The sequence below is a fragment of the Achromobacter veterisilvae genome, from assembly GCF_037619525.1.
Lineage (GTDB): Bacteria > Pseudomonadota > Gammaproteobacteria > Burkholderiales > Burkholderiaceae_B > Achromobacter > Achromobacter veterisilvae.
Genome location: NZ_CP148753.1, coordinates 5,423,212 through 5,480,882 on the forward strand (window position 1 = coordinate 5,423,212; position 57,671 = coordinate 5,480,882).

At 67.5% G+C, this 57,671-nt stretch carries 46 protein-coding genes (2 of these 46 only partly in view); 28 read left to right on the top strand and 18 right to left on the bottom strand.

Annotation, left to right across the window (positions count from 1 at the left end; genetic code table 11):
• The 7 genes from WHX56_RS25180 to WHX56_RS25210 form a co-directional block, all read right to left on the bottom strand.
• A protein-coding gene (locus WHX56_RS25180; RefSeq protein ID WP_338879307.1) for a magnesium and cobalt transport protein CorA crosses the window boundary here: on the bottom strand, positions 1–753 show its 5' portion. It extends 252 nt beyond the left edge of the window; 753 of the gene's 1,005 nt are visible here — the first part of the coding sequence; it begins with the start codon at positions 751–753; its stop codon lies off the left edge, out of view.
• Positions 754–821: 68 nt separating this feature from the next.
• A complete protein-coding gene (locus tag WHX56_RS25185) occupies positions 822–2,918 on the bottom strand; it encodes an ATP-dependent helicase (protein ID WP_338879308.1) in 2,097 nt (698 codons plus the stop codon).
• 104 nt (positions 2,919–3,022) lie between these two features.
• A complete protein-coding gene (locus tag WHX56_RS25190; RefSeq protein ID WP_338879309.1) occupies positions 3,023–3,799 on the bottom strand; it encodes an ABC transporter permease in 777 nt (258 codons plus the stop codon).
• A 5-nt stretch (positions 3,800–3,804) separates the two neighbouring features.
• A complete protein-coding gene (locus WHX56_RS25195) occupies positions 3,805–4,578 on the bottom strand; it encodes an ABC transporter ATP-binding protein (RefSeq protein WP_338879310.1) in 774 nt (257 codons plus the stop codon).
• 18 nt (positions 4,579–4,596) lie between these two features.
• Positions 4,597–5,601, bottom strand: a complete 1,005-nt coding sequence (locus WHX56_RS25200) for an ABC transporter substrate-binding protein (RefSeq protein ID WP_338879311.1) — start codon at positions 5,599–5,601, stop codon at positions 4,597–4,599.
• A 61-nt stretch (positions 5,602–5,662) separates the two neighbouring features.
• The gene (locus WHX56_RS25205) at positions 5,663–7,414 is read right to left on the bottom strand and encodes a hydantoinase B/oxoprolinase family protein (protein ID WP_338879312.1); all 1,752 of its coding nucleotides are present in this window, start codon (positions 7,412–7,414) and stop codon (positions 5,663–5,665) included.
• Complete coding sequence (locus tag WHX56_RS25210; RefSeq protein ID WP_338879313.1) at positions 7,411–9,531, bottom strand: hydantoinase/oxoprolinase family protein; 2,121 nt, start codon at positions 9,529–9,531, stop codon at positions 7,411–7,413. Before WHX56_RS25210 ends, WHX56_RS25205 begins: the two co-directional genes overlap by 4 nt.
• 252 nt (positions 9,532–9,783) lie before the next feature.
• Between WHX56_RS25210 and WHX56_RS25215 the strand changes: the two genes are divergently transcribed.
• Positions 9,784–10,470 (top strand): TetR/AcrR family transcriptional regulator, encoded by a 687-nt coding sequence (locus tag WHX56_RS25215; RefSeq protein WP_338879314.1) that lies wholly within the window; start codon positions 9,784–9,786, stop codon positions 10,468–10,470.
• 4 nt (positions 10,471–10,474) lie between these two features.
• Positions 10,475–11,371: a DUF72 domain-containing protein gene (locus WHX56_RS25220; protein ID WP_338879315.1), complete on the top strand. Its 897-nt coding sequence runs from the start codon at positions 10,475–10,477 to the stop codon at positions 11,369–11,371.
• Here the strand turns inward: WHX56_RS25220 and WHX56_RS25225 are convergent.
• Complete coding sequence (locus WHX56_RS25225; RefSeq protein ID WP_422393620.1) at positions 11,320–12,861, bottom strand: PLP-dependent aminotransferase family protein; 1,542 nt, start codon at positions 12,859–12,861, stop codon at positions 11,320–11,322. The two genes, WHX56_RS25220 and WHX56_RS25225, sit on opposite strands and share 52 nt — an antisense overlap.
• Positions 12,862–13,033: 172 nt before the next feature.
• On the opposite strand from WHX56_RS25225, the gene WHX56_RS25230 reads away from it, so the two are divergent.
• The 3 genes from WHX56_RS25230 to WHX56_RS25240 all read left to right on the top strand — a co-directional run bounded on the left by WHX56_RS25230 (position 13,034) and on the right by WHX56_RS25240 (position 17,028).
• Complete coding sequence (locus WHX56_RS25230; RefSeq protein ID WP_129239806.1) at positions 13,034–14,299, top strand: 4-aminobutyrate--2-oxoglutarate transaminase; 1,266 nt, start codon at positions 13,034–13,036, stop codon at positions 14,297–14,299.
• Positions 14,300–14,446: 147 nt separating this feature from the next.
• A complete protein-coding gene (locus tag WHX56_RS25235; RefSeq protein WP_338879316.1) occupies positions 14,447–15,916 on the top strand; it encodes an NAD-dependent succinate-semialdehyde dehydrogenase in 1,470 nt (489 codons plus the stop codon).
• Between the two features lie 257 nt (positions 15,917–16,173).
• A complete protein-coding gene (locus WHX56_RS25240) occupies positions 16,174–17,028 on the top strand; it encodes an inositol monophosphatase family protein (RefSeq protein ID WP_129239804.1) in 855 nt (284 codons plus the stop codon).
• 173 nt (positions 17,029–17,201) lie between these two features.
• Here the strand turns inward: WHX56_RS25240 and WHX56_RS25245 are convergent, their stop codons facing one another.
• From WHX56_RS25245 to WHX56_RS25275, 7 genes are all read right to left on the bottom strand, one after another.
• Complete coding sequence (locus WHX56_RS25245) at positions 17,202–18,020, bottom strand: NAD-dependent protein deacetylase (RefSeq protein WP_129239803.1); 819 nt, start codon at positions 18,018–18,020, stop codon at positions 17,202–17,204.
• A gap of 58 nt (positions 18,021–18,078) precedes the next feature.
• Entirely contained in the window at positions 18,079–19,026 is a 948-nt protein-coding gene (epsC, locus tag WHX56_RS25250) for a serine O-acetyltransferase EpsC (protein WP_129239802.1), read from the bottom strand.
• Positions 19,027–19,211: 185 nt separating this feature from the next.
• Entirely contained in the window at positions 19,212–20,261 is a 1,050-nt protein-coding gene (gene galE / locus WHX56_RS25255; protein WP_338879317.1) for a UDP-glucose 4-epimerase GalE, read from the bottom strand.
• Positions 20,262–20,277: 16 nt separating this feature from the next.
• Positions 20,278–21,945, bottom strand: coding sequence for a glucose-6-phosphate isomerase (pgi, locus tag WHX56_RS25260; protein WP_338879318.1), 1,668 nt, complete (start codon positions 21,943–21,945; stop codon positions 20,278–20,280).
• 13 nt (positions 21,946–21,958) lie between these two features.
• Positions 21,959–23,362, bottom strand: a complete 1,404-nt coding sequence (locus tag WHX56_RS25265) for a phosphomannomutase/phosphoglucomutase (protein ID WP_129239799.1) — start codon at positions 23,360–23,362, stop codon at positions 21,959–21,961.
• Positions 23,363–23,383: 21 nt separating this feature from the next.
• The gene (locus tag WHX56_RS25270) at positions 23,384–25,645 is read right to left on the bottom strand and encodes a GNVR domain-containing protein (protein WP_129239798.1); all 2,262 of its coding nucleotides are present in this window, start codon (positions 25,643–25,645) and stop codon (positions 23,384–23,386) included.
• A gap of 61 nt (positions 25,646–25,706) precedes the next feature.
• The gene (locus WHX56_RS25275; RefSeq protein WP_129239797.1) at positions 25,707–26,843 is read right to left on the bottom strand and encodes a polysaccharide biosynthesis/export family protein; all 1,137 of its coding nucleotides are present in this window, start codon (positions 26,841–26,843) and stop codon (positions 25,707–25,709) included.
• A gap of 247 nt (positions 26,844–27,090) precedes the next feature.
• Between WHX56_RS25275 and WHX56_RS25280 the strand changes: the two genes are divergently transcribed.
• Genes WHX56_RS25280 through WHX56_RS25340 form a run of 13 tightly spaced genes read left to right on the top strand, consistent with a single transcriptional unit; the run spans position 27,091 to position 40,331 of the window.
• Complete coding sequence (locus tag WHX56_RS25280; RefSeq protein WP_129239796.1) at positions 27,091–28,500, top strand: undecaprenyl-phosphate glucose phosphotransferase; 1,410 nt, start codon at positions 27,091–27,093, stop codon at positions 28,498–28,500.
• Positions 28,490–29,002 carry a GDP-mannose mannosyl hydrolase gene (locus WHX56_RS25285; RefSeq protein WP_422393621.1) on the top strand — a complete coding sequence of 171 codons (513 nt, stop codon included), beginning with the start codon at positions 28,490–28,492 and terminating at the stop codon, positions 29,000–29,002. Before WHX56_RS25280 ends, WHX56_RS25285 begins: the two co-directional genes overlap by 11 nt.
• A 5-nt stretch (positions 29,003–29,007) precedes the next feature.
• Positions 29,008–30,438, top strand: a complete 1,431-nt coding sequence (locus WHX56_RS25290) for a mannose-1-phosphate guanylyltransferase/mannose-6-phosphate isomerase (protein ID WP_129239795.1) — start codon at positions 29,008–29,010, stop codon at positions 30,436–30,438.
• A gap of 25 nt (positions 30,439–30,463) precedes the next feature.
• Positions 30,464–30,826: a VanZ family protein gene (locus WHX56_RS25295; RefSeq protein ID WP_422393673.1), complete on the top strand. Its 363-nt coding sequence runs from the start codon at positions 30,464–30,466 to the stop codon at positions 30,824–30,826.
• 10 nt (positions 30,827–30,836) lie between these two features.
• Positions 30,837–31,946, top strand: coding sequence for a GDP-mannose 4,6-dehydratase (gmd, locus tag WHX56_RS25300; protein ID WP_129239794.1), 1,110 nt, complete (start codon positions 30,837–30,839; stop codon positions 31,944–31,946).
• Positions 31,947–31,952: 6 nt separating this feature from the next.
• Positions 31,953–32,906, top strand: coding sequence for a GDP-L-fucose synthase family protein (locus WHX56_RS25305; protein ID WP_287752782.1), 954 nt, complete (start codon positions 31,953–31,955; stop codon positions 32,904–32,906).
• 24 nt (positions 32,907–32,930) lie between these two features.
• Positions 32,931–34,247 (top strand): lipopolysaccharide biosynthesis protein, encoded by a 1,317-nt coding sequence (locus WHX56_RS25310; protein WP_338879320.1) that lies wholly within the window; start codon positions 32,931–32,933, stop codon positions 34,245–34,247.
• A gap of 36 nt (positions 34,248–34,283) precedes the next feature.
• Entirely contained in the window at positions 34,284–35,186 is a 903-nt protein-coding gene (locus WHX56_RS25315; RefSeq protein ID WP_129239791.1) for a glycosyltransferase family 2 protein, read from the top strand.
• Between the two features lie 27 nt (positions 35,187–35,213).
• Positions 35,214–36,506 carry an O-antigen ligase family protein gene (locus WHX56_RS25320; RefSeq protein ID WP_129239790.1) on the top strand — a complete coding sequence of 431 codons (1,293 nt, stop codon included), beginning with the start codon at positions 35,214–35,216 and terminating at the stop codon, positions 36,504–36,506.
• Positions 36,499–37,629, top strand: coding sequence for a glycosyltransferase (locus WHX56_RS25325; RefSeq protein WP_338879321.1), 1,131 nt, complete (start codon positions 36,499–36,501; stop codon positions 37,627–37,629). Before WHX56_RS25320 ends, WHX56_RS25325 begins: the two co-directional genes overlap by 8 nt.
• A gap of 13 nt (positions 37,630–37,642) precedes the next feature.
• Positions 37,643–38,530 (top strand): glycosyltransferase family 2 protein, encoded by an 888-nt coding sequence (locus WHX56_RS25330; protein ID WP_129239788.1) that lies wholly within the window; start codon positions 37,643–37,645, stop codon positions 38,528–38,530.
• Positions 38,527–39,087 (top strand): putative colanic acid biosynthesis acetyltransferase, encoded by a 561-nt coding sequence (locus WHX56_RS25335; RefSeq protein ID WP_129239787.1) that lies wholly within the window; start codon positions 38,527–38,529, stop codon positions 39,085–39,087. Before WHX56_RS25330 ends, WHX56_RS25335 begins: the two co-directional genes overlap by 4 nt.
• Positions 39,084–40,331: a glycosyltransferase WbuB gene (locus tag WHX56_RS25340; protein WP_338879322.1), complete on the top strand. Its 1,248-nt coding sequence runs from the start codon at positions 39,084–39,086 to the stop codon at positions 40,329–40,331. Before WHX56_RS25335 ends, WHX56_RS25340 begins: the two co-directional genes overlap by 4 nt.
• 283 nt (positions 40,332–40,614) lie before the next feature.
• Here the strand turns inward: WHX56_RS25340 and WHX56_RS25345 are convergent, their stop codons facing one another.
• The 3 genes from WHX56_RS25345 to WHX56_RS25355 form a co-directional block, all read right to left on the bottom strand.
• Positions 40,615–41,253 (bottom strand): response regulator transcription factor, encoded by a 639-nt coding sequence (locus WHX56_RS25345; protein WP_129239785.1) that lies wholly within the window; start codon positions 41,251–41,253, stop codon positions 40,615–40,617.
• A gap of 357 nt (positions 41,254–41,610) precedes the next feature.
• Positions 41,611–42,360 carry a helix-turn-helix transcriptional regulator gene (locus tag WHX56_RS25350; RefSeq protein ID WP_129239784.1) on the bottom strand — a complete coding sequence of 250 codons (750 nt, stop codon included), beginning with the start codon at positions 42,358–42,360 and terminating at the stop codon, positions 41,611–41,613.
• Between the two features lie 564 nt (positions 42,361–42,924).
• The gene (locus WHX56_RS25355; protein ID WP_287755174.1) at positions 42,925–44,529 is read right to left on the bottom strand and encodes a glucosamine inositolphosphorylceramide transferase family protein; all 1,605 of its coding nucleotides are present in this window, start codon (positions 44,527–44,529) and stop codon (positions 42,925–42,927) included.
• 385 nt (positions 44,530–44,914) lie between these two features.
• Between WHX56_RS25355 and WHX56_RS25360 the strand changes: the two genes are divergently transcribed.
• The 10 genes from WHX56_RS25360 to WHX56_RS25405 form a co-directional block, all read left to right on the top strand.
• Positions 44,915–45,580, top strand: coding sequence for a TetR/AcrR family transcriptional regulator (locus tag WHX56_RS25360; protein ID WP_129239782.1), 666 nt, complete (start codon positions 44,915–44,917; stop codon positions 45,578–45,580).
• 50 nt (positions 45,581–45,630) lie between these two features.
• Positions 45,631–47,979, top strand: coding sequence for an acyl-CoA dehydrogenase (locus WHX56_RS25365; protein WP_338879323.1), 2,349 nt, complete (start codon positions 45,631–45,633; stop codon positions 47,977–47,979).
• Between the two features lie 12 nt (positions 47,980–47,991).
• Positions 47,992–49,287 carry an acetyl-CoA C-acetyltransferase gene (locus WHX56_RS25370; RefSeq protein ID WP_338879324.1) on the top strand — a complete coding sequence of 432 codons (1,296 nt, stop codon included), beginning with the start codon at positions 47,992–47,994 and terminating at the stop codon, positions 49,285–49,287.
• Positions 49,284–51,251 (top strand): 3-hydroxyacyl-CoA dehydrogenase NAD-binding domain-containing protein, encoded by a 1,968-nt coding sequence (locus WHX56_RS25375; RefSeq protein ID WP_338879325.1) that lies wholly within the window; start codon positions 49,284–49,286, stop codon positions 51,249–51,251. Before WHX56_RS25370 ends, WHX56_RS25375 begins: the two co-directional genes overlap by 4 nt.
• Positions 51,252–51,283: 32 nt before the next feature.
• Positions 51,284–52,606, top strand: a complete 1,323-nt coding sequence (locus WHX56_RS25380) for an OmpP1/FadL family transporter (RefSeq protein ID WP_129245143.1) — start codon at positions 51,284–51,286, stop codon at positions 52,604–52,606.
• A 49-nt stretch (positions 52,607–52,655) separates the two neighbouring features.
• A complete protein-coding gene (locus WHX56_RS25385; protein WP_338879326.1) occupies positions 52,656–55,046 on the top strand; it encodes a 3-hydroxyacyl-CoA dehydrogenase/enoyl-CoA hydratase family protein in 2,391 nt (796 codons plus the stop codon).
• Positions 55,047–55,199: 153 nt separating this feature from the next.
• Positions 55,200–56,399 (top strand): acetyl-CoA C-acyltransferase, encoded by a 1,200-nt coding sequence (locus tag WHX56_RS25390; RefSeq protein WP_338879327.1) that lies wholly within the window; start codon positions 55,200–55,202, stop codon positions 56,397–56,399.
• A 17-nt stretch (positions 56,400–56,416) separates the two neighbouring features.
• Positions 56,417–56,962: a DUF4442 domain-containing protein gene (locus tag WHX56_RS25395; protein WP_287751569.1), complete on the top strand. Its 546-nt coding sequence runs from the start codon at positions 56,417–56,419 to the stop codon at positions 56,960–56,962.
• The gene (locus WHX56_RS25400) at positions 56,926–57,516 is read left to right on the top strand and encodes a chalcone isomerase family protein (RefSeq protein ID WP_338879328.1); all 591 of its coding nucleotides are present in this window, start codon (positions 56,926–56,928) and stop codon (positions 57,514–57,516) included. Before WHX56_RS25395 ends, WHX56_RS25400 begins: the two co-directional genes overlap by 37 nt.
• A 5-nt stretch (positions 57,517–57,521) precedes the next feature.
• Positions 57,522–57,671, top strand: the 5' portion of a protein-coding gene (locus WHX56_RS25405) for an AMP-binding protein (RefSeq protein WP_338879329.1). 1,548 nt of this gene lie beyond the right edge of the window; 150 of the gene's 1,698 nt are visible here — the first part of the coding sequence; its start codon is at positions 57,522–57,524; its stop codon lies beyond the right edge, outside the window.

The window sequence follows — 57,671 nt, forward strand, 5'->3', positions numbered from 1 at the left end:
CAGGGAACTGAACAGTTCGTCCACGCGCAGCACGCGGTCGGCCACTTCGCCGAAGTATGGGCGGGCGTGTTCGTCCACGGCCGACATTTCCACGCGCGCCAGGCGGCGGCAGATCTCGGCCAGTGGCGACACCACCGTGTGGATGCGCAGCAGGTCGCGCCGCTGCCGGTACAGCCGGCGGATGTCGGAGTCCTTGGCGCCCCGGATCAGGAGCTTCTGCTCGGCGCCCTCCACCACCGTCTCGATCTTGCCGGCCGCCGCGACGTAGCGGTCGACCAGCCAGTCCAGCAATTCGGACGCGACGTAGTCGCTGCCCCGCTTGAGAAGATCGGGCGAGGCCTCCAGCCGTTCCCGCAGGGGGCTGTGGCCGGCGGTGGCGCCGCGGCGCACCGTGACCAGCAAACCGTCGCCGATGAGGAACTGGGTTTCGCCGAAAATGGGCCGCTCGGCCTCGACCTCCACCGTGATGGCAACGATGAGGATCATGTTCCCGTAGTCGATGATCTTCGGCCGCCGGTGGGCTTCCAGCATCTCTTCCTGGTTCTTGTCGCAGGCGCCGAGTTCGCGCGCGACCCTGGCCAGCAGTTCCGGACCGGGATTGCGCAGGCCGATCCAGAGCATGCCCTGGTCCCGGCCGACGTACTGCGCGACCTGGTCGATGGGAACCTCGCGCTCCCGCCGTCCGTTCACGTAGGCGATCGACGCCACGACCTCGCGCGTCGTCGGGTCGGCGGCACGTTCTTCAGTAGACATAAACACCCTCGGGCAATGCGATCCCTGCCGGACAGCTTGTAGGTATCGGGCGATGATAGCCCGTTCTACTAGAACAGGCTGCGCACCCGCCGGGCCACGTCCACGCTGGGCGCCTGGGGCTCTTTCGGCGCGCCGCGCCCCGCGGGCAGGTCGGGCAGCTTGGGCAGGTGGTCGAACAGCGGCAGCATCGCATTCGAGATATAGCGGGTGCGCGAGCCGTACACGTGGCGGTCGCCCATGCCGGTCTGCTGGTGCACGTAGAAGCGCTGCGGCACGATGAGCTGCAGGCGTTCCTTGGCGCGCGTCATCGCCACGTACAGCAGCCGGCGCTCCTCTTCGATTTCTTCCGCGGTGCCGGTGCTCATGTCGGACGGGATGCAGCCGTCCACCGCGTTCAGGACGTAGACCGCCTTCCATTCCTGCCCCTTGGCGGAATGGATGGTGGACAGGATCATGTAGTCCTCGTCGCGCAGCGGCGCGCCCGATTCGTCGCTGGTGGCGTCCGGAGGATCCAGCGTCAGTTCGGTCAGGAAGCGTTCGCGCGACGGGTAGCCCGAGGCGATGCGCAACAACTGGTCGAGATCCGCCCGGCGCACGCGCGCGTCGTCGTACAGGCGCTCTAGCTGCCCCGCGTACCAGCGCAGGGCCAGGTCCGCGTCGGCCGGCCATTTCAATCCCGGATCGCACAGCGCCGCGTAGGTATTGGCGAAGCCGCCCCACTCTTCCTGGGCGGCCGCGCCCGGCTTGAATTCGCGCAGCGCGCGCAAGGGTTCCGCCGACGCGGACATGGCGTCCATGAGCTTGCCCGCGGTGGCGGGGCCGATGCCCGGCAGCAGTTGCGCCACGCGGAAACCCGCCATGCGCCCCCGCGGATTCTCGGCCCAGCGCAGCAACGACAGCAGGTCCTTCACGTGCGCGGCCTCCAGGAAGCGCAGGCCGCCGAATTTCACGAAGGGGATGTTGCGGCGGGTCAGCTCCAGTTCCAGCGCGGCGCTGTGGCTGGAGGTGCGGAACAGCGCGGCCTGCGACTTGAGCGCGGCCCCGGCTTCGCGTTGCGCCAGCACCTGGTCGGCCACCCAGCGCGCCTGCCCGGCTTCGTCGCTGACCGTCACCAGTTCGGGCAACTGGGACGACTGGCGGTCGGTCCAGAGATCCTTGGCATAGCGCTCCGTCGCCAGGCCGATGACGGCGTTGGACGCGTTCAAGATGGGCTGGGTGGAACGGTAGTTGCGGTCCAGCGTGATGACGCGCGCGGGCTTGGGGAACTGGGCCGGAAAGTCGAGGATGTTGCGCACGGTGGCCGCGCGGAACGAATAGATGGACTGGGCGTCGTCGCCCACCACGGTCAGGCCGCGCCCGTCGGGCTTCATCGCCAGCAGGATGGCCGCCTGCAGGCGGTTGGTGTCCTGGTATTCGTCCACGAGCACATGGTCGAAGCGCGCCCCCACGTCGGCCGCTATCCCGGGGTCCGACATCATCTCCGCCCAGTAGAGCAGCAGGTCGTCGTAGTCCAGCACCTGCTGGTCCTGCTTGGCCGCGACGTAGCCGCGGAACAGGTTCTTCAGTTCCTCTTCCCATTGGGCGCACCAGGGAAAGGACGTCTTCAGCACGTCGGCCACCGGGGTCTGGCTGTTGACCACGCGCGAATAGACGGCCAGGCAGGTGCCCTTGAGCGGAAACCGGGATTTCGTGGAAGACAGGCCCAGTTCATGGCGGACCATGCCCATCAGGTCCTCGGCGTCGCCGCGGTCGTGGATGGTGAAGGCTTCGGACAGGCCGATCCGCTGCGCGCAATCGCGCAGCAGCCGCGCGCCGATCGCGTGGAAGGTGCCGGCCCAGGGCAGCGACGGCGGCGGCTGCGTGGCGCGCAGGTTCATCACCCGCTGCAGCACCGACCCCACGCGCCGCTCCATTTCCAGCGCCGCGCGGCGCGAGAACGTCAGGAGCAGCATGCGTTGGGGATCCGCGCCGTTCAGGATCAGGTGCGCGACCCGGTGCGCCAGCGTATTGGTCTTGCCCGAGCCCGCTCCCGCGATCACCAGCAGGGGGCCGTCGTCCCCGGGCGCGCCGGCCACGCCGAACTCGGCGGCCTCGCGCTGGGCGGGGTTGAGGTCGGCCAAGGGGTCGGGACGGCGGTTCGCAGGGGAAGGATTCTGATCGGACATGACGCGTAGGGGCGCGTGGCCGGCGCGATGGCCACCCGGGCGGGGCCTGTTTTGCAGGCGCCCCGGCCCCTATAACTGGTTATATATCCAGCCATCATAGCAGCCTAGTGCAGGCCTAGCTGCGAGGCATGCCAGGTCAACAACCGGCGCTCGGCCAGTTCGATCGCCTTGAATGACAGCACGCCCAAGAGGCACAGCAGGGCCAGCGCGACGAACACCGTGGGCGTGTCGAAGCTGCCCTGCGCCACGAGGATCACATGCCCCAGCCCCGAACCGCCGGCCACGAATTCGCCGACGATGGTGCCCACCAGCGCGAACGAGATACCGACCTTCATGCCGGCAAAGATGCTGGGCAAGGCGTTCGGGAAGCGAATCTTCCAGAGCATTTTCGCCCGGCTGGCCTGATTGACCCGGGCCATCGCCAGCATGTCCGGATCCGCCGACTTCAAGCCCAGCACCGTATCGATCAGGATGGGAAAAATGGCGATCAGCATCGCGATGGCCACCTTGGGCGCGGCGCCCGTTCCAAGCCAGATCACGAACAGCGGCGCCAGCGCCACCTTGGGTACGGCGTTCAGCGCCACCAGCAGCGAATACAGCGTGCGATCCAGGAAGCGCGAATACACGATGCCGATGGCGGCCAGGATGCCCAGCACCACCGCCAGCGCAAAGCCCAGCAGGGTGGTGACCATCGTATCCAGGCTCTCGCGCAGCAAATAGGCGGGCGACGCCAGAAACTGCGCCACGATCTTGCTGGGCGCGGGCAGCAGAAAACCGCGTATTTCGAAGATCCGCACACAGGCTTCCCAGATCAGCAACAGCACCAGCGAAGTGACCAGCACTTCCCAGCGGCGCGTAATGTTGGACCAGACCAATTTCATCGCGGCTATTCCTTGTAAATGCCCAGCCCGCGAAACGTATCGCGGATGTGCTTGACGCAATCGACGAAGGCCGGCGTTTCCCGCACGCCCAGCCCGCGAGGCCGCTCGATCTCGATGGGAACGACTTCTTCGATGCGCCCGGGTCCGCGCGCCATGATGACGACGCGGCAGCCCAGATAGACGGCTTCGGCGATCGAGTGCGTGATGAAGACCACGGTCTTGCCGGTGGCCAGCCATGTGCGCTGCAGTTCAGCGTTCAATTCGTCGCGCGTGAAAGGATCCAGCGCGCCGAAAGGTTCGTCCATCAACAGCAACTGGGGATCCAGCAGTAGCGCCCGGCAGATCGATACGCGCTGCCGCATCCCGCCCGACAGCTCACGCGGAAAGCGCTCCAGGAACTGGCCCAGGCCGAACAGCGTCAGCAGTTCGCGCGCGCGGGGTTCCACGTCGCGGGGCTTGACGTCGTGGAACTCCGCCGCCAGCAACACGTTGTCCAGGATGTTGCGCCATTCCAGCAGCAGGTCGCGCTGGAACACGACGCCCATGTTGCGCGGCGGCTCGACGATCGCCCGCCCTTGAAGGGAAAGAAGTCCGCTCGAGGCCCGCTCCAGCCCGGCCATGCATTTGAGCAAGGTGCTTTTGCCGCAGCCGCTAGGCCCGACGATGCTGATGAACTCGCCCTCTTGTATCGACAGGGTCACGTCCTTCAGCGCGTGCAAGGCCCCGCGCTCGGACTCATAAATCCGGTTGACGCGATCCAGCTCCAGAAAACCTGGCATATGACTCTCCTGGCAGGTTCAGTCCGGCAACAGCGCGTTGGTGTAGTAGTCGGACGGTTTGCGCCCGGGCTTGATCATGCCGGCCTGCTCCATGCTATGGATGGCGGCGGCCCAATCGCTGTCGTACTGCCGCCCGATCGGCGCGTCCTTGACGGTGGGGCTGTTGAAGAACGGCCGATAGGCCTCAAGCTGGCCGCGCAGCACCTCGGCATCCAGGTTGGCGTTCGGGCGCCGCGCCAGGATGGCCTGCACGCCTTCTTCCAGGTGTCCGTCGTATAGGTACTGCCAGGCGCGCACCTGCACCGCCACGAACTTTGCCAGGGCGGGTCCGCGTTTTTCAATGGTGTCTGGCGTGGCCGCCAACCCATAACTGGGGAAACTGATGCCGCTGTCTTCCAGCAGCAACGACGTGGCCGGGCGCGCGCGGCCAACCATCGGCACGCCGAACGGCGCCTGCGACATGAAGGCGTCGCTGTTGCCCGAGGCGTAGGTGGAGATCATGGCGCTGGGCGACACCATGACCAGGTTCACGTCGCCGCGCGACATGCCGTTGGCCTTCAGGAACGGATCGATGAAAGGCACCCATGGGCTGGTGGCGAAACAGACGATCTTCTTGCCGCGCAGGTCCTGGGGCGAGGCCACCTTCTGGCCCGCGTCGGTCATGACGGCCAGGTCACCGGTACGGGCGAAGCCCGCAATGGATTTCAGGTCCAAACCGTTCTCCATGGCCACGGCCATGGTGCCGACCGACACCTGGCCCACATCCACGCGCCCCGCCGCCAGCAACTGCAACGTGTTGATGGTGCCGGTGCCGTCCTCGACCTCGACGTTCAGCCCTTCTTTTTCGAACCATCCCTTCTGTACCGCCAGATGCATCGCCGCGTGCATGCCCCAGGGCGAAAAGTCCATGCGCACTTTGAAATTCTCGGCGCCGGCGGCCGGGCCGGCGGCCAGCAGGCAGGCCATCGCCGCCATCATGCCGCGACGGTGCAGGCGCCGCGCTTGATCGTTGATCCAACTCATGATTTCCCCTTGATTGTTGGTGGGATCGCCGGCGGCCCGAGCCGCCGGTGCCACGGCCGAGCTATCGGCTGACTGCGGCCAAAGCGCCGCTGGCTACCCGTTCGATAATGTCCGACTCTACCTCCACGGCCATGCCGTAGTGCTCCCGCACGTAGCCGGCCGAGAGCTTGCCGTTCCAGACGTCGCGAACGATAGCCGCCGGATCGCGCAACGCGGCGTCGCCAAAACCGCCGCCCCCAGGCTGGATATGCGTGACCATATCGCCGCGCCCGATCGTCATGCTGACCTTGCTGGGCAGCAGGCTGGGCGGCTCGCCCACCCGGTCCAGCCGGTTGACGGCGGCGCGGGCCGCTGTGCCCCCCGCCAGTCCATAGGGACGGAACTTCATGCGGTCGGCGCGTAGCTGCAACAACACGTTGTCGGCCAGCACGCGGTAGCTGCGCCGGATGCCCAGTCCGCCGCGAAAGCGCCCCGCGCCGCAGGAATCCGGCTCCAGCTCGTAGGCTTCGACTCGCACGGGATGCTGCGCTTCCAGCACCTCGACCGGTGTGTTTGACAGGTTCTGCGAGGCGTTGGTAATGGCCTCGATGCCATCGCTGTCGGGCCTGGCGCCCCAGGCGCCGCAAATCATGTCCACAATGATGTACGGTTTGTGATCGTCGTTCTTGCCGGACAGGCAGACGACGGTATTGCCGCCCTCGCCCGCCGCCGGGATGCGGTCGGGCACCACTTGCGCCAAGGCTCCCAGCATGGCGTCGAACACGCGGTAGCCCGTCAGCGCGCGCGCGGCGACGGCGGCCGGTTCCCGCGGGTTCAACACCGAGCCGGCGGGCGCGTGTATCTCCACGCAGCGGAACACGCCCGCGTTATTGGGCACGTCCCCCTTGAGCGCGCAGCGCACGCTGAGATAGGTGCAGGACTTGGTGTACGACAAGGTGGAATTGATGGCCGCGCGCACCTGCTCGGACGTGCCGGTGTAGTCCACGCTGACGTGGTCCTCGTGCACCGTCAACGCCACCTGGATGGGTATCGGTTCGGGCGACAGGCCGTCATCGTCGATGTGGTCCAGAAAGTGGTACGTGCCCTTGGGCCAGCTTCGAATCTCCTCGCGCGTCAGGCGCTCGGCGTAATCCAGCAGTTCGGCGAAGTAAGCGCGGCTGCCTTCGCGGCCGTAGCGGTCGAACAGCGCGGTCAGTTCGCGCACACCCACCTTGGCCGCCGCGTACTGCGCGCGCAGGTCGCCCAGGACGCGATCCGGCACGCGGACATTGCGGGCGATCAGGCGTTCCATCACATCGTTCACCTGCCCCGCTTCGTACAGTTTGACCACGGGAATGCGGATGCCTTCCTGGTAGATCTCGGTGGAATCGCTGGCGTTGGAGCCCGGCACGCGGCCGCCCACGTCGGTATGATGGCAGATCACCACGCAATAGCCTTCGATCTCGTCCCGATAGAAGAACGGCACGAACATGAAGATATCCGGCAGGTGCATGCCCCCCTCATAGGGATCGTTCAGGATCACGGCATCGCCCGGGCGCAAGTCGGAGCCATAGCGCCGCTTCACGGCTTCCATGGCTTCGGGAATGGCGCCAAGGTGCAGCGCGATGGTCTTGGCCTGCGCGATCATGCGGCCTTCGCGGTCGCAGATGGCCGCCGAATAATCCATTACGTCCTTGACGATCTCCGACCGGGCGGTGCGCAGCACGGTGTAGGCAACCTCGTCCACGATGGCGTCCATCGCGTTCTTGATGACGGCAAACGTGACGGGATCGATGATGGGCGCCGCGGCAAGCGGCTGGTCGACTGCGTTCATGAGGCCTCCGAGACAAGTTCGATAATGATGTTGCCGATGGCGTCCGCGCACGCGCGCGCGTCGGGCGGCACGACGATGGTGGTGTCGTAGGATTCGATGATCAGCGGCCCGGACAGGGGCTTGGCCGTCATTTCCGAACGCGGCATCAGGCGGGTCAGGCAGGGTTCGGTATCCGGGTCGAAGCTGACATAGCGTTCGCCGCTGACACCCGCGAGAGCGCTGCCGTCCACGCCGCTCTTGGCAAAGTCCAGACGCTGCGCGCTGCGGCCATAGGCGAAAATGCGGACGTTGACCAGTTCCAGCGGCTCTTCGCTGCTGTAGCCGAACGTGCGTTCGTACATAACGTTGAAGTCGCGCGCCAGCGCGGCCTGGACGGCGGCATCGGCGAAGGCGCCAGCCAGCGGCACCGTCAGTTCCGAGCTTTGGCCCAGATAGCGCAGGTCGGCGCTGACCTGGATGTCCACGGCATGGCTGCCATACCCTTCCGAACCCAGCACCTCGCGCCCCTGGCGACACAGTGCATCGATGGCGGCCTGGACCGACGCGCCGTCGCAATCGGCCAAGGGGCGCAGCACCGCCTTCACAAAGCAATGCTCGGCGTCGGCCGACAGCATGCCGGCCGAGCAGAACACGCCCGCCATGACGGGCGCGATCACCCGCTTCACGCCCAGCAGGCGCGCGACGTCGACGGCATGCAGGGGCCCCCCGCCACCGAAGGCGATCATGGTCATGTCGCGCGGATCGCGGCCACGTTCGATGGTCACCGCGCGCATGGCGCGGGCCATATTCACGTTGGCGACTCGGCGGATGCCGTGCGCCGCCTGGGTCAGGTCCAGTTGCAGCGGCGCGGCAATGTGCTCCTGCACGGCCTCGCGCGACAGGCGCGGATCCACCTTCAGGCTGCCGCCCGCCAACGCTTCCGGATTCAGATAGCCCAGCACCATATTGGCGTCGGTCACGGTGGGTCGCGGGTTGCCATTGCCGTAGCAAGCCGGGCCGGGCCAGGCGCCTGCCGATTCCGGGCCGACGCAGAGCAGTCCGCCCGTGTCGATGCTGGCGATGGAGCCCCCGCCCGCGCCGACCTCGGCGATATCGATGGCGGGCACCTTCAGCACGTAGCCTCCGCCCTTGACGAAGCGGCTGGAGGCGCTGATGCCGTCGCGAAACTCGTATTCGGTCGTCAGCGCCGGCACGCCGTCGGTCACGATGGACGCCTTGGCCGTCGTGCCGCCCATGTCGAAGACGATGAGTTCGTGCTCGCCGCCCAGCGCACCGAGCACGGCGGCACCCGCCACGCCGCCCGCCGGGCCGGACGCCACGGCGAATACCGGCCTCTGGGTCGCCGACGCCACCCCCATCATGCCGCCGTTGGACGCCATGACCTGCAGCGAGGCGGTCACACCCATGTCGGCCAGATCGGCCTTCAAGCGCGCCAGGTAGGTGCGCATGGCGGGCAGGATATAGGCGTTGACCACCGTGGTGCTGGTACGCTCGTATTCCTTGATTTCGGGCAGCACGTCGCACGAGGCGGTGACAAGAATGTCGGGAAACTCGGTTTCGATCAGTTCGCGCACGGCGATTTCATGCGCGGGATTGATATAGCTGTTCAGGAAACAGATGGCGATGGACTCGATGCCCTCGCCGGCCAGCTCCCGCAGCACGGCGCGGACTTCGTCCAGTTCCAGCGGCGTCACGACCTGGCCGGAGGCGCCGATGCGTTCACGGATGCCCCGCCGGTAGCGCCGGGGCACCAGCGGGTCGGGCTTCTGCCAGGCCAGGTCGAACATGGTCGGCGTGCGGATGCGGCCGATTTCCAGCACATCGCGAAAGCCCTCCGTCGTCAGAACCGCTGTTTTGGCGCCGACCTTCTGCAAGATCGTGTTGGATGCCGTGGTGGTGCCGTGCACGATTTCCGCGATGTCGCCGGGACGGATGCCGGCCTGGGCTATCAGCGCGCCCAGCCCCTGGACAATGGCCTGCCCCAGGTTTTCCGACGTAGTGGACGTCTTGTTCACGAAGATGCGGCCGTCCGGCATGGACAGGACGATATCGGTAAACGTGCCCCCGATATCGCATCCCACGCGTACTCCGGCCTTGCCTGCCACTGCTGTATCCATCGTTACTCCCCTGATCGCGGCGGCCTTGCGCCGTGCTGTCGGCAGGCCTGGAATCCGCGGTTTATCGGATCTACACACTGATCTAACTAACTAACTGGTTAGCACAATAAATGCATCGTAGAGAGCAGACGATCCTGGTGTCAATATGCCTGTACAGATGGTTTTCCCCTAGTTTTCAGTTCGGGGTACGCTATCGCTGAGAGTAGAATTTCTATTGCACGCTAATCCCAATAAAGGTCCAGCGCATCCGCCATGCCAGCCAAAAATACGCCCGAGACAAAGGTCCAGACGCGCAACGCGCAAGCCACCAAGGAACGCATCCTGAACATGGCGTTCAAGGAGTTCGCGGCGCGCGGCTACGATGGCGCGCGCATCGACTCCATCGTGGCCCGCTGCAAGGTCAGCAAGAACCTGATCTATCACTATTTTTCGGGCAAGGAAGACCTGTTCATCCAGGTCATGGAACGCGCGTATGGAGCAATGCGCGAACGGCAGAACGAATTGGCATTGTCCGGCGACGACCCCGTGGCCGACATGCGCACGCTGGTGGAAAAAACGATCCAGCACTTCGTGGAGCAGCCCGAATTCATTCAACTGCTGGCCACCGAAAACCTGCACAAGGCTGTGCACATCAAGAAATCGCGCGTGATCCCGGTGATCTTCAACCCCTTGCGCCGCGCCTTGCACAACATTCTGGAAAAGGGCAAGGCTCAGGGCGTGTTCCGCCAGGACGCCGACTGGATCGACCTGTACGTGTCGATCTCCGGCCTGGGTTCCTATTTCGTGTCCAACCGCTATACGCTGTCTTATGTGCTGGACGTGGACCTGGGCACGAAAGAGCGCCTGGCCAGCCGCATGAAGCACATCCCGGACATGGTCATCAGTTATCTGTGCGATCTGGGCGACGCCAAGCCTAGCGCGCCACGCGCCACCGTGTGAATCCATGCACCTCCTGACCGGCACCGCCTCCTGGACCGATCCCACCCTGCTGGCCTGCGGACGCTTCTATCCGCCCGAGGCCCGCAGCGCCGAAGAACGCTTGCGCTTTTACGCATCGCGCTACGGGATGGCCGAAGTGGATTCCAGCTTCTACGCCCTGCCCACCGCGGAAAACGCCTATCTGTGGGACCAGCGCACGCCGGACGGATTCGTCTTCAACATCAAGGCCTTCCGGCTGTTCACCGGGCACCGGACGCCGCTTGCCGCGCTGCCGGCGGATATCCGGCGCGAACTGGGCGATAGCCCCGAGCCCGCCCTCTATCACGACCAGATGCCCGAGGACCTGCGCGGCGAACTGTGGCGCCGGTATCAACTGGCGCTGGAGCCCTTGCGCATGCCCGGCAAACTCGGCGCGGTGCATTTCCAGTTTCCGTCCTGGATCCGGCGCGATGCGCGCGGGCGGGCGCGCGTGGCCGATTGCGCGCGGCGCATGGAAGAACATTTGATCTCGGTGGAGTTCCGGCATCGCAGTTGGTTCGAGACCCCCGCGGCCACGGCCGACACGCTGGCGTTCGAGCGCGACCTGGGCGTGGTGCACACGGTCGTCGACGCGCCGCAGGGCTTCGACAACACGGTGCCCGCCGTCTGGGAAAACACGCATCCGGAACTGACCCTGCTCCGCCTGCACGGCCGCAACGCGGCCGCGTGGAACGCCGCCGGCGCGGCGTCCTCGGGACGTTTCCAGTACGAATATTCGGAACAGGAACTGGCGGAACTGGCCGAACGTTTTTCCCGCCTGGCCGCGCAAAGCGCCCAGGCGCATGCGGTGTTCAACACCAACTTCGAGGATCAGGGCATGCGCAACGCCGCCGCCTTCGCCTCGGCGCTGCCGCGCTTTTGATCCGCGGCGGGCGCGCGCGCCACCTCGGCCAGGCTTTCCAGCAGCACTTCGAACTTGCGCGCGATCTCGTTCTCGGGAACGCAGGCGTAGCCCAGCAGCAGGCCGGGCCGGCGCCCTTCTTCATTGACGTAGTAGCGCGACAGCGCGCGCGTCAGCACGCCCTTGCCGCGCGCCACGTCCACGACGCGCAGGTCGTCCATGTCCCGCGGCAGGGTCAGCACCAGGTGCAGGCCCGCCATGCTGGCGTCGCGATGCAGCCAGTCGGGGCCCAGCCGCCGCTCGATCAGGTTGACGAGCATGGCGCGGCGGCGCCCGTACAGCATGCGCATGCGGCGGATGTGGGCGGCGTAATGGCCTTCCGAGATGAAGGTGGCCAGCGCGGCGTGCGTCATCAGGTGGCCTTCGCGGTAAAGCTCCGCGTGCGCGGCCTGGAACGCGGCCGTCAGGGCCTTGGGCAGCACCAGGTAGCCGACCCGCAAGCCCGGATACAGCGTCTTGCTGAACGTGCCCATGTAGATGACGGGCGCGTCCGGCTCCAGCCCCAATAGCGAGGCGATGGGGCGGCCGGAAAAGCGGAATTCGCTGTCGTAGTCGTCCTCGATGATCCAACTGCCGCTTTGGCGCGCGACCGCCAGCAACTGGCGGCGGCGCGCCAGCGACATGACCGGGCCCAGCGGATACTGGTGCGACGGGGTGACGAAAATGAAGCGCGGCGGCGTGGCGACGGCCTCGGGCAGCCGCATGCCCTCTTCGTCCACGGGCAGGTGCACCGTGCGCAGGCCGTTGGCCTGCAGGATGGTGCGGGCGCCCCAGTAGCCCGGATCCTCGACCCAGGCCGTCTCGCCGGCCTCGCCCAGGATGCGGGCGGTCAGGTCGATGGCCTGGTGCGAGCCCTCGGTGATGATGATCTGTTCGGGGTCGCAATCGATGGAACGGGTCAGCGCCAGGTGCTGCGCCAGCGCCTCGCGCAGCGCCGGCAGGCCGCCGCCATAGGCGTAGGTCAGCAGGTCGGGCGAGGGATTGCGCCACAGGGCGCTGAAAATGCGGCCGAACTTCTTGTGCGGGAATTCGGTCAGGTCGGGCACGCCGGGCATGAAGGCGCCCCATTGGTAGGGCGAGGCCGACGCGCCATCGACGATGGCCGCGCCGCGCGGGGACAGCGCCGGGCGCGGCTGGGCCGGCGGCGGCTGGCGCCGGCGCCGGCCGCTGGCCAGGTAGGAATCCGGGACGGACGCGTTGACGAAGGTGCCATTGCCCTGGCGGCTGCGGGTATAGCCTTCCGCGAGGAGCTGGCTGTAGACGTGGACCACCGTATTGCGGGCGATGCCGAGCTCGGCCGCCAGGTCGCGCGTGGCGGGCAGCCGCGAGTCCGCGGCGATGGCCCCGTCCAGGATCGCTTCCCGGATGCCCTGGTACAAGCGCTTGTTCATGGGCTCGCCGGACCCATCGGCCAGGCGCAGCAGCAGCAAGTCACCGACGATGGAACGCAATTGGTTCTACCTAATTTATCAAAGTGGTTCCCACAAATGGGGCCATCGTAGCATTAAATAGGGTTTATTACCGCCGGGCCGCCCCCAGGTAAAAAACGCCCCCTCGGGAGGCGGCAAGCCGAAGGCGCGGCGTGGGGTTTTTTTACCGCCCATCATGCTCTGCGAGGCTGAGATGAAGAATCAGGACCTGAATACCCGCCGTTCCCTGGCCACGCCGCGTGGCGTCGGCGTCATGTGCGATTTCTACGCGGTGCGCGCCGAAAACGCCACGCTGTGGGACGCCAACGGCAAGGAATACATCGATTTCGCGGGCGGCATCGCCGTCCTGAACACCGGCCACCTGCACCCCAAGGTCAAGGCCGCGGTCTCCGCGCAACTGGACAATTTCACGCACACGGCCTACCAGATCGTGCCGTACGAAGGCTATGTCTCGCTGGCCGAGCGCATCAACCGCCTGGCGCCCATCGACGGCCTGAAGAAGAGCGCCTTCTTCACCACCGGCGTGGAAGCCGTGGAAAACGCCGTGAAGATCGCGCGTTCGGCCACCGGCCGCTCGGGCGTCATCGCCTTCTCCGGCTCCTTCCACGGCCGCACCATGCTGGGCATGGCGCTGACCGGCAAGGTCGCCCCCTACAAGCTGTCGTTCGGCCCGATGCCCGGCGACATCTATCACGTGCCGTTCCCCAACGCCACCCAGTCCATCACCGTGGCCGATTCGCTCAAGGCGCTGGACCTGCTGTTCAAGTGCGACATCGACCCCAAGCGCGTCGCGGCCATCATCATCGAGCCGGTGCAGGGCGAAGGCGGCTTCAACATCACCCCGCCCGAACTGATGACGGCGCTGCGCAAGGTCTGCGACGAGCACGGCATCCTGCTGATCGCCGATGAAGTCCAGACCGGCTTCGGCCGCACCGGCAAGCTGTTCGCCATGGAACACCACGCGGTCCAGGCCGACCTGATCACGATGGCCAAGAGCCTGGGCGGCGGCTTCCCGATCTCGGGCGTGGTCGGCCGCGCCGACGTCATGGACGCCCCGGCCGCGGGCGGGCTGGGCGGCACCTACGCCGGCAACCCGCTGGCGGTCGCCGCCGCGCACGCCGTGCTGGACGTGATCGCCGAGGAAAAGCTGTGCGAACGCGCCGACCAACTGGGCGACAAGCTGCGCGCGCACCTGGAAGGCCTGCGCGCCAAGGTTCCCGGCATCGCCGACGTGCGCGGCCTGGGTTCCATGGTCGCCCTGGAGCTGAACGATCCCGCCACCGGCAAGCCGGACGCGGAAGCGGTCAAGCGCGTGCAAGCCCGCGCCATCGAAAAGGGCCTGATTTTGCTAAGCTGCGGGGTGTACGGCAACGTCCTGCGGTTCCTGTACCCCTTGACCATTCCCGAGGCCCAGTTCGATCGCGCGCTGGCCATCCTGTCCGAGGCGCTGGCGGCCTGACGACCGGGGCCTGAGCATCCGATTTCCGGCGGGCAGGCACAAGCATTGCGGGCGTAGCGGTTTCCGGCTCGGCCATCGAGCCGGAAAACCCGCGGCGCCCGCAAGCGTTTCCCGGCCGGCCGCATTCCATTCAAGGAGACTCCAACAATGACTGCACTGACCCAACCCCTGGCGCGCCCCGATCTGCTGCGCGACGCCTGCTACATCGACGGCAAGTGGGTGGGCGCCGGCGACGGCCCCGCCATCCCCGTGGACAACCCCTCCACCGGCAAGACCATCGTGTCGGTGCCCAAGCTGGGCCGCAAGGAAGCCGAACAGGCCATCGCCAGCGCCGAGGCGGCCCTGCCCGCCTGGAGCACCAAGACCGGCAAGGAACGCGCCGCGATCCTGCTGAAGTGGGCCCAGCTCATGGTGCAGCACCAGAAGGACCTGGCCGCCATCATGACGTCCGAACAGGGCAAGCCCGTGACCGAAGCCGCCGGCGAAATCGCCTACGCCGCCTCGTTCCTGGAGTGGTTCGCCGAAGAAGCCAAGCGCATCGACGGCGACATTCTGCAAAGCCCCAAGGCCGGCCAGCGCCTGATGGCGCTCAAGCAGCCCATCGGCGTCACCGCCGCCATCACGCCCTGGAACTTCCCCGCCGCGATGATCACGCGCAAGGTTGGCCCCGCGCTGGCCGCCGGCTGCACCATGGTCGTCAAGCCGGCCCAGCAGACGCCGCTGACCGCGCTGGCGCTGGCCGTGCTGGCCGAGGAAGCGGGCGTGCCCGCGGGCGTTTTCCACGTCATCACCGGCAGCTCGCGTGAAATCGGCGCGGCGCTGTGCGAAAGCGACGTGGTCCGCAAGCTGAGCTTCACGGGCTCGACCGAAGTCGGCCGCACGCTGATGGAGCAATGCGCGCCCACCATCAAGAAGCTGTCGCTCGAACTGGGCGGCAACGCGCCCTTCATCGTGTTCGACGACGCCGACCTGGACCGCGCCGTGGACGGCATCCTGGCCTCGAAGTACCGCAACGCCGGCCAGACCTGCGTGTGCGCCAACCGCATCTACGTGCAGGCCGGCGTCTACGAAGAGATCGCCAAGCGCCTGGTGGCCAAGGTCGAGGCCATGAAGGTGGGCGACGGCTTCGCCGACGGCGTCACGCAAGGCCCGCTGATCGACAGCAGCGCCGTGGAAAAAGTGCAGGAACACATCGCCGACGCCACCGCGCACGGCGCGAAGGTCATCGCCGGCGGCAAGCCGCATGCGCTGGGCGGCACGTTCTTCGAACCGACCGTGGTGCGCGACGTGACCCAGTCGATGCGCTTCGCGACCGAGGAAACCTTCGGCCCGGTGGCCCCGCTGTTCCGCTTCGAGTCGGAAGAGGAAGTCATCGGCATGGCCAACGACACCATCTTCGGCCTGGCCGCCTACTTCTTCACCCGCGACTACGCCCGCATCTGGCGCGTGTCCGAAGCGCTGGAGTACGGCATCGTCGGCATCAACACCGGCATCATCTCCAACGAAGTCGGCCCGTTCGGCGGCGTCAAGCAATCCGGCCTGGGCCGCGAAGGCTCGAAGTACGGGATCGAGGAATACCTGGAGATCAAGTACCTCTGCGTTGATTTGGGGGGTTGAGTTCCGGGGGGGTGTCAGACACCCGGGTGGGCTGCCTTGGTTCGTGAGGCTGTCTCGTACGGGTGTCTGACACCTGACCTCGTTCAGTGTCTGACGCCTGATCTCGTTCAGTGTCTGACGCCTGGCCGTCCCGGTGTCTGACACCCGTACGAGACGCCCTTACGGGCTGACGCGAACCTTCCCGGGTGTCTGACACCAGCCCATCCCGCCAGGCATGGTAGATTTGCCCGTTCCCCAGATGAGCAGGCCCAGCCCGTATGAGCAGAACCTTTACCCGCGAGGACACCCGCCGGCTTGCGGCCGTTCTGGCCGAAACGGCGCAGACGGAGGTCATGCCGCGTTTTCGCAACCTGCCGGAAGGCGCGGTGCGCGGCAAGAGTTCTCCGCGCGACCTCGTGACCGACGCGGACGAAGCCGCCGAGCGCCTCATCGCGGCGCGCCTGTCCAAGCTGCATCCGGGCGCCGTGCTGATCGGCGAAGAAGCCTCGGCCCGCAATCCCGCCTTGCTGAACATGCTGGTCGACGCCGACCTGGCCTTCCTGATCGACCCCATCGACGGCACCCGCAATTATGTGGCGGGCCTGCCGCTCTTCGGCATGATGGTCGCCGCCTGTCATCGCGGCGACGTGATCGCCGGCGTGATCTACGATCCCCTCAACCGCGACAGCGCGCTGGCCGTTCGCGGCGAAGGCGCGTGGATGGAGTACGAGAACGGCCGGCAGGTCCCACTGGCGGTGGCCAGCCCCGCGCCTCCCGAGGACATGGACGGCCTGATCGCCACCGGCGCCCTGCCCGAGCCGCTGCGCACGGCCGTCAACGGCAACCTCTCGCGCCTGGCCAGCACGGCCTCGCTGCGCTGCGCCGCGCATGAATACCGCATGCTGGCCGCCGGGCACTGCCACGTCGCGCTGTACAACCAGTTGACCGCCTGGGACCACGCGGCGGGCTGGCTGCTGCACCGGGAGGCCGGCGGCTACTCGGCGCACTTCGACGGATCTCCCTATAAACCCACCCATCGGACCGGCGGGCTGCTGTACGCGCCGGACGCCGGCAGTTGGCATGCGGCGCGCAAGGCGCTAATGGGGGACGCGGCAGAGGCCGCGGAGGCTTGACAGATCCGCCCCGGGAAAGGTCCAAAAATCGGGGTTATCCCTAGGAGTTATCCCCAGTTCCTGTGGACAACCCTATGGAAAGGTCTGTAACAGCGTAAAAAAATCCTTGCGGGGCAAGCACTTGCTTAAACCGGTCAAAAACCGGCCGGCGGCGGCGGCCTTCCGCCCGTCCGTTACAGGGCATCCAGCGCCACGGCGCAGGGCAATTCCACTTTCAGGGTCAGCATGCTGTCGGCGCGGGTGCGGCCCAGGTTGATCGCCGCGATGGGCATGCCGTTGCGCGCGGCGGCGGTCACGAAGCGGTAGCCGGAATACACCATCAGGGACGACCCCGCCACCAGCACCGCGTCGGCGCCCATGAGGCCCGCGTTGGCGCGGTCCACCCGTGCGCGCGGCACCGTCTCGCCGAAGAAGACCACATCCGGCTTGACGATTCCGCCGCAGTTCGGACAGGGCGGCACGCGGAACCGGGTGAAATCCTCGCCGTCCAGGTCCGCATCGCCGTCGGGCGCGTCCGTGGCGTCCAGCAGCGTCCAGTCCGGATTGCCGTCCTGCAGCGCCTCCTGCCACGCGTGGCGCCCGCCGCGCCAGTCGCAGGCCATGCAGCGCACCTGGTCCAGCCTGCCGTGCAGGTCCACGACCTCGCGGCTGCCGGCGGCCTCGTGCAGGCCGTCCACGTTCTGCGTCACCAGCAGCGCCACGCGGCCGCGCGATTCCAGCCGGGCCAGCGCCCGGTGCGAGGCGTTGGGCTGCACGTGGCCGAAACGGCGCCAGCCCACCATGCTGCGCGCCCAATAGCGCGCGCGGGCCAGGTCGCCGCCCATGAAGGTTTGCAGCGTCATGGGCGGCTTGCGCTTCCATTCGCCTTCGGTGTCGCGGTAGTCGGGAATGCCCGAATCGGTGCTGACGCCCGCCCCGGTCAGCACGAACAGCCGCGGGTGGCGGTCGATGAAACCGCGCAGCGCGGCCAGATCCGAGACTCGTGTATCCATCCTGACTCCAATGCGGCCGCCCCGGGGCGCGCGGGGCGGCGCCCGCGGGCAGCGGCGTTCAGCCGCCCAGGCCGCAGTCGGGCATGTCGCTGACCAGGCTGGCCTGGGTGACGTTGCTGCCCGGCGGCACGCTGCGCGTGAGCCAGACGTTGCCGCCGATGGTCGAGCCCTTGCCGATCGTGACGCGGCCGAGAATCGTGGCGCCAGCGTAGATCACCACGTCGTCTTCGATCAAGGGGTGGCGCGCCAGGCCCTTCTTGAGTTCGCCGTTCTCGCCCGGCGGGAAGCGCTTGGCCCCCAGCGTGACCATCTGGTAGAGGCGGACTCGGTCGCCGATGATGGCGGTTTCGCCGATCACGACGCCCGTGCCGTGGTCGATGAAGAAGCTGCGCCCGATAGTGGCGCCGGGATGGATGTCGATGCCCGTGTCGGCGTGGGCGATCTCGGCCACCATGCGCGCCAGCACCGGCACGCCCAGGCGGTACAGGACGTTGGCCAGGCGGTGGTGGATCATCGCCGCCACGCCCGGGTAGCACAGCAGCACTTCATCCACGCTGTGCGCGGCCGGATCGCCCTGGTAGGCGGCGGTCACGTCCAGGTCCAGCGCGGCGCGCACGCGCGGCAGTTCGGCGCCGAACTGGCGCACGATCTCGATGGCCCGCTGCCGCGTGCCCGAGGACGCGGCCTGCTCGGGCCGGCCCACGTACTGGAGTTCCAGACAGACCTGGTGCAGGAGCGCGTCGAGCGCCGCGCCGATGGTGTGGCCGACGTAGAAATCCTCGACCTCCTCGCGCAGGTCGATCGGCCCCAGGCGCATCGGGAACAAGGCGCCACAGAGTTCCTTGATGATCTGGCGCAGGCTTTCCAGGGACGGGAACTCGCGCAGGCCGGCGTCCTCGCGCAGGCGGCCGCGCGGGCCGCGCCACGCGACCCGCGCTTCGCGCAGGCCGGACACGATGCTGTCCAGGTTCCAGTGGGCCGGCGCAATGTAGGTGGGCCCGCTCATCGCCGGAGCTCCGGCCGGGCGCCGGCCGCGCCGGCATACGGGTTGAAATCGAACATGGGAGATGCCTCGCTGACGGTGTATCGTCCCGGCGGCCTGGCCGCCGGGCAATGCTGCTTCGCAATATTCCCGTCAACTGTAACCGCTCGCGCCCGTTTCGCGGAATCCTTCCGACACGGCGTAGGGGTTTATGTCCCGGCCTCCGGCTCGTAGCCCTGGGGGTTGCCCTGCTGCCAGCGCCAGCCGTCCGCGCACATGGCGTCCACGCCGTGCGTGCTGCGCCATCCCAGCAGGGAGGCCGCCAGCGCCGGATCGGCCCACATCCGTTCGATGTCGCCGGGACGCCGGGGCTGCGGCTGCAAGGGGATCCGGCAGCCGTTGACGCGCTCGAAGGCCCGCACCAGTTCGAGCACGCTGGTGCCCTGCCCGGTTCCCAGGTTCACCGCCACGAAACCGGGGTGGCCCTCCGAATACGCCAGCGCCCGCACGTGGCCCTGCGCCAGGTCCATAACGTGCAGATAATCGCGCACGCCGGTGCCGTCGGCCGTGTCGTAGTCGTCGCCGAAGACGCGCAGGAAAGGCTGGCGGCCCACCGCCACCTGCGTGATGAAGGGGAACAGGTTGTTGGGCGTATCGCGCGGGCTTTCGCCGATCTGCCCGCTGCGGTGCGCCCCGATGGGATTGAAGTAGCGCAGCGTCACGGCGCTGAAGGCGGGGTCGGCCGCGCAGACGTCGCGCAGTATCTCTTCCACCATCAGCTTGGTGCGCCCGTAGGGGTTGGTCGGCGCCAGCGGATGCGCCTCGGTGAAAGGCAGGTATTGCGGCTCGCCATAGACCGTGGCGGACGAACTGAACACCAGCCGCGCCACGCCGGCCTCGCGCATCGCGCGAAGCAAGGCCACCGAGCCCCCGACATTGTTGTCGTAGTACTTGAGCGGGTCCGCGACCGACTCGCCCACCGCCTTGCTGCCCGCCAGGTGCAGCACCGCCTCCACCGGCGCGCCGCGGGCCGCCGAGGCGGCCAGCACCGACTCGACCAGGCCCGGGCTGCGGATGTCCCCTTCGACCAGCGGGATCTCCGCGCCGCACAGGCGTTCCACCCGGCGCACGGCCTCGCGGCTGCCGTTGCTGAAGTCGTCCAGCACCAGCGGGCGCTGGCCGGCCGCCAGCATCGCCACCAGCGTGTGCGTGCCGATGTAGCCGGCGCCGCCCGTCACCAATACATGCAGGTCCGGCATGGGCTGGCCTCCGCCGTCACAGGTGCGCGGCCACGCCCGGCACCCAGGCATGGCGCGGACGCGGCGCCTGCGCGTGGCTGCGGTAGCGGTCGATCCAGTACGAGGTGGACGCGTCGTGCCCCCAGTCCACCAGGCCGGCCGACACCGGCACCGCCAGTTCGCGCTCGATGCCGGTGGCCAGGCGCTTGCCCAGCTCGACGCCCCATTGGTCGAAGGGATTGATGCCCCACACCACGCTCTGCACGAACACCTTGTGCTCGTACAGGGCCAGCAGCGCGCCCAGTCCGCGCGGATCCAACTGGCGCAGCACGATCAGGGAGGACGGCCGCCCGCCCGGGTGCACCATGTGCTGCGCCAGGCTCAGCGCGCGCTCCTGGTCGTCGATGTGCGCGACGTCCATCAGCGCCTGTTCCAGGCATTTGCCGCGCAGCAGGGCCTGGCGCTGCGCCAGGCAGTTGGCCAGCAGCATGCGGTGCGCGTCCGGGCTGTCGGCATGGCCCTGCAGGCTGGCGATGAAGTCCACCGGCGCGCCGTCCTCGCTCTGGTGCAGCCACTGGAAAAAGGTGTGCTGTCCATCGGTGCCCGGCATGCCCCAGATGATCGGCGCGGTCGGCACGCCGACCGCCGCGCCGTCGCCCGCGACCCGCTTGCCCAGCGATTCCATCTCCAGTTGCTGCAGGTAGGTGACCAGGTGCAGCAGGCGCGCGCTGTAGGCGGCGATGTTCAGGGAGTTGTGCCCCAGCACGCTGCAATTGACCAGCCCCGCCAGCGCGAGCTGCACCGGCGCGTTCGACGCGAACGGCGCCTGCTGGAAATGCTGGTCCATGGCTTCGGCGCCCGCCCGCATGCCGATCAGCACCTCCGCGCCCACCGTCAGCGCGATGGACAGGCCCGCCACCGACCAGACCGAATAGCGCCCGCCCACCCAGTCGCACATCTTGAAGACCTGGCTGGAAGGCACGCCCAGCGCGCGCGCGGCCGACGCATTGGCGGTGACCGCCGCCAGGTGTTCCGACACGTCGGCCACGCCGCCGTGCTTGAGCCACGCGATGGCGGCGCGCGCGTTGTGCAGCGTCTCGGCCGTGGTGAAGGACTTGGAGGACACCACCGCCAGGCAGCGGCGCGGGTCCAGCCCCGCCACGGCGTCGTGGAAGGCATGCCCGTCGATATTGGACACGAAGCGGATCTGCCGGCGCTGCGACGGCCCGCCGAACGCCTGGATCGCCAGGCGCGGCCCCCAATCGCTGCCGCCGATGCCGATGTGCAGCACCGTGGAGAAATCGGCGGCCTGGTCCAGCTTGCGGACGAAGTCCGCCATGCGCGAATACTCGCAGACGGAATCCGCGTCCTGCCCGTCCGGCTGCTCGCGCGTGCGCCCGGCGCGCAGCGCCGTGTGCCAGGCCGGCTTGCCTTCGGTCCAGTTGACCGGCTCGCCCGCGAACAGCGCGCGACGCGCGTCCGCCAGCCCGCGCGCCTGCAGCAGCGACTGCGCCGCGGCGTCCAGCGCCGGGGACTGCCGCTGCATGGTCAGGTCCACGCACAAGCCCGCCGCCTCGATGACCTTCAGCGCGCCGGCATCCAGCTCGGCGGAGTGCGCGGCCTGCGCAAACGCCAGCCACTCCGGGCTGTCCGCCAGCCCGGAATTCGCCCTCAACGCCTCAATCGCATATTTGGCCTTTCCCATCGCGTGATGCTCCTTAAAACGGTAAACGAACATGAGGGGCAATGCGTCGGAACGCGTTGCGGAAGTCCTCCTCGATACGGGCCAGGGCGGCCACGGTGTCCCCTTCGAAACGCAATACCACCGTCGGCGTGGTGTTGGACGGACGCGCCAGGCCGAAGCCGTCGGCATAGTCCACCCGGACACCGTCCAGATTGCTGACGGAGACGGCGCCGGGGAATTCCCCCTGCGCGCGCAGCGCCTCCACCAGATCGAACTGCTCGCCCTCGGCGGTTCCCAGCTTGATTTCAGGCGTGGCGCAGGATTGCGGCAGATTCTCCAGCAGCGCGGACGGGTCCGGCGCGGCCGACAGTATCTCCAGCAGCCGCGCGGCGGCGTAGATGCCGTCGTCGAAGCCGTACCAGCGCTCTTTGAAGAAAATATGGCCGCTCATCTCGCCGGCCAGCAGCGCGCCGGTTTCGCGCATCCTGGCCTTGATCAGCGAATGCCCGGTCCTGCACATCGTGGGCTTGCCGCCGGCCTCGGTCACCGCGCGCGCCACATGGCGGCTGCATTTGACGTCGTAGAGGATCTCGGCGCCCGGATTGCGCGACAGCACGTCGCGCGCGAACAGGATCAACTGGCGGTCGGGCCAGATGATCTGGCCGGACTTCGTCACCACGCCCAGCCGGTCGCCGTCGCCGTCGAACGCCAGGCCGACCTCGCAGTCGGAATAGCGCAGGCAATAGATCAGGTCCTGCAGGTTCTGCGGATCGGCGGGGTCCGGATGATGGCCGGGGAACGAGCCGTCGACCTCGCAGAACAGCTCGGTCACTTCGCAGCCCAGCGCGCGGAACAGCGGCGGCGCCACCGCGCCCGCCACGCCGTTGCCGCAGTCGATGGCGATCTTCATCGGGCGCGCCATGCGGATGTCGCCCATCAGGCGCGCCGCGTAGCACGGCATGATCTGCATCTGCGTGCGGCCGCCGGCCACGCTGGCCGACTCGATCGGCTGGCGCATCGCGTCGCGCAGCGCGGTGATGCCCTCGCCGTACAGCGAGGCGCCGTCCAGCACGATCTTGAAGCCGTTGTGCGCGGGCGGGTTGTGGCTGCCCGTGACCGCGATCCCCGAGCCCGTGTCCATCAGGCGGGCCGCGAAATACACCATCGGCGTCGTCGCCATGCCGATGTCGATCACGTGCATGCCCGCCGAGCGCAGGCCGGCCTGCAGCGCGGCCGCCAGCTCCACGCTGCTCAGCCTGCCGTCGCGCCCCACCACCATCGACCGCGCGCCCTGCTCCCGCGCCCGGGCGCCCGCCGCCATGCCCAGGCTGTGCGCGAAACGCGCGTCGATCTCGTCCGGCACCGTGCCGCGTATGTCATAAGCCTTGAAAACCGCATCCAGAATTTGCGGGGTGTCCCAGCCAAATGTTCCGTGCATGCCATTTTCTCCGGGTGGCGTTTACTTAGGGCCGTTCTGTTTGAAGTCGCCGTAATACGCCGCACGGGAGTAGCGGTAACTGCCGTACTTGGACCGGAAGCCGAAGCGTTCCGGCAGGAGCTTGAGACCGTTGAACAGCACGCCGTCGACCGGCGCGCCCGCCTGGATCAGGCGCTTGGCCGTTTCCCGGATCTCGCCCACCGTGTTCATGCCGGAGCGCACCACCACCATGACCGCGGCGGCGTGCGTGCCGACGACGGCCGCGTCCGGGGACGACAGCACGGGCGCCGTGTCCAGGATCACCATGTCGTACTGGGAAGCGAGTTCGCGCAGGGTTTCGCCGAACACGGGCGAGGCCAGCAGCTCGGAGGGGTCGAAGGTGACCGCGCCGGTGGCGATGAAGTCCACGCCCTCGGACACGCTGTGCTTGCGCACCCGGCTGAGCGGGATCGTGCCCGACAGCACCTCGAACAGGCCGTCCTCCTTGGGAACGCCGAAATAGCGGTTCAATTGCCCCTTGCGGAAGTCGGCGTCGATCAGCAGCACGCGCTTGCCCACGCCGCCCTGGATGAAGGCGAAGTTGGCCGACAGGAAGGACTTGCCCACCCCGGCCACGGGGCCGGTGAACATGACCATGTTGTTGGCCGACTGGCGCAGCGACGCCTGCAGCACGTTGCGGAAGGAGCGCAGGCTTTCGATGGGCGGCGCGTTGCCCTGGCTCTGCGCCAGCAGCGCGGGCACGGTGGCGTTCTTGCGCCGGCTGCGGCGCCACAGCTTGTCCTGCATGTCGCTGTAGGGGATGGCGGCCAGCACCGGCAGTCCGGTATGGCGCTCGACGTCGTCCGGTTCGGACAGGCCGCCGAACAGGGCGTTGCGCACGAAGGCGCACAGCATGCCGAAGATCAGGCCGAACGCCGTCGCCACGCCGATGATGATGGCGGCCTTGGGGCGCACGGGCTTGTCGGGCTGCACGGCGGCGTCCAGGATGCGCACGTTGCCCACCTTGCCGGCGCGGATCAGGCGCAGTTGCTGGGCGTTGTTCAGCAGCGCCGTGTAGAGCTCGGTATTGACGCGCACGTCGCGCACCAGGCGCACCACGTCCTGCTCGAGGTCGGGCAGTTGCCGGATGTTGTTGCCGATGCGGTTCACGTCGCCGGTCAGGCCCGCGATCTGCCGGTCGATGGCCACGATGCTCGGATGGGTGGGCGCGAAGCGCGTGATCATTTCCTGCCGCTTGGAGCGCAGCTCCATCACCTTGGTCTGCGCGTCCACCGACTGGGCGAGGATCAGCTTGGCCTCTTCGCTCAGGTCGATGGTGCCGCGCTTGTTGCGCAGCGCGTTGTACTTGGTCTCGGCCGCGTCCAGCTCGCCCTTGAGGACGGGCAACTGCTGTTCGAGGAAAACCAGCGACTTCTCGGCCTGGGCCGACTTGCGGTTCACGTTCTGCTGCACGTACTCCTGCCCGATCTGGTTCAGCACGGCGGTGGTCAGCGCGGGATCGTTGCCTTCCAGCGTGACGCCGATCACGCCCGAGGTGCGGCCGCGCTCGAAAATTCCCAGGCGCGCCTGCACGTCCTCGATGGCGGCCAGGCGCGAACTGCGCGACACGACGAACTCGGTGCCGGGGCGCCCGGTCAGCGCGTCGATGTGCACGTCCATGGCCCCGCCGCCCGGCAGCAGGAAGTGCTCGGGCTTGCCGACCGTGCCGTTGAAGGTCGCGCCGGTCAGCTTGTCGCTCAGCGTAAAGCGCCCCTCTCCCAGCGTGGTCACGCGGAAGGGCTTGCCCAGCCATTCGTTGGGCACGTCCAACTGCGAGATCGCGATGGCCTCGCCGCCCCACGCGTAGCCGCCGCGCGGCAGGCTCGTGGGATAGGGCATGCTTTCGTAGCGCTGCGCGAGCCATTCGCCCACCACCGGGAAATAGCGCGGCTTGGCGTGGATGTACAGCAGGAACTTGTCGACGGCCGGACCGACGACCATGCGCGAACGCAGCACCTCCATTTCGCCCGAGGTCTCCGCCTTGGTGTCGAACATGGTCGAGACGTCCCCGAGCAGGCTGCGGCTCTGGCCCTGCGGCATCTCCTCCTCCACCTGGACGATGATGTCGGCCGAGAACACCTTCGGGGTGACCATCACGTAGGCGAGCGCTCCCAGGAAAGCGAGCAGCGCGATCGCAATGATCATCCACCGGTTGGAGAAGATGGCGTCCACGTGGGACGACAACGGGGTTTCCTGCTGGCGAGCCGGCACGGACGGCTCGAACGATTCGATGGGCAACGACATGCAGCTCTCCAAGAGAAGACGCCGCTGCGGTCGCGGCGTCCCCAAAGGCGTGGATCAAAAACTAGTCAATGGCTTTCACGGTCTGTACCGTTTGCGCGCTCGGGAACAGGTTGCTGATGAAGCGGTTCCACCGCACCAGGCCGGCCGAATCCACGAACACGACGTCTTTGGGTTGCAACTCAAACTTCTCCGCCACCGCAAGGGCCTGCGGCGAACCGGCGTTCAGGTGGAACACCAGCGGCGTCGCCTGCTCCGTGCTGCGAACGACAAACACCTGCGACGGATTGGCGGTCAACTGGTTCGGTCCTCCGGCCAAGCCCAGCGCCTCGGTCAACGACATGCGTCCGTCGCGCATCACTGCCGCGGTGGGCACGGTGACTTCGCCCATCACGAATACCTTGCTGTCGTCGCGCGGCGTCACCCTGACGATGTCGCCCGGCTTCAGCAGCACCTGGTTCAGGTCCTGGCCGCGCTCGATCAGCGCGGGCAGGTTCACCCGGGTACGCCGCCCCTCGCGAATCACGTACACTGCGCTGCGGTCGCCCGTCGGCAAAATGCCGCCGGCCCTGTTGATCGCTTCCAGCAGGGTCATCGGAATATCGTTGATCGCAACCGTGCCCGGCGTCGTCACTTCGCCATCGACGTAGACGCGCTTGCTGCGATATCCCAGAACGCGCACGGTGATCTGCGGATCCTGGATGTACTTGCCTGAACTGTTCACTATGAGATTGCGCGCCTGGAGTTCCGTCAACCCCGCCACTTTCAGCAGTCCGGCATAGGGAAATTGGATATATCCAGTGGATGAGACCGTATAGCCCGGAATGCCCGAAGCGGTATCCCCGATGGCTAGTTCGGTTACCCCAGAACCAATGGCGTAGGTTTGCGTCGGAAGGACGAGCTCGGGGTGGTCCCACACCACGACCGACAGGATGTCTCCCGGGCCGATGACGTAGGGTCCGGACTTGCCATAAAGGCGGTCGATGCCGGCGTTGTCCAGCAGCGCTTCGCGCGCGCGCTGGTCGTCGAGGACCAGACTGGGCGTGATTTCCTTGATCACGGCCTTCGAATTGGGATCCAGCGGGTCTGCAAGCTGATTGGCGTCAAAGGTCATACCGGGAGACAGGGCGCAAGCGCCCAGCGAGGACACGAGCGCGATAGCGGCTATGGCTCGGCTCAACGTTCCGAAAAAAGTAGTCATGGCAAATCCACTTGTGAATGACTTCGTTGCTTGGAAAGGAGCCCGATGCGTAACGGGTTGCGACATTCCACTCCCTTTTCCTGGCCCCGCACATTCGACGGATGCCCTAAGCCTTCTCCTACATCGTTTGGAGGTTTCGGGTGGGCTTGGCACTCAATAAGATTTTGTCGGTAGCCCCACGCTTTGCGGCGGTGCACGGTTTTTCCCGGCGCACGGCAAGGCGGCTCCCCACGAACAGGAGTGCGCGATGGACCCGTCTCAAGCGGACACGTCGGCAAGATTCAGCGGAGCAAGCTATCTCTATCGCTTGCTCGACGCCGCGATCGTCATTACCTGCGGCCTGACTGCCACCGGATTGAAATTCTCGGACGATGCTCTGGCGGATCCTCCCCAGATCCATCTGTTCCTTGTGTACCTGTGCGGCCTCGGGGTCATCGCCATCTTCCCCGCCTTCCGGCTGTACGTGTCCTGGCGCGGCCGGCGGCTGGCCGACCTGGTCGGGCGCAGCCTGGCGGCATGGGCCACGGTGTTCGCGCTGGGCATCTGCATCAGTTTTCTCATGCACCAGACCGCGGCGATATCCCGCATATGGGCGGCTACGTGGTTCGTCATGGCGGCGCTGACGCTGGCCGGCGTGCGCATCGCGGTCTATGCGGCCCTGGGCGCGGCGCGCGACCGCGGGCTGGACCGCAAGCGCGTGCTGCTGGTGGGCTTCGGGGCGCTGGGCCACGACCTGTGGCGCCGCGTCGAGCGCTACCGCGGCACGGGCTATGAAGTGGCGGGCATCTACGCCGAGCCCCACGAGAACCTGCCGCCCCAGGTGCGCCGGCTGCACGACCTGGACGGCCTGCACGGCTTCGTGCACGAGAACAACGTCCGCGAAATCTGGATCGTGCTTCCGATGGAGGCGGGCCAGGAGCTGCGCGAAGTCCTGTACCACCTGCGCAATGACCTGGTGGACATCCGCTGGATCCCCGATGTGATGTCCATCCAGTTGCTCGGGCACCAGATCGGCGAATTCCTGGGCCTGCCCGCCATCCAGTTGAACAGCCTGCCGGCCGCCGGCGTGCGGGGCCTGGCCAAGGAGGTCTTCGACCGCAGCTTTGCCTTCTGCGCGCTGATCGGCCTCTCTCCCTTGATGCTGACCGTGGCCCTGCTGGTGAAGGCGACGTCGCGCGGCCCCGTGTTCTTCACCCAGCCGCGCCTGGGCGTGGACGGCAAGGTGTTCCACGTCTACAAGTTCCGGACCATGACGATGCACCAGGAACACGGCGTGGTGACGCAGGCCACGCGCAACGATTCCCGCGTCACGCGGATCGGCGGATTCCTGCGCCGCACCAGCCTGGACGAACTGCCCCAGTTCCTCAACGTGCTGATGGGGGATATGTCCGTGGTGGGCCCGAGGCCCCACGCGCTGGAGCACAACGAACTCTACAAGGACCTGGTGCAGCGCTACATGATGCGCCACCGCGTCAAGCCGGGCATCACGGGCTGGGCGCAGGTCAATGGCCTGCGGGGCCAGACGGACACGCTGCGCAAGATGAGCGACCGCGTCGAGCACGACATTTACTACATCCAGAACTGGACGTTCAGGATGGACCTGCTGATCATCGCCCGCACGGCGGTATCGGGATGGACGGGCCGCAATGTCTACTGAACCGTTGGGATGGCCCGCGCGCCCGGAGCCGGCCGCGCGCAAGAACGGCATGCTGGCCGGCGCCGACTTCCGCCGCGCGGTCGAGATGCTGCCCCTGGTGTCCATCGACCTGCTGCTGCGCGACGCCGCCGGCCGCTATCTGACCGGCCTGCGCGCGAACCCGCCCGCCCAGGGCGCCTGGTTCGTGCCGGGCGGGCGCATCCGCAAGAACGAAACGCTGCGCGACGCGCTGCGCCGCATCGCCCGCGACGAGCTGGGCGTGCCCGTCCCCGAACAGGCCTGGAAGCCGAGGGGCGTGTACGAGCACTTCTATGGCACCAATTTCGCGGGCGAAGCCGGACGCTCCACCCATTACGTCGTCCTCGCCTACGAGGCGGAAATCCCGTTGGACATCTCCAGCCTGCCCCAGGCCCAGCACCGCAGCTACCGCTGGCAGCCCGCGGAGGCGATCGCCGCCGACCCCGGCGTGCATCCATACACCCAGGCCTACTTCAAGGAGTGAGCGCCATGACCAATCCCCCTCCCCCGTACCGGGCCGTCATTCTTTGCGGCGGCTCCGGCTCGCGCCTGTGGCCGCTTTCGCGCGAACTGCTGCCGAAGCAGTTCATCCGTTTGACCGATGACCGCAGTCTGCTGCAGAACACGCTGCGGCGCCTGGGCTCGGCCGGCGCCGAGGCCAGGCCCACGCTGGTGTGCAACGACGCGCACCGCTACATCGCGGCCGAGCAGGCGCTGGAGCTGGGCATCAAGGACGTCGAGGTGATCCTGGAACCCTACGCGCGCAACACGGCGCCGGCGATCGCCGCCGCCACCCTGCGCGCGATGCGCGACGGCGAAGACCCGGTCATGCTCATCATGCCGTCGGACCACGTGCTGGAGGACGGCGACGTCCTGCGCGCCGCCTTCGCCGAGGCCTACCAGGCCGCGCGGCAGGGCGCGCTGGTGACCTTCGGCATCAAGCCGACCGCTCCGCTCAGCGGCTACGGCTACATCCAGGCCGACGAGCCCGGCGCCATGGAGCCCGCGCGCCGCGTGCGCCGCTTCGTCGAAAAGCCGTCGCCCGAAGTCGCCCAACGTTTCATCGAGGACGGCGGCTACTACTGGAACAGCGGCATGTTCGCCTTCCAGGCCTCGGTCTTCCTGTCGGAAATGGCCAGGCTGGCCCCCAGGATCCTGGAACAGGTGCAGGCGGCCGTGGCCGCCGGGCATGGCGAAAACGCGCTCTTCCACCTGGACGGCCCGTCCTTCGAGGACTGCCCCAGCGATTCGATGGACTACGCCATCATGGAGCGCACGGACAGCGCCGTCGTCATCCCGCTGGCGGCATCGTGGAGCGACGTGGGCGCCTGGGACGCGGTCTGGGGCATCGCCCAGAAGACGGTGGAGGGCAACTCCACCACGGGCGACGTCATGGTGGAGGATTCGCGCAACTGCCTGATCCACTCCACCAGCAGGCTGGTCGCCTCGGTGGGGCTGGACGACATCGTCGTCATCGAAACGGCCGACGCCGTCCTGGTGGCCCACAAGTCGCGCTCGCAGGACGTCAAGCGCCTGGTCGAGATCTTCAAGACCCAGCACCGCTCGGAACTCAACCACCACCGCGAGGTCCAGCGGCCCTGGGGATCCTACGACTCGGTCGGCCAGGGGCCGCGCTACCAGGTCAAGCGCATCACGGTGAAACCCGGCGCGCGCCTGTCTTCGCAGATGCACCACCACCGGGCGGAACACTGGATCGTGGTGTCGGGAACGGCGCGCATCTACAACGGCGACAAGCAGTACCTGTTGACCGAGAACCAGTCGACCTACATCCCGCTGGGCGAAATCCACAGCCTGGAAAACCCCGGGAAGATCCCGCTGGAGATCATCGAGGTGCAGTCGGGAGCCTATCTCGGCGAAGACGACATCGTTCGATTCCAGGACATGTATGGAAGGGTATGACCGTATTCCTTTTTGGCGCCCCGGCATGGCCCGGATCTGCCTGCCGGCCGCCGGGCTGTTCTTCCTCGCGCTGGTGACGGTGGGCAATCTGCCCGGGCTGGCGTCCGACATGTCCGACGCCTTCGGGGACAAGCGCCTGCACCTTGCGGCCTACGCCTTCCTGACCGGGCTCATTTATCTCTCGGTCAACCGGCGCCCCGGGCTGACGGCCCTGCTGGCGGTCTCGGCGCTGGGTGCGCTGGATGAATCAATCCAGTCCTTTTTTCCCTATCGACAGGCTGATTTCTTAGACCTTTTGGCCGATATCTCTGCGGCTGGTGCAACAGTAATCTCATTGCACATTGGTACCGCAGCCTTCGGCTCCTTTCGTGCAGTTACTAAGTCTTAAGGATACAACCATGCCAAAACGGGCACTGATTACCGGCGTAACCGGCCAAGACGGGTCCTACCTGGCGGAGTTCCTGCTTGCCAAGGGCTATGAGGTCCACGGCATCAAGCGGCGCGCTTCGCTGTTCAACACGGCCCGCATCGACCACCTGTACCAGGATCCCCACGATCAGCCCCGCAATTTCGTGCTGCATCACGGCGACATGACCGACTCCTGCAGCCTGATCCGCATCGTGCAGTCGGTGCAGCCCGACGAGATCTACAACCTGGCCGCGCAGAGCCACGTCGGCGTGTCGTTCGAGGAGCCCGAGTACACGGCCAATGCCGACGGCCTGGGCACGCTGCGCCTGCTGGAAGCGATCCGCATCCTGAAGCTGGAGAACAAGGCCCGCTTCTACCAGGCCTCGACGTCCGAGCTCTACGGCCTGGTGCAGGAAACTCCGCAGAAGGAGACGACCCCGTTCTATCCGCGCAGCCCGTACGCCGCGGCCAAGCTGTACGCCTACTGGATCAGCGTGAACTACCGCGAGGCGTATGGCATGTACGCCTGCAACGGCATCCTGTTCAACCATGAATCGCCCAAGCGCGGCGAGACGTTCGTCACCCGCAAGATCACCCGCGGCCTGGCGCGCATCGTGCTGGGGCTGCAGGAGTGCCTGTACCTGGGCAACCTGTCGGCGCTGCGCGACTGGGGCCACGCCCGGGACTACGTCGAAATGCAGTGGCTGATGCTGCAGCAGGACACCCCCGAGGATTACGTCATCGCGACCGGCATGCAATACAGCGTCCGCGAATTCATCAACACCGCCGCGCGCGAGCTGGGCATCCTGCTGGCCTGGGAGGGCGAAGGCCTGGACGAGACCGCGACCGTGCTGTTCTCGCCGGTGCACGACGTCAAGCCCGGCCAGGTCATCGTGCGGGTCGACCCGCGCTACTTCCGGCCCACGGAAGTGGAGACCCTGCTGGGCGACCCGACCAAGGCGCGCGAGAAGCTCGGCTGGTCGCCGCGCACCACGTTCGCGGAACTGGTCAAGGAAATGATCGAAAGCGATCTGCGGGACGCGCGGCGCGATGCGCTGGTCGAGCAGAACGGCTATGAAATCTATGCCTACAAGGAGTAGTCGGCCATGACGAACCTGGAGCAGCGCGTCTTCGTCGCCGGCCATCGCGGCATGGTGGGCGCCGCGATCGTCCGCGAACTGCATCGCCGCGGCTATGCCAACGTAGTGACCCGCAGTCGCGAGGAGCTGGACCTGGAGAACCAGAACCAGGTGCACCGCTTTTTCTCGACCACGCCGGTCGACGTGGTGTACCTGGCCGCCGCCAAGGTGGGCGGCATCCTGGCCAACCAGACGCATCCGGTGGATTTCCTCTACAAGAATCTCATGATCCAGTGCAACGTCATCCGCGCCGCCTACGCGGCGGGGGTGCGCAAGCTGCTGTTCCTGGGGTCGTCGTGCATCTACCCCCGGGAAGCCCCCCAGCCGATCCGCGAAGACGCGCTGCTGACCGGGCCCCTGGAATCCACCAACGAACCCTACGCCATCGCCAAGATCGCCGGCCTGAAACTGTGCGAGGCATACCAGCGCCAGTACGGGGCGCGCTTCATCTGCGCCATGCCGACCAACCTCTACGGCCCGCGCGACAACTACGACCTGCACAGCAGCCACGTGCTGCCCGCGCTTATCCGCAAGTTCCATGAAGGGCTCGAATCGGGCCAGGACAGCGTGACCATCTGGGGCACCGGGGCGCCGCTGCGCGAGTTCCTGTACGTGGACGATCTGGCCCAGGCCTGCGTCATGCTGATGGAGCATCCCGAGGCCGAAGGCATCTACAACATCGGCGCCGGCCAGGACATTTCGATCGCCGAGCTGGCCAGGCTGGTGGCGCGCGTCGTGGGCTACACCGGCAACATCGTCTATGACACCGGCAAGCCCGACGGCACGCCGCGCAAGCTGATGGACTCGGCCCGGGTGCGGGCGCTGGGATGGCGGCCGGAGATCTCGCTGACGCACGGCATCACGCTGGCCTACGGACACTTTCTGCGCGAGCGCACCCAGCATGCGCTGCCCGTGGCCTGACGGCCGCGCCAACAGGCCCTAGCCATGCTTGGACTGCTCAGGAAACACATCGCCGGCAACGCCTCCTTCTGGGGGCTGGTGGAGTACGGCATCGGCCCCGTCGCCGCGCTGGTGGCCCTGCCCATCCTGTTCCGGCAGTTGGGGACGGTGGGCTTCGGCCAGTACTCCATGATCATCGCCCTGGCCGGCTTCGGCAACGCCGCCAACCTGGGCGCGGCCGTGACCGCTACCAAGCTGGTGTCCGAACGCCTGCACGAGCCCGGCGGCGCCTACCGCGCGGCGGGCGTGAGCCTGTCGCTCATCGGCTGCGCGCTGGGCGTCGTGACCCTGGCCGCGCTGCTGCTCTGGGGCGCCGTGGGCCTGGGCTGGCCCGGCGCCACCTTCGGCGGCGTGGCGGTGACCATGCTGGCGCTGCCCGCGCTGGCCATCTACCTGACGCAGCAGTACGACCAGTTGTTCTCCGGTTGCCTGAAAGGACGCGAGGACTTCCGTTCCACGGCGCTGTGCGAGGTGTTCAGCCGCAGCGGCACGATGGCGTTGGCCTGCGCCGCGGCCTGGCTGACGGCCTCCCCCACCTGGACCGGCCTGGCCCAGGCGCTCGGGCTGCTGCTTGCCGGCTCCGTGAAGATGGGCGTGTTCTCCCGCGCCTACGGCCGGCTGCTGGTGCGCCCCGTGCGCGACCGCGGCGCCATGATGGACGCTTTCCGGTTCTCCCGCTGGTCGTGGCTGAACAGCCTGAGCGCCCTGGCCTTCGGATCGGTGGACCGCGTGCTGGTGGGCAGCCTGATGGGCCCGGCGGCGCTGGCGATCTATACCGTGGGCGTGCAGGTCGGCCAGATCATCCACACCGCGTCGGTCGCCATTTTCCAGAAGGCCATGCCGCGCGTCAGCCGCCTGTCCGTCTCGCCCCCCTACCCCGGGGCCGCCGAACGCGAAATCCGCCGCATGATGCTGTGGAACCTGGCGCTGTCCGCCGGCGCGACGCTCGCGGTGCTGGCCGTCAGCCGTCCGCTCCTGAACGTGCTGCTGAGCGCGGACGTGGCCCGGGACCATCTCGGGACCTTCCAGTTGCTCATCGTGGCGTCGGGCCTGCTGTCCCTGAACGCCGCGGCCCATTTCTCCTTGCTGGGACTCGGCAATTCCCGCGCGATCGCCATCCTGAACGGCCTGGGCGGACTGGCGATGCTGTGCGTCATGGCGGGGCTGGTGCACGTCGCGGGCGAACACGCCGCGGCCTGGGGCCGCATGGCCTATGGGGCGATCACGCTGGCCGGCGTGGCGCTCGCCATCCGTCAATCCCGCCCCGATTTCCCGGGCGCCTTGCCTGCGGCCACCCGCTAGGGCTTGTTCACACCAACCAACATGCTGAGGTCCTACATGCGCAAGCGTCATAACGAGTATTCACGTCAGCTCATCGACTTCGTCCGCGAGCTTCGCCCGCCAGCGCCGATCGCCGGCGGCCTGATGCCGAAAGTGACCATCGTGACCCCCTCGTTCAACCAGGCCCGCTTCCTGGAACGCACCATCCTGTCCGTGCTGAACCAGGGCTATCCGCGGTTGGAATACATCATTATCGACGGCGGTTCGACCGACGGCAGCGTGGACATCATCCGCAAGTACGAGCGCTATCTGACCTACTGGGAAAGCACGCCGGACCGCGGCCAGTCCCACGCCATCAACAAGGGCTTCGAGCGCGCCACCGGCGACTACGTGGGCTGGCAGAACTCGGACGACCTGTACTTCCCGGGCGCGCTGCGCAAACTGGGCTCGGCGGCCTCGAAAGGCCGCGCGCCCATCGTCAGCGGCAACCTGTTCGTGGCGGACGCGGACAACCGGATCTTCCGCAAGATCCATTACACGCCGGTCAACCGGGGCACGCTGACGGTCGTGAAGGCGTCCATTCCCAACCAGTCCGCCATCTTCCGCCGCGACCTGCTGCGCAAGTACGGCCTGCTGCAGGAAAGCATGCGCTACTGCATGGACCTGGAACTGTGGAGCCGCCTGCTGCGCGAAGGCAAGAACCTGATCGTGCCCGACGCCATGGGCGTGTACACGGCCCATGACGAAACCAAGACCGCGCTGATGCAGGACGTGCTGCTGGAAGAGCGCGAACAGATCGTGACGCGCATCCGGCGCACCGAGCCGGGACTGGGGCGGCTGTTCGAACTGTCCTGCCGCGCCTCCAAGGTGGCCGCGCACGCGCGGCAGGGCGACCTGTCCTACCTGTTGGACAAACTGACCACCAAGATATTCGGCCGCGACGACTGGTCCGCGCACTAGGTCCCGTCCACACGGAGAAAAGCCGCAATGAATCCGCACCGCCGCCTGTCCACCCTGCACCTGCTGGGCCTGTTCGCCTTCACGGCGCTCGCCCTGAACGACGACCGTTTCGTCCTGGGCGTAGGCAGCTTCAAGCTGTCCCCCTTCGACGTGTTGTTCGTCGCCATGCTGGTGGTCAAGGCGCTGCGGCTCGCGGACCCGGCCGCCTACGCCCTGCCCCGCGGCCTGCTGGGCCTGCTGCTGGGCATCCAGAGCCTCTCGGTGGTGTACCTGCTGCTGGTGTCGATGCACCACCCCGGCATCGAAACCGGCGACGTGGCGCGGGACCTGCGCATCGTGTTCTATTTCCTGTGCACGCCTTTCCTCTGCTACAAGGACATCGACAGCCCGGCCGCCTACGCGGTGCTGCAGAAGTACATCGTGGCCGCCTGCCTCGCCGTCGCCACGCTGATGCTGCTGGAACAGGTGCAGGGCTTCAGCGTGTCCAACCCGCTGCGCAACGTGCGCCTGGGCGTCTGGGCCATCCCGTTCGGCGTCGTGTCGCTGCTGTACTTCCGCCGCACCCTGAACGTCTCCGGGCCCAAGGCCTATGCGCTGACGGTCTACATGCTGCTGGCGCTGGTCTTTTCGCTCAACCGCAGCCAATACCTGCAACTGGCGGTTTCCGTCCTGATCGCCGTGATGCTGGGCGCCGGCCCCGAGATCCGGCGGCGCGCCATCCTGGTGTTCGCGCCCGCCGCGATCGCCGGCGTGCTGGTCTTCGCCAGCATCGGCTACCTGGACGTGCTGGCCAACCGCATCTTCAGCGTCGAACGCCTGGACGAGGACTCCAGCTACGGCGCGCGCATCCAGGAGATGCAGGGGCAGATGGATTTCTTCGCGGAAAGCCCCGTGTTCGGCAAGGGCGCCGGCTTCCGGAGCTGGGTCATGGGCGAGAACGGCTTCGAACTCAGCACCTTCGCCCACAATTCCTGGGCCTTCTACCTGATGAAATTCGGCGTGGTCGGCACGACCATGATCATGCTGCCGCCCCTGCTCATCCTGCTGCTGACGCTGCTCAGGCGATACGCGCATCCCGGCCTGGAGCTGCACAGGCGCTACCTGCTGGCGACCGCGCCCGTCTACATCTTCATCGACTCGATGTCCGGCGGGCTGGCCTACGCCCCCAAGACCGCCTTCACCGGTTTCCTGCTGTGCTATTGCCTGTCGCTGATGCGCAATGCGCAGACCATGCCCGTCCCCTCGACCGCGCCGTCCGCCCCCAGCCCTCGTCCGGACACCGGGCGCCGGACTCCACCACGAGTGATTCCTCATGCCTGATGTCTTGTTTGTCGCGCCGGACCTGCACGGCGGCGTCGGAAGATGCGTCGCCTTCATCGTGGACGCCTTGCCGGAACAGGGAGTGGATTCCGCCCTGTTCCTGCTGCGTTCGCGCAACCGGGAGTACCCCGTCTCCAACCCCCAGGTGACGCGCGCGCTGCCCATCATCGAGTCGCCCACCCGGCTGCGGCTGATGCTGCCCATGGCCTTCATCCGCCTGCTTCGCCAGATCAGGCGCGACAAGCCGGCCATCGTCTGCTCGCACGGACTGCTGTGCAACATGCTGGTGGTGCTGGCCAAGAAACTGCTGCGCGGGCGTTTCAGCACGGTCGCCTTCGAGCACAGCAGTCCGGCCATCCATTACGGGGCCTCGCGCATGCGGCGCCTGAAATACTGGCTCGTCAGCCAGACCTACCGGCGCCATGACGCGGTGGTGGGCGTGTCGCGCGGCGTGAAGGAGGACCTGGTCAGCATGTTCCCTCCGCTGCGCGGCAAGGTCCACACCATCTACAACGGCGTGCCGCTGGACAATGTCCGCCAGCAGGGCGCGCACCGCTCCCAGGAACCGTCGGACCAGGCGCCCTACCGCGTGGTCGCGGTCGGGCGGCTGGAAGCGGTGAAGGACTACGCCACGCTGGTCGACGCCGCCGCGCTGCTGGACGACCCCGGCATCGCCTTCACCATCCTGGGAGAGGGGTCCGAGCATGCCGCCCTGCAGAAGCGGATCGACGATCACGGCTCGCGCACGCGGGTCACGCTGGCCGGCCACATCGACAATCCGTTCCCCGTGATCGCGGGCGCCGGCGCGTTCGCCCTGACTTCCGTGCGCGAGAGCTTCGGCAACGTGCTCGTGGAGGCGCTGTGCCTGGGCGTGCCGGTGATCTCCACCGACTGCCCCCATGGCCCCGCCGAAATCCTGGACTCCGGCCGCTACGGCCTGCTGGTGCCCGTGGGCGACGCCGCCGCGCTGGCCGCCGCGGTGCGCCGGCTGGCCTATGACGGCGACATGCGGGAGCGGCTTGCCGCCCAGGGCCCCGAACGCGCCGACGCCTTTTCCCTAGAACGGCACTGCCGCAACGTCATCGCGCTATTCCAGCCGCTGATGCAGCGCGGCACGCCCTGAACAGGACAGCATCATGCAGAAGATACCGGTTTCGGTCGTCGTCATGACGAAGAACGAGGAACGCAATATCGCCAAGTGCCTGAAGGCGCTGGCCGAATTCGACGAGGTCTTCGTCGTGGATTCCAACAGCACGGACGCCACCTGCGCGATGGCGGCGGCGCTGGGCGCCAAGGTGTCCAACTTCCAATGGAACGGCAAGTACCCGAAGAAAAAGCAGTGGTGCCTGGAACAACTGCCTTTCTCGCACCCGGTGGTGCTGTACGTCGACGCCGACGAGGAAATGACGCCCGGGTTGGCCGCGGAGATACGCGAGGCGCTGCCGCGCTTCGCCGCCGGCGCGGGCGGCGCCTTCGTGCCGTTCGACTACGTGTTCTGCGGCAAGAAGCTGGAACACGGCCATCGCGTCTACAAGCTGGCGCTGCTGGCGCGCGACCGGTCGCGCTTCCTGGACTACGACGACCTGGACGTCGCCCACATGTGGGAAGTGGAAGGGCACTACCAGCCGCAGGTCCAGGGCGGGACCTTCGCCCTGCGCCAGCGCATGGTGCACAACGACCATGACTCGCTCTATCACTATTTCGACAAGCACAACCGCTACTCCGACTGGGAGGCCAACCTGCGCACCAAGGGCCTGATGAACGATCCGCGCGAAGCCAACGTCGGCGCCCGCGCGCTGCTCAAGCGCATCTTCCAGGCCATGCCGTTCAAGGCGCCGATCTCCTTCCTGCACTCCTACGTTTTCCGGCTGGGCTTCCTGGACGGCAAGGCCGGCTACGACTACGCCGTGGCGCGCGCCATGTATTACTGGCAGATCCGGATCAAGACCGAGGAACTCCGGAAGGCGCGCCAGGCCAGCGCCGCCGCGGCGCGCGACGGCACCGTGGCGGGAGCGGCGAAATGAGCGCGCTCCAGCGTCTGGACCGCTTTGCGCTGGCCCCGGGCCAGCGCGGCCGCTCCGCGTTGACGGTGCAGTTGTGGTGGCTGGTGCAGGGCACGCTGTTCCGCTGGTCGCCGCAGGTCGCATACGGATTCCGCCGGTGGCTGCTGCGATGCTTCGGCGCGCGCATCGGCCGCAAGGTGCTGATCCGGCCCACCGCCACCGTGACCTATCCCTGGAAGGTGGAGATAGGCGACTACGCGTGGATCGGCGACGACGCGGTGATCTACAGCCTGGGCCCCATCCAGATCGGCGCCCACGCGGTGGTCTCGCAGCGCAGCTATCTGTGCGCGGCCGACCACGACGCCGCGCAGCCCGAATTTCCCCTGCGCGAACGCGCCGTCCGCGTCGAGGAAGGCGCCTGGGTGGCGACCGACGTATTCGTCGGCCCCGGCGTGACGATCGGGCGCGAGGCCGTGGTCGGCGCCCGCAGCTCGGTGTTCCGCAACATGCCGCCCGCCATGGTGTGCCACGGCAACCCGTGCCGTCCCGTCCGGCCGCGCAAGGCTGGCGCGGCATGAAGATCCTCATCTACGGCATCAACTACGCGCCCGAACTCACCGGCATCGGCAAATACAGCGCCGAGATGGCCGAATGGCTGGCCGCGCGCGGACATGAAGTCGGCGTGGTGACCGCCCCGCCCTACTATCCCCAGTGGGAGGTGCACCCGGGCTACCGGGCGGGCCGCTATGCCAAGGAGACGCGGCGCGGCGTCACGGTGCGCCGGGCGCCGCTCTGGGTCCCCGGGAAGCCGGGCGGACTCAAGCGCCTGGTCCACCTGGCGAGCTTCGCCCTGTCCAGCCTGCCCTCGCTCTTGCGCGCCGCCGCCGGACGGCCCGACATTGTCCTCGTGGTCGAGCCCGCGCTCTTCTGCGCGCCCGCCGCCTGGCTGGCGGCGCGGCTTTGCGGCGCCCGCGCGTGGCTGCACATCCAGGACTACGAAGTCGATGCCGCGTTCGAACTGGGCTTACTCAAGGGCAAGGGCCTGCGCGCCGCCGTGCGCCGCGCCGAACGCTGGCTGATGCGCCGCTTCGACCGCGTTTCCACGATTTCGAACCGCATGCTGGACCTGGCGCTGGCCAAGGGCGTGGAGCCGGGCCGCGCGGTGCTGCTGCCGAACTGGATCGACGTGGACGCGATCGCGCCGCGCGAAGGCGGCGATTACCGCGCCGAGCTGGGCATACCGGACAACGCCGTCGTCGCGCTGTATTCGGGCAACATGGGCGGCAAGCAAGGCCTGCACACACTGGCGGACGTGGCGCGGCGGCTCGGCCGCGAGCAGCGCCTGTGGTTCGTGTTCTGCGGCCAGGGCCCGGAACGCGCTCCGCTCGAGGCCCAATGCCAGGGGCTCCCCCGCGTCGCCTTTCTGGACCTGCAGCCAGCCGAAAGGCTGGGCGAACTCTTGAACACCGCCGACATCCATCTGCTGCCGCAGCGCGCCGGCGCGGCCGACCTCGTGATGCCCTCCAAGCTGACCGGCATGCTGGCCAGCGGCCGGCCCGTGGTGTGCGGCGCCGCGCCCGGCACGGAACTGGCGGCCGTCGTGGCGCGCTGCGGCCTCGTGACGCCGCCCGAGGACGGCGCGGCCATGGCCGAGGCGGTGCGCAAGCTCAGCTACAACGCGCAGATCCGGGAAACGCTGGGCGCCGCCGCGCGCCAGTACGCGCAGGCCCACCTGCACGTGGACGCCGTGCTGGCCGCGGCCGAACGCGAATTCGCCGCCGTCGTCGCCTCCAAGGGAAAACCGGCGAGGGCTGGCGTGTGACGTAGGATGGGTGGAGCGCGGGAGTTCTTAAGTAAGAACATTGACATCAAGCGCGCGGAACCCATGCTGCCGCAATCGGTTGTTTTCCTGCCAATGCCGGGCACAGTCTGCTCCATCGGTGTCTGACACCCGGGGAGACAAGCTTCGGCTTGCATCAGCGTTTCAGGGGTGTCAGATACCTGCATTGCGGGCACTGTCTGCCCACGGCCGCATGGGTTTCGCGCGCTGGATACCTGAGTTCTTACTTAAGAACTCCCGCGCTCCACCCATCCTACGCGCCGGCTCATGTTTGGCCGCCGCTCCTGACCAGTCCCATCTGCACCGCGATATAGGCCGCCTCGGCCTGGTTGCGCGCATTCAGCTTCCAGTACAGGGTGCGCGCATGGCTCTTCACGGTCGCCACCGAAATACCGACGTGCTCGCCTATCTCCCGCATCGTCTTGCCTTGTACCAGCAGTTGCAGGATCTCTTCCTGTCGTTGCGTCAGTTCGCGCAGTTCCTGCGTCGGCGCGTGTACGGCGCCATGGGGCCGGGCGACGGGTTGCGGATAGCATTCGCCGCCCGCGAGCACCAGGTTGACCGCGGCGGCCAGCGCGTCGGGATTGGACGCCTTGGGCAGGTAGCCCGCGACTCCGGCGCGCGCACACGCCGCCATGACGCCCTGGTCCAGCACGGAATACAGCACCAGCACCAGCCGGGGCATGAAGAACGCCATCGATTGCGACAGGAGTCCCACGTCCTGTTCGGCCAGGCCGCTGCAACCCACGACCAGCAGTTCCACTGGGCGGTTGATCGAGCTGGACATATTGAGCAGATGCGCTGGCGAAATGGCCAGGATGTCGTCGGCGTTCCGCACACGCTCCAGCACATGCTGGATCGCGACACGAAGCAGAGCGTAGTCTTCGATCAGTACGGTTGTCATCCCGAGGGGAACCTTGTGACACACGGCCCATACACGGTTCCCATGACGCTGGCGCATCATTGCTGCAACGGCAGGCTATTTGCGTCACCGACCTCACGGGAAGCTCGTCCACGGCATCGGATCGCATTGGCGAGGCGGCGGTGGTTCGCCCTTTCGACCCATGCTTGCGGACACAACCCATGCTATCAGCGGCTACGTTCGCTGAATCTCGTTCAGGTGGATGAATGGTGGAGGAATACGCTTGTGCTGCAACCACCTCACTGCTATGTATGACGTAGCCAGGATGGCTATGCGCGGGCCCGGCAGCACCGGAACTGGCGTTCCAGGCTGCCGGGCAGGCAGCGCAACCCGCAACCGCTATCCGACCTTGCGCCCGTACATCTGCCCGGCATCCACGTCCCTGCCGTTGGGTTCATGCCATTCCAGGGTCGCGCCGCGCTGCAGCGCCGCGTATACGGCTTCGCCCTTGTTCTTGACATGCAGCCGCTGGTACAGCGTGCAGGCATGCGTCTTCGCCGTGGCCACCGAAATATTGAGCATCCTGCTGACCGTCTTGATCGGATACCCCCGGGCCAGCAGCACCAGCACTTCATATTGGCGCGGCGTGATCTGCAGCAACTGCGCGCCGGCGCTGACGGGCATGGCACCCTTGGAAGCGGCATCGTCGGCGTCCCGGGCAGGCAAGGCGCAGACCGCCTGCGCGGAAGTCTGCAGGGCCTGCTCGCTGGGGAAGCACTGCCCGCCCGCCATGACCAGGCGAATGGCCGCTTCCAGGATTTCGACCGAAGCCGTTTTCATCAGGCAGCCGTAGACGCTTGCGCCCGGCAGCCCCTGCACCGGCATGGGCAACGGCATCACGTCCGTCAGAAGCAGGATCCGCTTGGGCGTCAGGACGCGCTGGATTTCGTGCAGCGCGCTCCACGCCTCGTCGGTGTCCACCGGCAATCCGTAGATGAGGAGATCGGCACCCGCATGCACGCCATCGGCCTTGGAAACGTCCGCCAGGCCCATCCCCTCGATTTCCCACACATCATCCAACTTGCTAAGAATCTGCCACAACCCCAGCCGCAGGAGCGGATGGGCTTCAATCAGGACCATCTTGGCCATGGTGTCCTCCCGGTTTTTCGACGGGCCTAGAAGGGATCTTCGCTGTGCTGAAGACTATTTTTATCCAGCCCCGCGGGGGTGGTCCGCAATATCCCGGAGTATCTAATGAAGCCGAACCGGGGCATTTGGGCTGGGAAACTTTGGTAGCCAACATAACGGATGGCATGAACCCATCTTATGGTTCGAAATTGGCAAAATCAAGACGTTTCGCGGCGATATAATCCGACAAAAACAGAAATCATTCGTTAGCCTTAATCACTATCGTAAATCCGGATGAGATGTTCCTTTCGTTCTTTCAGACGCTAGGGTTTCCACCAGGAATTCTCTCTGCCACAAACGCCGTTTTCCCTATGACGGCGGCCTCGCCCGGCGGCGGATCCGGCCGCCGCCGCCGCTGTTACAACCATGAAAAAGCCGCGTCGGGGCATCTGCCGGACGCGGCCAGGAACTTCCGTTTTCGGGGCCAATAGCTGTCTAGATGTTTCCTCGGACACATCGAGCCCGTGGGCGCTTTCCGTATTCGAAATATGGGTAACATTTTAATTTTTGCGCGGCCGGCATCATTTACTCCATATAGGCGAAGTCAAATACCGTATGCCCCCCCTGGTGGTGCCAATGGTGCATTGAAGCATGACGCTTCCTCAGGAAGCTCGCGTAGTGGATTTCGCCGTCCGTTTCCACGTAGCTGGACGGCGAAAGTTCTTCGATCCGGTTCAGGGAGACGCCCTTGCCGTAGTGGCAGAAACCTTGGTACTGGGCGCAGCGGATCACCTCTCCGCCAGGCGACACAACGATTCCGGCGTTGCGGGCGCGCATCGGGTTGCGGACGATCGGGTTGCAGGCATGCGGCGTCCACTCCGTCGAGCGCGGCGAATCGGCGAAAAAGGCGAACAATTCGTCGCAATGACTTTGCCCGTCGGTGCGGTCGATATTAGTTAATAGCCACCAGTATTCGCCGTGTTTGAAAATAATCGTATCGACCGCCGATATATTCGTCATCAGATTAACATCCAACTCCCATTTCAGCGGAAAATCCGTGCATTTCCATAATTCTATACTGCGGTTTCCGCAGGTCTCCGGCACCATGTAGGTCACGCCGTCGTGCTCGAAGATATAGGGGAACGACAGGTGGTACGGCAGGTTCAGGGCGGTTCCCAGCAGGCGGAAAGCCCCGTCGGAGTAGGTGGCGACAGAGATCGTGCCCTTGCGGGAATTAAAATCGTAGTCTTCGAAAAATATATATGGCTTCTTGTCCTGTGTATATACGAACGGATCCGCGAAGAACCTGCCCTTGGGCGGCTGCAACACCATGGCCTCGGACACCACGGCCTGCTGCCTGGCAGACGGGAACATGCCGATCCGCCACCGCACGTTGCGTTTCATGATGCGTCGCACAATCAAATCGGACATTAACCACGCCTGACGCGCGATATAAGCCGCGCTATCCCACTCCGCCGGATCCGCCCGCCGCTGGCCGCTCATGATCTGCATGCCCGGCGGCGCGGCGCCCTGCCGCGAACGGGCCAGCGCCTGGAGCGCGTCATAGACCATGAAATTTCCCAGGCTGAACGCGCGGGCCTGGTTCTTCAACCAGAACACTTCGGTGTTGAAACTGCGCTGGTCCAGCAACTCGTCGTCTTCGACGCGGAGCCCGACGCGCCAGAGCTTCACGGTGGTGTGGTCCTCGCGCTGGTAGACCTCCCAGAAGCCGGCGTACCGGCTGGTCGCCACCGCGATGTCGGAATAACTCAACTGCCATACGCCCAGCCGCGCCCAGCCCGCCATCTGTTCGCGCGAGGCCGGCGACGACCCCAGTGTGATCACCAGATCCAGCGCCAGCGCGGCGACCTCGTCCTGCGTCTCGGCCGCGGCGGCGTCCCGCGCCAGCGGCACGACGGCGGCCGCTTCCAGCGGCAGGCTGTCGCGCAGGTCGTGGCAAGCCAGCATGTCGCGCTGCTTGGCGGGCAGCAGCCGGGCTTCCAGGCGCGACAGCGTGCCGAACAGGGCGCGCGCCCCCAGGCGGGGCGGCCTGTCGTCGAGCGCCCCGTTCATCACCAGCAAAGCAGCAATAGCGAAATCCTGGCTGTGCTGGAGCCACTCGACCATCTCATGCATCCAGCCGGGTTGCTCATACCCATCAACCAGCAGTCCCACTCTGTAGGTCTTCATTTCTCCTGCTCCTGTGTCGGGGCGAGTCCGTTTTCCCTGCCCGTACCGCGAACGGGCTAGCCATGCATGCGGGCTTTTTCGGCTCTGCGCATTCGATCCCTCGCGCCGATACTGCGTGCTTTTGCGCTTGTCTTCCAGACCACATTTATCCTAGAGCGCCAGCCCGAGGGCAAAAGGCTCAAGCTCGTCCGGACGGCCGAGGCGCCGGCTCGTCCAGCCGCACGGTCCCGCTCATCCATGCGGCGGAGCCGGCGCGGAAACGGACGAACGCGACATGACGGGCGCCTGAACGCTAGTGGTAAACCCTATTGGGGATAGCCGAGGCTCGCATCTCGGCCATCCCTAACGCATAATGATTTTTAAACAAACGTTTGAATTCAACCTTATGCAAGAAATCAGATCCCCCTCTACCCGTGAAGCGATCCTGGACACCGCCGAAGCCCTGTTCGCGCAGCAGGGACACGACGCGACGTCGATGCGGCAGATCACGGGCGCGGCCGGCGTGAACCTTGCCTCGGTGAACTATCACTTCGGCTCCAAGGAGTCACTCGTGCAAGCGGTGCTCAAACGCCGCCTGGCGGTGCTGAACCACGAACGCCTGCGGCTTTTGGACGAACTGGAGGCGCAAGCCGAAGGCAAGCCCCTCAAGCCGTCGCAGATCGTGGACGCCTTCTTCGGCACGCTGCTGCGTCTGGCCGCCGACCCCGCCCAGGCCGGCAGCACCTTCCTGCCGCTGCTGGAACGCACCATGACGGACCCTTCGGATTTCATCCGCGCCCTGTTTGCCGAGGAATACGCGGACGTGCTGGAGCGCTACCGCAACGCGCTGTTCGCGGCGCTGCCCGACGTGCCCCGCGCGGAAATCATGTGGCGCTTCCAGTTCATGCTGGGCGCCACGTCGTACGCCATCATCGGCACGGACCTGCTGCGCTCGGTCACGGGCTGGACCATCGACGAAGCCGAACAGCCCGACAACCCGGACCTGCTGCTGCCGCGCCTGATGAGCTTCCTGCTCGGGGGCCTGCGCTCCCCCCTGCCGCCGGTGCCCTGACCGGCACCGCGGCCCGCCGGCCGGATCCGAACATCCATGGAGACAAGAACATGAACGCAGTCATCCTCGCCCTGGCCGTCGTCGCGGTGCTGGCCGCCGCCGCGCTGGGCGTGCGTCCCATCCGCCGGGCCCTGCTGTCGGCGCCGATCTTCAACCTGTACCGCAAGGTGCTGCCGCAGATGTCGGACACCGAGCGCGATGCGCTGGAGGCCGGCACGGTCTGGTGGGAGGGCGAGCTGTTCCGCGGCCGGCCCGACTGGAGCCGCCTGCTCGCCTATCCCCGCCCGCGGCTGACCGAGGAGGAGCAGCGCTTCCTGGACCACCAGGCCGAAGAGGCCTGCCGCGGGGTCGACGACTGGAACGTCACGCAGGAACGCTTCGACCTGCCGGCGGACGTCTGGAACTACCTGAAGGCCGAGGGCTTCCTCGGCATGATCATCCCGAAGGAATACGGCGGCCTGGCGTTCTCCGCCTATGCCCATTCCGAAATCGTGACCAAGCTGTCCACGCGCTCCTCGGCGCTGGCGGTGTCGGTCATGGTGCCGAACTCGCTCGGCCCGGCCGAACTGCTGCTGCACTACGGCACCGACGAACAGAAGAACCACTACCTGCCCCGGCTGGCCCGCGGCGAGGAAGTGCCCGCCTTCGCGCTGACCAGCCCCTGGGCCGGATCCGACGCCGCCGCCATCCCGGACAGCGGCATCGTGTGCAAGGGCGAATGGCAGGGCCGCGAAGTGATCGGCATGAAGGTCACCTGGGACAAGCGCTACATCACGCTGGCGCCGGTATGCACCCTGCTGGGCCTGGCGTTCCGCCTGTACGATCCCGACGGCCTGCTGGGCGGCAAGAAAGACCTGGGCATCACCTGCGCGCTGGTGCCGCACGACCACCCGGGCGTGGACACCGGCCGCCGCCATTTCCCGTTGAACGCGATGTTCATGAACGGCCCCACGCGCGGCACCGACGTCTTCATGCCGCTGGAATTCATCATCGGCGGCCCGGCCATGGCGGGACAGGGCTGGCGGATGCTGATGGAGTGCCTGGCGGCGGGGCGCTCGATCTCGCTGCCTTCGTCCAATACCGGCATGTCCAAGCTGACGGCGCGCGCCGTCGGCGGCTATGCCCGCGTGCGCAGCCAGTTCCGCATGCCCGTGGGCAAATTCGAAGGCGTGGAAGAGGCGCTGGCGCGCATCGGCGGCAACACCTACATGATGGACGCCGCCCGCGCCATGACGGCCGGCGCGGTGGACCTGGGCGAAAAGCCGTCGGTCGTCTCCGCCATCGTCAAATACCACGTGACCGAACGCGCCCGCCAGGTCGTCAACGACGGCATGGACGTCATCGGCGGCAAGGGCATCTGCCTGGGCCCCTCCAACTTCCTGGGCCGCGCCTACCAGCAGATTCCCATCGGCATCACCGTCGAAGGCGCCAACATCCTCACCCGCAGCCTGATCATCTTCGGCCAGGGCGCGATCCGCTGCCATCCCTACGTGCTGGCGGAAATGCAGGCCGCGCAGTCGTCCGACCGCCGGCAGGGGCTGGCCGATTTCGACCGGGCCTTCTGGGGCCACGCCGCCTTCGTCGCCGGGAATGCGCTGCGCGCCGCGGGCACCGCCTTGACGGGCGCGCGGTTTGTCGGCGTGAACGCCGACGCCGCGCCCGCCATGAAGCGCTACTACCAGTTGCTCAGCCGCTACAGCGCCGCCTTCGCGCTGCTGGCCGACACCTCGATGCTGGTGCTCGGCGGCAGCCTGAAGCGGCGCGAACGCCTGTCCGCGCGGCTGGGCGACATCCTCTCGCAGATGTACCTGGCGAGCGCCACGCTCAAGCGCTTCGAGGACGAAGGCCGCCAGGCCGCCGACGAACCCCTGGCGCACTGGTCCATCCAGGACGCGCTGTTCAAGCTGCAGCAGGCCTTCGACGGCGTGCTGGACAATCTTCCCAACCGGGCCGTGGCTTGGTGCCTGGCCCGCCTCATCTTTCCGTGGGGCCGCCGCCAGGCCCTGCCGTCGGACCAACTGGGCCAGGACGTGGCGCGCCTGCTGATCCAGCCTGGCGCCACCCGCGACCGCCTGACCGCGGGCTGCCACCTGCCCACCACCGACGCGGAACCCGTGGGCGCCATCGAACAGGCGCTGGCCGCCACGCTGGACGCCGAGCCCATCGAGGCCAAGATCCGCGAACTCGAGAAGCGCGGCGCGCTGGACGGCAATCCGCAAGCCAACGTGCGCGACATCGCCGATGCCGCTTTCGCCATCGGGGGCATCACCGCGGAAGAATACGCGGTGATGAAGCGCCGCAACCGCTTGCGCGATGCCGTGGTGAAAGTGGATGATTTCGCCTTCGACCTCGGCACCGTGGATCGGGTCGATCCCGCCGCCGAACGCAAGGCCGCTTGAAGGAGGAATCGGATGGCATTCAAACCGGTTTACGTGGTCGACGGCCTGCGCACGCCGTTCCTCAAGGCGCGGTCCGGCCCGGGCCCCTTCTCCGCCGGCGACCTCGCCGTGCAGGCGGGCCGCGCCCTGCTGCTGCACCAGCCGTTCGCGCCCGCCGACCTCGACGAGGTCATCGTGGGCTGCGCCGCCCCTTCCCCCGACGAAGTGAACATCGGCCGCGTGATCGCGCTGCGGCTGGGTTGCGGCAACAAGGTGCCGGGCTGGACCGTGATGCGCAACTGCGCGTCCGGCATGCAGGCGCTGGATTCCGGCATCGCCAATATCCAGTCCGGCCGTTCGGAACTGGTGCTGGCCGGCGGCACCGACGCGCTGTCGCGCGCGCCGGTGTTGTTCTCGGACGACATGGTGCGCTGGCTGGCCGGATGGTACGCGGCGCGCGGCGCGGGCGCCAAGCTGGCGGCGCTGCGCCGTTTCCGGCTGCGCAACCTGGCGCCCGTCATCGGCCTGCTCAAGGGGCTTACCGACCCCGTGGTCGGCCTGTCCATGGGGCAAACCGCCGAGAACCTCGCCACCCGCTTCGGCATCGACCGCGCCGCGATGGACGCCTATGCGGCCGAGAGCCACCGGCGCGCGCTGGCGGCCCGCGCCACGGGCCCCATGGGCGAGATCGCGCCCTTGATCGACACGCAAGGCAGGCTGTACCCTGAAGACGATGGCGTGCGCGCGGACTCCACGCCGGAAAAGCTGGCCACGCTGAAGCCCGTGTTCGACAAACCCTGGGGCAATATCACGGCAGGCAACAGCTCGCAGGTCACCGACGGCGCCGCCATGCTGGCGCTGGCCTCGGAAGAAGCCGTCCGCAAATGGAACCTGCGGCCGCTGGGCCGCATCGTGGACAGCCAGTGGGCCGGCCTGGACCCGGCGCAGATGGGCCTGGGCCCGGTGCATGCCGCCACCCCGATCCTGCAACGCCACGGCCTGGGGCTCAATGACCTCGACCTGTGGGAAATCAACGAAGCCTTCGCCGCGCAGGTGCTGGGCTGCCTCGCGGCCTGGCGCGACGAGGCCTATTGCCGGGAACACCTCGGCACCGCGGCCTGGGGCGATCTCGATCCCGCCCGGCTCAACGTCGACGGCGGCGCGATCGCCATCGGACACCCGGTGGGCGCCTCCGGCGCCCGCATCGTGCTGCACCTGCTCGACGCCCTGAAGCGCCGGGGCGCCAGGCGCGGCATGGCGGCCATCTGCATCGGCGGCGGCCAAGGCGGCGCAATGCTGGTCGAAACCCTGGACGAGGACCGCCCATGACGACGATCGATACGCTTTCCCACTGGCGCCTGGACCGCGATCCCGACGGCCTGGCCTGGCTTACGTTCGACCGGGCCGGCAGCGCCGTCAACGCCCTGTCGGCCGATACCCTGGCCGAGCTGGCCGTCGTGCTGGACGCGCTGGACGCCGCGCCGCCCGCCGGCCTGGTCATCCGGTCCGGCAAGGCCACGGGCTTCATCGTGGGCGCGGACGTCAACGAATTCGCCAGCCTGGACACGCCCGAGCAAGCGCGCGCGCTGGTCGCGCGCGGCTGGAACCTCTTCAAGCGCCTGGCCGCGGTGCGCTATCCCACCCTGGCGCTGATCCAGGGCCATTGCCTGGGCGGCGGCCTGGAGCTGGCCCTGGCCTGCCGCTACCGCCTGGTGGCCGACCAGCCCGGCGCGTCGCTCGCGCTGCCCGAGGTCATGCTGGGCATTTTCCCGGGCTGGGGCGGCATGCTGCGCCTGCCGCGGCTGATCGGCGCGCCCGCGGCGCTCGACATGATGCTCACGGGCCGCGGCGCCGACGCGCGGCGCGCGGCGGCGCTGGGCCTGGCGGACGCGCGGGTCCCTCCCCGCCTGCTGCTGGCCGCCGCGCGCCAGACCGTGCTGTCGGGCAAGGCGCCGCGCCGCGCGCGCGGCCCCGGCGGCTGGGCCAACCTCTGGCCGCTGAAGGCCATCGTCGCCCGGCGCGCCCGCAAGCAGATCGCCGCCAAAGATCCGCAAGGCCACTATCCCGCCGCGCCCGCCATCGTGGATCTCTGGGAAAAGCACGGCGGCAATGCGCTGCAGGCGCCCGAACTGATCGACCGCATCATCACGTCCGGCACCGCCCGCAACCTGCTGCGCGTGTTCCGCCTGCAGGAACGCCTGAAGGCCAACGGCAAGCAGGCCGGCATCGCGCCCGCGCGCCGCGCGCACGTGGTGGGCGCCGGCGTGATGGGCGGCGACATCGCGGCCTGGTGCGCGCTGAAGGGCATGACCGTCACCTTGCAGGACCAGGACATGGCCCGCATCGCGCCCGCCTTGAAGCGCGCGGCCGAATTGTTCTCGCGCCGCCTGAAAGACCCGCGCGAAGCGCGGGCCGCGTTCGACCGCCTGATTCCCGACCCGGCCGCCGACGGCGTGCCGCTGGCCGACGTCGTCATCGAAGCCATCAGCGAACAGCCCGAGGCCAAGCGCGCGCTGTACCGGTCGCTGGAGCCGCGCATGAAGGCGGACGCCCTGCTCGCCACCAACACGTCCAGCCTGTCGCTCGAAACCCTGCGCGCCGGCCTGGCGCGCCCCGAGCGGCTGGTCGGCATCCACTTCTTCAACCCCGTGGCCAAGATGCCGCTGGTGGAAGTCGTGCACGCGGAGGGCGACACGGGCGAGGCGCGGGCCCGCGCCTGCGCCTTCGTCGGACAGATCGACAAGCTGGCGCTGCCCGTCAGGAGCGCCCCCGGCTTCCTGGTCAACGCCGTGCTGGCGCCGTACATGCTGGAAGCCATGCGCAGCGTGGACGAAGGCGTCTCCGCGCAGGCGGTGGACGCGGCCATGGTCGCCTTCGGCATGCCGATGGGGCCGCTGGAATTGGCCGACACCGTGGGCCTGGACATCGCGCGCGCCGCGGGCGAAGAACTGGCGGGCGGAGCCGCGCCGCCCCGCTGCCTGGCCGACCGGCTGGCGCGCGGCCAACTGGGCAAGAAAAGCGGCCAGGGCTTCTACACCTGGCGCGACGGCAAGCCGGTCAAGAGCGCCGACGCCCCGGCCGGCGCTCCGCCAGGACTGGCGCGGCGCCTGATCCAGCCCTTGATCGACGCCACGCGCGAGCGCGTGGCCGCGGGTATCGTCGCCGACGCCGACCTGGCCGACGCGGGCGTGATTTTCGGAACGGGGTTCGCGCCCTTCACGGGCGGCCCCATGCATTACCAAAGCGGCGACAGACCGGATTCCTCCGGGATGGCAGAATCCGCGGCGCATTAAAGCGCATACATCCAACACGAGGAGGCAGTACCATGAGCAGACGTTCATTGTCCCTGAGCACCTTGTCGGCCTTCGTGGTCGGACTGGGAGCCGCCACGGCGGCCCACTCGGCCGGCTTTCAGCTCCTTGAGCAGAACGCCAGCGGGCTGGGCAACGCGTACGCGGGCTCGGCGGCAAATCCGGAAAACGCCAGCATCATTTACTACAATCCGGCCGGCATGACTTACCTTCCGGGCTTCAATGTGTCGGGCGGGGTCAACCTGATCAAGCCGTCCTTCAAGTTCAAGGACAACGGCGACAGCCGCAACCCCAGCGCCCCCGGCCTGCCGGGCTCGGGCCTGGGCGGCTCGGCCCCCACCGGCGGCAACGGCGGCGACGCCGGCAACCTGGGCGCGGTGCCCAACCTCTATGCCTCCTGGCAGTTGAACGAACAGTGGTATCTGGGCCTGGGCATCGGCGCGCCGTTCGGCCTGATGACCGAGTACGACGACGACTGGGTGGGCCAATACCACTCCAACAAGTTCGACATCAAGACGATCAACATCAACCCGTCGGTCGCGTACAAGGTCAACGAGCAGTTCTCGATGGGCTTCGGCCTGAACTGGCAGCACATCGACGCCAACTACAAAAAGAAGGTCGTGCTTCCCGTTCCCGGCGTGCCGCTGGCCACGACCGGCGACGCCGACCTGAACCTCAAGGGCGACGCCTGGGGCTGGAACGTGGGCTTCATGCTGCAGCCCACCGAAGACACCCGCATCGGCCTGTCCTACCGTTCCAAGATCAAGCACACGGCCAAGGGCGATACCGACATCGACGACATCTATCCGCTCGGCAACTCGGTCTCGTTCGACTCCAAGGCCACCGTGACCCTGCCCGACACCCTGGTGCTGAGCGGAGCGCACCAGTTGAACGAACGCTGGGAACTGCTGGGCGACGTATCCTGGACGGGCTGGAGCAGCATTCCCAGCCTGAAGATCCGCAATTCGGGCGCCGGGGCGCGCGACGACGAACTGCCGCTGAACTTCCGCGACACCTGGCGCGTCGCCCTGGGCGCCAACTACAAGTTCGCGCCGGACTGGAAATGGAAGTTCGGCGTGGCCTTCGACCAGTCGCCCGTGCACAAGGAATCCGACCGGCCGACGTCGCTCCCCGACAACGACCGCTACTGGTTCTCGACCGGCGTGCAATGGCAGGCCACCAAGAACACGACGCTGGACGTGGGTTATACCTATCTGTACCTGCGCAAGACGGACATCGACACCACGTCCGGCAACCAGTTGACCAAGGGCCGCGTGGCGGGCACCTACGACAGCAATGCCCACATCCTGGGCGTGCAGTTGTCGGCCCGCTTCTAGCCCCGGGACGGCGGGTCCGCCCGCCCTCCGCTTTTTTCAGGAGACTTCCTTGAGCAAGTTCGTCGTCAAACACGTCGCCGTCCTGGGTGCCGGCGTCATGGGCGCGCAGATCGCCGCCCACCTGGCCAACGCCGGCGTGCCCGTCACGCTGTTCGACCTGGCCGCGCCCGAAGGCGACCGCAACGGCATCGTCAAGAAGGCGCTGGCCGGTCTGAGGAAACTGGAGCCGGCCCCGCTGGCGGGCGCCGCGCGCCTGGCGCTGATCGAGCCGGCGAACTACGACGATCACCTGGACCGGCTGCGCGGCTGCGACCTGGTCATCGAGGCCATCGCCGAACGCATGGACTGGAAAACGGCGCTGTACGAGCGGATCGCGCCGTACGTCGCGCCCGGCGCCATCGTCGCCTCCAATACCTCCGGCCTGTCGATCGACGCCCTGGCCCACGCCCTGCCCGCAAGCCTGCGCGACCGTTTCTGCGGCATCCACTTCTTCAACCCGCCCCGCTACATGCGGCTGGTCGAGATCATCGCCACACCGCACACCCAGCCGGCCGTGCTCGACCAACTGGAAACCTGGCTCACGTCGAAGCTGGGCAAGGGCGTGATCCGCGCGCTGGACACCCCCAATTTCGTGGCCAACCGCATCGGCGTGTTCTCCATCCTGGCCGCCATGCACCATACCGCGCGCCTGGGGCTGGGCTTCGACGAAGTGGACGCCCTGACTGGCCCGAAGATCGGCCGCCCCAAGAGCGCCACCTACCGCACCGCCGACGTGGTCGGCCTGGACACGCTGGCCCACGTCGTGGGCACCATGGAAAAGAACCTGCCGGACGATCCCTGGCACCGCTACTTCACGCTGCCCGATTGGCTCTCCGCCCTGATCGCCAAGGGCGCGCTGGGCCAGAAGAGCGGCGCGGGCGTCTACCGCAAGCAGGGCAAGGAGATCCAGGTCCTGGACCTGGAGGCGCAGGATTACGCGCCCAGCGCGGGCAAACTGGCCGACGAGGTCGCCGCCCTGCTCAAGGAGCGCGACCCCGCCCGCCGCTTCGCCGCGCTGCGCGCGAGCGCGCATCCCCAGGCCCAGTTCCTGTGGAGCCTGTTCCGCGACATCTTCCACTACAGCGCGGCCCAGCTCGAGCACGTGGCGGACAACGCCCGGGATCTGGACCTGGCCATGCGCTGGGGCTTCGGCTGGTCGCAAGGGCCGTTCGAAACCTGGCAGGCCGCCGGCTGGCAAGGCATCGCCGCCGCGGTAGCCGAGGACATCGCGGCCGGCCGTAGCATGAGCGACGCGCCGCTGCCGGCCTGGGCGCTGGAGCCCGGCCGCCAGGGCGTGCATGCGCCCGAAGGGTCGTACTCCGCCCGCACGGGCCGGTTGCATCCGCGTTCGGCCCTGCCGGTGTACCGGCGCCAGTTGTTCCCCGAACGCGTCTTCGGCGAAGCCGCCGACGACCGCGGCGTCACGGTCTGGGAAAACGAAGGCGTGCGCCTGTGGAACCTCCCGAAGGTGGACGCGGGCATCGCCATCCTCTCGGTCACCTCGAAGAACCACACGCTGGGCGCGGAGGTGCTGGAAGGCATCCTGCAATCGGTGGCGAAAGCCGAACGCGAATTCGACGGGCTGGTGATCTGGCATGACGCGCCCTTCGCCGTCGGCGCCAACCTGCAGCAGGTCTCCGAAGCCTGCGCCGCCGGCCACTGGGAAATGCTGGAAGCCACGGTCGAGAAATTCCAGCGGGCGTCCCAGTCGTTCAAGTATGCCCAGATACCCGCCGTCGCCGCCGTGCAGGGCATGGCGCTGGGCGGCGGCTGCGAATTCCTGATGCACGCCTCGCACCGGGTGCTGGCGCTGGAAAGCTATATCGGCCTGGTCGAAGCCGGCGTCGGGCTGATCCCGGCGGGCGGCGGCAGCAAGGAATTCGCGGCCCGCGCGGCCGCGCTGGCGGCGCGCACGGCCACGCCGGGCGAAGTCTTCCCCTACCTGCAGCCGGTCTTCCAGAACATCGCCACGGCGCAGGTGGCCAAGAGCGCGCTGGAAGCCGTCGCGGCCGGCTTTGCGCGCGACCATGACGCCGTGGTGTTCCATCCCGCCGAACTGCTGTTCGTCGCCATCGGCCAGGCCCGCGCCGCGGCCGACGCCGGCTACACGCCGCCGCCGCGCCTGCGCGACGTTCCCGTGGCGGGCCGCAACGGCATCGCCAACTTCGAAATGGTGCTGGTCAACATGCGCGAGGGCGGCATGATCAGCGCCCACGACTACCGCGTGGCGCGCAGCGCGGCCGTCGCCCTGTGCGGCGGCGAGGTCGACACCGGCACGAAGGTGGACGAGGAATGGCTGCTGGCCGTGGAGCGCAAGGAGTTCATGGCGCTGCTGCGCACGCCTGAAACCCAGGCGCGTATCCGCCACACGCTGGACACGGGTAAACCGTTGCGGAATTAGTCCCCCCCCGCAGCGCCTGCGGCGCTTCCCCCCCAGGGGGGCGCCGGTGGCGGACCGGCGGAGCCGGATCCGCGCGGCCCCGCTGGAGGAGCACCGGTGTATGCGGGAGAGCTGGGTTGATAGGTCTCGCTAGGGATATATGAGGAAAAGGATATGAGCACGCAGATTCAAGACGCCTACATCGTCGCCGCCACGCGCCTGCCGGTGGGCAAGCGCAACGGCGCCTACGCCACCACCCGCCCCGACGACATGCTGGCCGCCGCGCTGAACGGCGCGCTGGCGCAGGTGCCCGGGCTGGACCATGCCCGCATCGAAGACGTGATCGCCGGCTGCGCCATGCCCGAAGCCGAACAAGGCATGAACGTGGCGCGCATCGGGCTGTTGCTTGCCGGCCTGCCGCAAAGCGTGGCCGGGGTCACCGTGAACCGCTTCTGCGCATCGGGGCTCCAGGCCGTGGCCGACGCCGCCGCGCGCATCCGCATGGGCGAGGCCGACATCATGATCGGCGCCGGCACCGAATCCATGAGCGCCATGCCGCAGATCATGGGCAACAAGGTGTCGATGAACCCGGCCATCTTCGCGCATGAAGAGAACCTCGGCATGGCGTTCGGCATGGGCCTGACGGGCGAAAAGGTCGCCGAACACTGGAAGGTCTCGCGCGAGGACCAGGACGCCTTCGCCCTGGCTTCGCACCAGAAGGCCTGCGCGGCCATCGCCGCCGGACACTTCCGCGCCGAAACCACGCCCTATGAAGTCGTGGCGCACCTGCCCGACGGCGCCAGCGGCGCGGTGCGCGTCGTGCGCCGCCTGGTGGAGGTGGACGAAGGCCCGCGTCCGGACAGCAGCGCCGAGGCGCTGGCCCGGCTGAAGCCGGTGTTCGCCGCGCGCGGCAGCGTCACGGCCGGCAACAGCTCGCAGATGTCGGACGGCGCCGCCGCCGTGGTCCTGGTGTCCGACCGCATCCTGCGCGAATTCAACCTGAGCCCGCTGGCGCGCTTCGCCGGCTTCGCCGTGGCCGGCGTGCCGCCCGAGGTCATGGGCATCGGCCCGGTCGCCGCGATCCCCAAGGTGCTGGCGCGCGCCGGCATCGGGCAGGACGACCTGGACTGGATCGAACTGAACGAAGCCTTCGCCGCCCAGTCCCTGGCAGTCATCCGCGAACTGAAGCTCGATCCGGCCAAGGTGAACCCGCTGGGCGGGGCCATCGCGCTGGGCCATCCGCTGGGCGCGACGGGCGCGATCCGCACGGCCACGATCACGCACGGCCTGCGCCGCATCCGCGGAAAGTACGGCCTGGTGACCATGTGCATCGGCACCGGCATGGGCGCCGCGGGCCTGTTCGAGGCGATGTAGGCACCGCGGCCGGCAGCATGAAACCCTATTGGTTCAAGAGCCTGTCGCCCCAGTGGCGCGCGCGCCTGATGCGGGTGGGATTCAACCTGCATCCGGCGTTCCGCGCCACCGGCGGCCGCGTCGTGCACGTGTCGCCGGATTTCCAGCACATCCGCATCAAACTGCCGCTCCTGCGCCGCACCCGCAATATCGTCGGATCGATGTACGGCGGTTCGCTCTTCGCGGTCACCGACGGCGCCCACCCCACGATGCTGATGGCCGCGCTGGGCGCGGACCACGTCGTCTGGGACAAGGCGGCGTCCATCCGGTACCGCAAGCCCGCCTACGCCACCCTGTACGCGGATTTCCGCCTGCCGGCCGGTGAAATCGCGGAGATACGGCGGATCCTGGCCCGCGACCATGAAACCACCCGGCACTACACGGTGGAACTCAAGGACAAGGACGGCGTCGTCTACGCCGTCGTGGAGCGCACGATCTACATCGCGGACAAGACGTTCTACAAGCAGAAGAACACAGGAGGAGACAAATGCCTTGCATCCCCGGAGGGCGATCCGCCGCCCTGAGCATCCTGCTGGCCGCCAGCCTGGCCGGCGGCCCCGCTCACGCTGCCGGCGTGGAGATCGCCGGCGTGAGCGTGCCGGCGGCCCTGTCGCCGGACGGCCGCGGCCTGGTGCTCAACGGCGCCGGCGTGCGCACGAAGTTCGTCGTCAAGGTCTACGTGGCGGCGCTGTACGCCACCGAAAAGAGCCGCGACGCCGCCGCGCTGATAGACAGCGACCAGCCTCGCCGCATCCGCCTGCAACTGCTGCGCGACGTGGACGGCAAGAGCCTGGACGGCGCCCTGCAGGACGGTTTGCGCGACAATACGCCCGCGCAGGAACTCGCCGCCCTGAAAGCGCCGGCGGAGCGCCTGTCCGGCCTGATGGCGGAAATCGGCGCCGTCCGCGAAGGCGACGTGGTCGACCTGGACTTCGATGCCCGCGGCGTCTCGGTCGCCGCCAACGGCACGCCGCGCGGCCGCATCGACAGCCCCGCTTTCGCGCGCGCCCTGTTGCGCGTCTGGCTCGGCGACAAGCCGGCGCAGGCCTCACTGAAGAAAGCCCTGTTGGGGAACTAGCGACGATGGAACGAATCTGGCAGAAAAGCTATCCGCCCGGCGTGCCCGCGGAAATCGAGATGGACGGCACGACCACGCTGGTCTCGATCGTCCGCGAAAGCTGCCGCCGCTACGCGGACAAGACCGCGTACCTCAGCATGGGCCGGCCGATGCGC

Bases quoted from the DNA above. Each gene is read 5' to 3' on its own strand.
- WHX56_RS25245 (WP_129239803.1), bottom strand. From the start codon at position 18,020: ATGGATACACGAGTCTCGGATCTGGCCGCGCTGCGCGGTTTCATCGAC.
- gmd (WP_129239794.1), top strand. From the start codon at position 30,837: ATGCCAAAACGGGCACTGATTACCGGCGTAACCGGCCAAGACGGGTCC.
- WHX56_RS25375 (WP_338879325.1), top strand. From the start codon at position 49,284: ATGACGACGATCGATACGCTTTCCCACTGGCGCCTGGACCGCGATCCC.
- WHX56_RS25325 (WP_338879321.1), top strand. From the start codon at position 36,499: ATGCCTGATGTCTTGTTTGTCGCGCCGGACCTGCACGGCGGCGTCGGA.
- WHX56_RS25380 (WP_129245143.1), top strand. From the start codon at position 51,284: ATGAGCAGACGTTCATTGTCCCTGAGCACCTTGTCGGCCTTCGTGGTC.
- WHX56_RS25220 (WP_338879315.1), top strand. From the start codon at position 10,475: ATGCACCTCCTGACCGGCACCGCCTCCTGGACCGATCCCACCCTGCTG.
- WHX56_RS25230 (WP_129239806.1), top strand. From the start codon at position 13,034: ATGAAGAATCAGGACCTGAATACCCGCCGTTCCCTGGCCACGCCGCGT.
- WHX56_RS25360 (WP_129239782.1), top strand. From the start codon at position 44,915: ATGCAAGAAATCAGATCCCCCTCTACCCGTGAAGCGATCCTGGACACC.
- pgi (WP_338879318.1), bottom strand. From the start codon at position 21,945: ATGGGAAAGGCCAAATATGCGATTGAGGCGTTGAGGGCGAATTCCGGG.
- WHX56_RS25195 (WP_338879310.1), bottom strand. From the start codon at position 4,578: ATGCCAGGTTTTCTGGAGCTGGATCGCGTCAACCGGATTTATGAGTCC.
- WHX56_RS25295 (WP_422393673.1), top strand. From the start codon at position 30,464: ATGGCCCGGATCTGCCTGCCGGCCGCCGGGCTGTTCTTCCTCGCGCTG.
- WHX56_RS25395 (WP_287751569.1), top strand. From the start codon at position 56,417: ATGAAACCCTATTGGTTCAAGAGCCTGTCGCCCCAGTGGCGCGCGCGC.
- WHX56_RS25340 (WP_338879322.1), top strand. From the start codon at position 39,084: ATGAAGATCCTCATCTACGGCATCAACTACGCGCCCGAACTCACCGGC.
- WHX56_RS25215 (WP_338879314.1), top strand. From the start codon at position 9,784: ATGCCAGCCAAAAATACGCCCGAGACAAAGGTCCAGACGCGCAACGCG.
- WHX56_RS25330 (WP_129239788.1), top strand. From the start codon at position 37,643: ATGCAGAAGATACCGGTTTCGGTCGTCGTCATGACGAAGAACGAGGAA.
- WHX56_RS25190 (WP_338879309.1), bottom strand. From the start codon at position 3,799: ATGAAATTGGTCTGGTCCAACATTACGCGCCGCTGGGAAGTGCTGGTC.
- WHX56_RS25270 (WP_129239798.1), bottom strand. From the start codon at position 25,645: ATGTCGTTGCCCATCGAATCGTTCGAGCCGTCCGTGCCGGCTCGCCAG.
- WHX56_RS25240 (WP_129239804.1), top strand. From the start codon at position 16,174: ATGAGCAGAACCTTTACCCGCGAGGACACCCGCCGGCTTGCGGCCGTT.
- WHX56_RS25280 (WP_129239796.1), top strand. From the start codon at position 27,091: ATGGACCCGTCTCAAGCGGACACGTCGGCAAGATTCAGCGGAGCAAGC.
- WHX56_RS25265 (WP_129239799.1), bottom strand. From the start codon at position 23,362: ATGCACGGAACATTTGGCTGGGACACCCCGCAAATTCTGGATGCGGTT.
- WHX56_RS25315 (WP_129239791.1), top strand. From the start codon at position 34,284: ATGCGCAAGCGTCATAACGAGTATTCACGTCAGCTCATCGACTTCGTC.
- WHX56_RS25365 (WP_338879323.1), top strand. From the start codon at position 45,631: ATGAACGCAGTCATCCTCGCCCTGGCCGTCGTCGCGGTGCTGGCCGCC.
- WHX56_RS25390 (WP_338879327.1), top strand. From the start codon at position 55,200: ATGAGCACGCAGATTCAAGACGCCTACATCGTCGCCGCCACGCGCCTG.
- WHX56_RS25185 (WP_338879308.1), bottom strand. From the start codon at position 2,918: ATGTCCGATCAGAATCCTTCCCCTGCGAACCGCCGTCCCGACCCCTTG.
- epsC (WP_129239802.1), bottom strand. From the start codon at position 19,026: ATGAGCGGGCCCACCTACATTGCGCCGGCCCACTGGAACCTGGACAGC.
- WHX56_RS25370 (WP_338879324.1), top strand. From the start codon at position 47,992: ATGGCATTCAAACCGGTTTACGTGGTCGACGGCCTGCGCACGCCGTTC.
- WHX56_RS25335 (WP_129239787.1), top strand. From the start codon at position 38,527: ATGAGCGCGCTCCAGCGTCTGGACCGCTTTGCGCTGGCCCCGGGCCAG.
- WHX56_RS25235 (WP_338879316.1), top strand. From the start codon at position 14,447: ATGACTGCACTGACCCAACCCCTGGCGCGCCCCGATCTGCTGCGCGAC.
- WHX56_RS25400 (WP_338879328.1), top strand. From the start codon at position 56,926: ATGCCTTGCATCCCCGGAGGGCGATCCGCCGCCCTGAGCATCCTGCTG.
- galE (WP_338879317.1), bottom strand. From the start codon at position 20,261: ATGCCGGACCTGCATGTATTGGTGACGGGCGGCGCCGGCTACATCGGC.
- WHX56_RS25210 (WP_338879313.1), bottom strand. From the start codon at position 9,531: ATGGATACAGCAGTGGCAGGCAAGGCCGGAGTACGCGTGGGATGCGAT.
- WHX56_RS25290 (WP_129239795.1), top strand. From the start codon at position 29,008: ATGACCAATCCCCCTCCCCCGTACCGGGCCGTCATTCTTTGCGGCGGC.
- WHX56_RS25205 (WP_338879312.1), bottom strand. From the start codon at position 7,414: ATGAACGCAGTCGACCAGCCGCTTGCCGCGGCGCCCATCATCGATCCC.
- WHX56_RS25275 (WP_129239797.1), bottom strand. From the start codon at position 26,843: ATGACTACTTTTTTCGGAACGTTGAGCCGAGCCATAGCCGCTATCGCG.
- WHX56_RS25320 (WP_129239790.1), top strand. From the start codon at position 35,214: ATGAATCCGCACCGCCGCCTGTCCACCCTGCACCTGCTGGGCCTGTTC.
- WHX56_RS25200 (WP_338879311.1), bottom strand. From the start codon at position 5,601: ATGAGTTGGATCAACGATCAAGCGCGGCGCCTGCACCGTCGCGGCATG.
- WHX56_RS25310 (WP_338879320.1), top strand. From the start codon at position 32,931: ATGCTTGGACTGCTCAGGAAACACATCGCCGGCAACGCCTCCTTCTGG.
- WHX56_RS25345 (WP_129239785.1), bottom strand. From the start codon at position 41,253: ATGACAACCGTACTGATCGAAGACTACGCTCTGCTTCGTGTCGCGATC.
- WHX56_RS25305 (WP_287752782.1), top strand. From the start codon at position 31,953: ATGACGAACCTGGAGCAGCGCGTCTTCGTCGCCGGCCATCGCGGCATG.
- WHX56_RS25355 (WP_287755174.1), bottom strand. From the start codon at position 44,529: ATGAAGACCTACAGAGTGGGACTGCTGGTTGATGGGTATGAGCAACCC.
- WHX56_RS25285 (WP_422393621.1), top strand. From the start codon at position 28,490: ATGTCTACTGAACCGTTGGGATGGCCCGCGCGCCCGGAGCCGGCCGCG.
- WHX56_RS25350 (WP_129239784.1), bottom strand. From the start codon at position 42,360: ATGGCCAAGATGGTCCTGATTGAAGCCCATCCGCTCCTGCGGCTGGGG.